Annotated in this window: 44 protein-coding genes and 2 tRNA genes (1 of these 46 running past the window's edge); 19 read left to right on the top strand and 27 right to left on the bottom strand. The window is 44.2% G+C overall.

Going from position 1 to position 57,671, the window contains the following annotated elements; translation table 11 throughout:
* From DW917_RS06020 to DW917_RS05995, 6 genes are all read right to left on the bottom strand, one after another.
* Positions 1–229, bottom strand: the start of a protein-coding gene (locus DW917_RS06020; RefSeq protein WP_118117136.1) for an LrgB family protein. It extends 461 nt beyond the left edge of the window; 229 of the gene's 690 nt are visible here — the first part of the coding sequence; it begins with the start codon at positions 227–229; its stop codon lies beyond the left edge, outside the window.
* Positions 230–258: 29 nt separating this feature from the next.
* Positions 259–627 (bottom strand): CidA/LrgA family protein, encoded by a 369-nt coding sequence (locus DW917_RS06015; protein ID WP_118117135.1) that lies wholly within the window; start codon positions 625–627, stop codon positions 259–261.
* Between the two features lie 21 nt (positions 628–648).
* Positions 649–1,233 carry an AAA family ATPase gene (locus DW917_RS06010; RefSeq protein ID WP_022110264.1) on the bottom strand — a complete coding sequence of 195 codons (585 nt, stop codon included), beginning with the start codon at positions 1,231–1,233 and terminating at the stop codon, positions 649–651.
* A gap of 112 nt (positions 1,234–1,345) precedes the next feature.
* Positions 1,346–1,419 (bottom strand) — tRNA-Pro (locus tag DW917_RS06005).
* Between the two features lie 32 nt (positions 1,420–1,451).
* Positions 1,452–1,525: transfer RNA gene (locus DW917_RS06000), tRNA-Pro, on the bottom strand.
* A 162-nt stretch (positions 1,526–1,687) separates the two neighbouring features.
* Positions 1,688–2,578, bottom strand: a complete 891-nt coding sequence (locus DW917_RS05995) for a YitT family protein (RefSeq protein WP_118117134.1) — start codon at positions 2,576–2,578, stop codon at positions 1,688–1,690.
* 172 nt (positions 2,579–2,750) lie between these two features.
* Here DW917_RS05995 and DW917_RS05990 point away from each other — a divergent pair, with 172 nt between their 5' ends.
* On the top strand, positions 2,751–3,329 hold the full coding sequence (locus tag DW917_RS05990) for a phosphoribosyltransferase (RefSeq protein WP_158570073.1): 579 nt from the start codon (positions 2,751–2,753) through the stop codon (positions 3,327–3,329).
* Between the two features lie 165 nt (positions 3,330–3,494).
* Here the strand turns inward: DW917_RS05990 and DW917_RS05985 are convergent, their stop codons facing one another.
* On the bottom strand, positions 3,495–4,709 hold the full coding sequence (locus tag DW917_RS05985) for an L-serine ammonia-lyase (RefSeq protein ID WP_118117132.1): 1,215 nt from the start codon (positions 4,707–4,709) through the stop codon (positions 3,495–3,497).
* Positions 4,710–4,814: 105 nt separating this feature from the next.
* Positions 4,815–6,005 (bottom strand): aminotransferase class I/II-fold pyridoxal phosphate-dependent enzyme, encoded by a 1,191-nt coding sequence (locus DW917_RS05980; protein ID WP_118117131.1) that lies wholly within the window; start codon positions 6,003–6,005, stop codon positions 4,815–4,817.
* Positions 6,006–6,186: 181 nt separating this feature from the next.
* Here DW917_RS05980 and DW917_RS05975 point away from each other — a divergent pair, with 181 nt between their 5' ends.
* Entirely contained in the window at positions 6,187–7,215 is a 1,029-nt protein-coding gene (locus DW917_RS05975) for a diacylglycerol kinase family protein (protein ID WP_118117130.1), read from the top strand.
* Positions 7,216–7,267: 52 nt separating this feature from the next.
* On the opposite strand, the gene DW917_RS05970 is transcribed toward DW917_RS05975, so the two are convergent.
* Entirely contained in the window at positions 7,268–7,957 is a 690-nt protein-coding gene (locus DW917_RS05970) for a tRNA1(Val) (adenine(37)-N6)-methyltransferase (RefSeq protein WP_118117129.1), read from the bottom strand.
* Positions 7,958–8,139: 182 nt separating this feature from the next.
* Here DW917_RS05970 and lon point away from each other — a divergent pair, with 182 nt between their 5' ends.
* The 5 genes from lon (at position 8,140) to DW917_RS05945 (ending at position 17,543) form a co-directional block, all read left to right on the top strand.
* Complete coding sequence (gene lon, locus DW917_RS05965) at positions 8,140–10,614, top strand: endopeptidase La (protein WP_118117128.1); 2,475 nt, start codon at positions 8,140–8,142, stop codon at positions 10,612–10,614.
* A gap of 13 nt (positions 10,615–10,627) precedes the next feature.
* Positions 10,628–11,755, top strand: coding sequence for a tRNA guanosine(34) transglycosylase Tgt (gene tgt / locus DW917_RS05960; protein WP_118117154.1), 1,128 nt, complete (start codon positions 10,628–10,630; stop codon positions 11,753–11,755).
* A 9-nt stretch (positions 11,756–11,764) separates the two neighbouring features.
* Entirely contained in the window at positions 11,765–13,006 is a 1,242-nt protein-coding gene (locus tag DW917_RS05955) for an LptF/LptG family permease (RefSeq protein ID WP_118117127.1), read from the top strand.
* Between the two features lie 100 nt (positions 13,007–13,106).
* Positions 13,107–14,876, top strand: a complete 1,770-nt coding sequence (locus DW917_RS05950; RefSeq protein WP_118117126.1) for a DEAD/DEAH box helicase — start codon at positions 13,107–13,109, stop codon at positions 14,874–14,876.
* A 69-nt stretch (positions 14,877–14,945) separates the two neighbouring features.
* Entirely contained in the window at positions 14,946–17,543 is a 2,598-nt protein-coding gene (locus tag DW917_RS05945; RefSeq protein WP_118117125.1) for an SLBB domain-containing protein, read from the top strand.
* Positions 17,544–17,764: 221 nt separating this feature from the next.
* Here the strand turns inward: DW917_RS05945 and DW917_RS05940 are convergent, their stop codons facing one another.
* Positions 17,765–19,516 (bottom strand): phospho-sugar mutase, encoded by a 1,752-nt coding sequence (locus DW917_RS05940; protein WP_118117124.1) that lies wholly within the window; start codon positions 19,514–19,516, stop codon positions 17,765–17,767.
* Positions 19,517–19,698: 182 nt separating this feature from the next.
* Between DW917_RS05940 and DW917_RS05935 the strand changes: the two genes are divergently transcribed.
* The 7 genes from DW917_RS05935 (at position 19,699) to trmD (ending at position 27,759) form a co-directional block, all read left to right on the top strand.
* A complete protein-coding gene (locus tag DW917_RS05935; RefSeq protein WP_118117123.1) occupies positions 19,699–20,034 on the top strand; it encodes a DUF4491 family protein in 336 nt (111 codons plus the stop codon).
* Between the two features lie 16 nt (positions 20,035–20,050).
* A complete protein-coding gene (rlmH, locus tag DW917_RS05930) occupies positions 20,051–20,521 on the top strand; it encodes a 23S rRNA (pseudouridine(1915)-N(3))-methyltransferase RlmH (RefSeq protein ID WP_118117122.1) in 471 nt (156 codons plus the stop codon).
* A gap of 40 nt (positions 20,522–20,561) precedes the next feature.
* Positions 20,562–23,510 (top strand): excinuclease ABC subunit UvrA, encoded by a 2,949-nt coding sequence (gene uvrA / locus DW917_RS05925; protein ID WP_118117121.1) that lies wholly within the window; start codon positions 20,562–20,564, stop codon positions 23,508–23,510.
* A 115-nt stretch (positions 23,511–23,625) separates the two neighbouring features.
* Positions 23,626–24,012, top strand: a complete 387-nt coding sequence (locus DW917_RS05920; protein WP_118117153.1) for a DUF1573 domain-containing protein — start codon at positions 23,626–23,628, stop codon at positions 24,010–24,012.
* Positions 24,013–24,036: 24 nt separating this feature from the next.
* The gene (locus DW917_RS05915) at positions 24,037–24,891 is read left to right on the top strand and encodes an EFR1 family ferrodoxin (RefSeq protein WP_118117120.1); all 855 of its coding nucleotides are present in this window, start codon (positions 24,037–24,039) and stop codon (positions 24,889–24,891) included.
* A gap of 90 nt (positions 24,892–24,981) precedes the next feature.
* Entirely contained in the window at positions 24,982–26,778 is a 1,797-nt protein-coding gene (locus tag DW917_RS05910) for a M6 family metalloprotease domain-containing protein (protein ID WP_118117119.1), read from the top strand.
* Positions 26,779–27,081: 303 nt separating this feature from the next.
* Positions 27,082–27,759, top strand: coding sequence for a tRNA (guanosine(37)-N1)-methyltransferase TrmD (gene trmD, locus DW917_RS05905; protein WP_118117118.1), 678 nt, complete (start codon positions 27,082–27,084; stop codon positions 27,757–27,759).
* A 104-nt stretch (positions 27,760–27,863) separates the two neighbouring features.
* Here trmD and DW917_RS05900 read toward each other — a convergent pair whose 3' ends face one another.
* Complete coding sequence (locus tag DW917_RS05900; RefSeq protein WP_118117117.1) at positions 27,864–28,703, bottom strand: patatin family protein; 840 nt, start codon at positions 28,701–28,703, stop codon at positions 27,864–27,866.
* Positions 28,704–28,864: 161 nt separating this feature from the next.
* Here DW917_RS05900 and DW917_RS05895 point away from each other — a divergent pair, with 161 nt between their 5' ends.
* From DW917_RS05895 to DW917_RS05880, 4 genes are all read left to right on the top strand, one after another.
* Complete coding sequence (locus DW917_RS05895; RefSeq protein WP_022110991.1) at positions 28,865–30,268, top strand: aminopeptidase P family protein; 1,404 nt, start codon at positions 28,865–28,867, stop codon at positions 30,266–30,268.
* Positions 30,269–30,329: 61 nt separating this feature from the next.
* Positions 30,330–31,541: an aminopeptidase C gene (locus tag DW917_RS05890; RefSeq protein ID WP_118117116.1), complete on the top strand. Its 1,212-nt coding sequence runs from the start codon at positions 30,330–30,332 to the stop codon at positions 31,539–31,541.
* A 173-nt stretch (positions 31,542–31,714) separates the two neighbouring features.
* Positions 31,715–33,442, top strand: a complete 1,728-nt coding sequence (gene recJ, locus DW917_RS05885) for a single-stranded-DNA-specific exonuclease RecJ (RefSeq protein WP_118117115.1) — start codon at positions 31,715–31,717, stop codon at positions 33,440–33,442.
* A 42-nt stretch (positions 33,443–33,484) separates the two neighbouring features.
* A complete protein-coding gene (locus DW917_RS05880; RefSeq protein ID WP_118117114.1) occupies positions 33,485–35,386 on the top strand; it encodes an ATP-dependent DNA helicase RecQ in 1,902 nt (633 codons plus the stop codon).
* A gap of 100 nt (positions 35,387–35,486) precedes the next feature.
* Here the strand turns inward: DW917_RS05880 and ilvC are convergent, their stop codons facing one another.
* The 16 genes from ilvC to DW917_RS05800 all read right to left on the bottom strand — a co-directional run bounded on the left by ilvC (position 35,487) and on the right by DW917_RS05800 (position 56,562).
* Positions 35,487–36,530, bottom strand: coding sequence for a ketol-acid reductoisomerase (gene ilvC, locus DW917_RS05875; RefSeq protein ID WP_118117152.1), 1,044 nt, complete (start codon positions 36,528–36,530; stop codon positions 35,487–35,489).
* Positions 36,531–36,723: 193 nt separating this feature from the next.
* Positions 36,724–37,512, bottom strand: a complete 789-nt coding sequence (locus DW917_RS05870) for an acyl-[acyl-carrier-protein] thioesterase (RefSeq protein WP_118117113.1) — start codon at positions 37,510–37,512, stop codon at positions 36,724–36,726.
* Between the two features lie 187 nt (positions 37,513–37,699).
* Positions 37,700–38,245 (bottom strand): acetolactate synthase small subunit, encoded by a 546-nt coding sequence (gene ilvN, locus DW917_RS05865; RefSeq protein ID WP_022111276.1) that lies wholly within the window; start codon positions 38,243–38,245, stop codon positions 37,700–37,702.
* A gap of 85 nt (positions 38,246–38,330) precedes the next feature.
* Positions 38,331–40,046, bottom strand: a complete 1,716-nt coding sequence (gene ilvB, locus DW917_RS05860; protein WP_118117112.1) for a biosynthetic-type acetolactate synthase large subunit — start codon at positions 40,044–40,046, stop codon at positions 38,331–38,333.
* Between the two features lie 105 nt (positions 40,047–40,151).
* Positions 40,152–41,954, bottom strand: coding sequence for a dihydroxy-acid dehydratase (gene ilvD / locus DW917_RS05855; protein WP_022111274.1), 1,803 nt, complete (start codon positions 41,952–41,954; stop codon positions 40,152–40,154).
* A gap of 384 nt (positions 41,955–42,338) precedes the next feature.
* Entirely contained in the window at positions 42,339–43,472 is a 1,134-nt protein-coding gene (locus tag DW917_RS05850; protein WP_118117111.1) for an OmpA family protein, read from the bottom strand.
* A gap of 273 nt (positions 43,473–43,745) precedes the next feature.
* Entirely contained in the window at positions 43,746–46,370 is a 2,625-nt protein-coding gene (locus DW917_RS05845) for an alpha-L-arabinofuranosidase C-terminal domain-containing protein (protein WP_370453517.1), read from the bottom strand.
* A 210-nt stretch (positions 46,371–46,580) separates the two neighbouring features.
* Positions 46,581–47,459, bottom strand: a complete 879-nt coding sequence (gene folD, locus DW917_RS05840; RefSeq protein WP_118117110.1) for a bifunctional methylenetetrahydrofolate dehydrogenase/methenyltetrahydrofolate cyclohydrolase FolD — start codon at positions 47,457–47,459, stop codon at positions 46,581–46,583.
* 30 nt (positions 47,460–47,489) lie between these two features.
* Positions 47,490–48,842, bottom strand: a complete 1,353-nt coding sequence (ffh, locus tag DW917_RS05835) for a signal recognition particle protein (RefSeq protein ID WP_118117109.1) — start codon at positions 48,840–48,842, stop codon at positions 47,490–47,492.
* A 144-nt stretch (positions 48,843–48,986) separates the two neighbouring features.
* The gene (locus DW917_RS05830; RefSeq protein ID WP_147344121.1) at positions 48,987–49,595 is read right to left on the bottom strand and encodes a hypothetical protein; all 609 of its coding nucleotides are present in this window, start codon (positions 49,593–49,595) and stop codon (positions 48,987–48,989) included.
* 182 nt (positions 49,596–49,777) lie between these two features.
* Positions 49,778–51,196, bottom strand: a complete 1,419-nt coding sequence (locus DW917_RS05825; protein ID WP_233524646.1) for an NAD(P)-dependent oxidoreductase — start codon at positions 51,194–51,196, stop codon at positions 49,778–49,780.
* Positions 51,197–51,272: 76 nt separating this feature from the next.
* On the bottom strand, positions 51,273–52,070 hold the full coding sequence (locus DW917_RS05820; protein WP_118117107.1) for a prephenate dehydrogenase/arogenate dehydrogenase family protein: 798 nt from the start codon (positions 52,068–52,070) through the stop codon (positions 51,273–51,275).
* 41 nt (positions 52,071–52,111) lie between these two features.
* Positions 52,112–53,179, bottom strand: coding sequence for a bifunctional 3-deoxy-7-phosphoheptulonate synthase/chorismate mutase type II (locus DW917_RS05815; RefSeq protein ID WP_118117106.1), 1,068 nt, complete (start codon positions 53,177–53,179; stop codon positions 52,112–52,114).
* A 21-nt stretch (positions 53,180–53,200) separates the two neighbouring features.
* Positions 53,201–54,373, bottom strand: a complete 1,173-nt coding sequence (locus DW917_RS05810; RefSeq protein ID WP_118117105.1) for a pyridoxal phosphate-dependent aminotransferase — start codon at positions 54,371–54,373, stop codon at positions 53,201–53,203.
* A 64-nt stretch (positions 54,374–54,437) separates the two neighbouring features.
* Entirely contained in the window at positions 54,438–55,271 is an 834-nt protein-coding gene (locus tag DW917_RS05805) for a prephenate dehydratase (RefSeq protein ID WP_022111264.1), read from the bottom strand.
* A gap of 385 nt (positions 55,272–55,656) precedes the next feature.
* Positions 55,657–56,562 (bottom strand): lipopolysaccharide assembly protein LapB, encoded by a 906-nt coding sequence (locus tag DW917_RS05800; RefSeq protein ID WP_118117104.1) that lies wholly within the window; start codon positions 56,560–56,562, stop codon positions 55,657–55,659.
* Positions 56,563–56,785: 223 nt separating this feature from the next.
* Here DW917_RS05800 and DW917_RS05790 point away from each other — a divergent pair, with 223 nt between their 5' ends.
* Positions 56,786–57,574 carry a DUF5020 family protein gene (locus tag DW917_RS05790; protein ID WP_118117102.1) on the top strand — a complete coding sequence of 263 codons (789 nt, stop codon included), beginning with the start codon at positions 56,786–56,788 and terminating at the stop codon, positions 57,572–57,574.
* The last annotated feature ends 97 nt before the right edge of the window (positions 57,575–57,671 follow it).

Here is a 57,671-nt window from a genome sequence, read left to right as displayed (position 1 = left end):
CAAGACAAATCGTGGCAGGCGTCAGCAAATAACTGATGATATTGGCACCAGCACTATACGACTCATAACTTACACCTGTAAGCAACAACACACAAATGACCAATATGATAGCTATCAAGAGCGGATTCATAAGAGACCAACCCGTCTTAATTTTCAAAGCCAAACCTATTCCATACGATACCAAACTGACCAGCACTCCAAAAAATACTGATTCCAGAAACAACTCCATCTTGTTTTCTCCCTTATTATTTTAGTTAATTACTTCTTATTTTCTTTCTGTACCTTGTTACGCTGGATAACAAACTGTGTAATCCAACCAGAGACTCCCATCACTACAAAAGTACTCAATACCGTAACGATGATATACTCCAGCCAGGAATTGCCTATCGACTTCCAAGAATCAATAAGTCCTACAGCTGCAGGAATAAACATGACAGGCATGACTGCGATGAGAAAACTGCTCGTCTCACGAATATCCTTCACCTTGACCCATTTCAACTCCAAGGCGACAAACAACAAGACTATACCATATATACTGGCTGGTATAGGCAATGGAAGAAAATAATGCAACAGCTCTCCCAAAAACGAGAAAGCGATGATTATCATAAATTGAATAAGAAACTTCATGATTTCAAGTTAATTTTAGTATCACTTTTCGTTGTCCAAACCGATTTGCTCCACATAGCGCTCTATCATAGAGGCTGTTTTTTCTGTTCCCAACCGGTCACTATCCAGACAAATGTCATAATCATTGGCATCTCCCCAGGTAAGCCCTGTATAATACTTATGGTATGCCACACGACAGTCGTCTAACTGTTCTACAAACTCCTTCGCATCTTCATAAGAAAGATTCTGTTCCATCTGGATATCTGCAATGCGGGATTTCATCGTTCCCTTCAAGAATACGGAAACCAAATCCTTACGTTCACGGAAAATATAGTTACCGCAACGACCGATGATAATACAGTTCTCGTCACCAATCATGTCTGCAAGTACACGCAAAGGTCTTTCCGTGGAATCTTTGCGAGTTTCACCAAAGGAAGACATGGCAAACAGGAGTTCATCTACTGGGCGCTCCTCAAAGAATGCTTCCATCTCATCGAGCACACCTTTCTCGCTTGCCATCTGAAGCAAGCTCTTTCTGGTATAAAAAGGAATACCATAATGTTCTGCCAGCAATTTGCCTACATTGACGGCACCACAGCCACACTGGCGGGCTATTGTAATAATCATGAGCTATACTAATTTTTAAAAATTGTTACCCTATCTTGATACGATACAAAAGTACAACGGCTTTTATATATAAACAAAAAAGCTAAGAAGAATAGACTTCTTAGCTTTTTTGTCGGGGCGACAGGATTCGAACCTGCGACCACCTGTTCCCAAAACAGGAGCGCTACCGGGCTGCGCTACACCCCGCTTGCATGATGCTAACTTAGTAAGAGATAGAGTCGGGGCGACAGGATTCGAACCTGCGACCACCTGTTCCCAAAACAGGAGCGCTACCGGGCTGCGCTACACCCCGCTCATCAAACTCATTTACTTAGCTTTTAGCCTCATTTCTGAATTGCGATTGCAAAGGTACTACAAATATTTGATTCCACCAAATTTTTTCCGAACTTTTTTTCATTTTTGCTAAAAAATCCCTTTTTTACACGCAAATAAGGGTGTCCCATTAGTCATGATACTACTTCTTCAACAGTTTTCTATTTACCTTGAAACGGTCGAAGCCTAAACCATAAACACCGATAACGGCACTCTGACTGACAAAAGCAGTAGGATCTATCTCGTCTATCAGTCGGAAAATCTTTTGCGATTCCCTTTGACGCGCCAAGACAAAGAGCATGTGGACATCCTTGCCACTATAGCAACCATGTCCATCCATCACCGTACAACCACGGTCGGCTGTCGTATTGATAGCAGCACTCAACTCAAGATACTTATCAGAGATGATAAAGAACTGGACCGAACGACGCAAGGTATTGATGACATGATCAACACAGAGAGACGACACAAAGAGGCATACATAACCATAAATCACCATCTCCCAACTCTTCAGCACGAAATAACTGCTCGAAATAATACAGAGGTCACAAATCAGAATGGCATGTCCTAAGGAAATGTTATAAAACTTGTTGATCATGGCTGCCACCGTATCCGAACCACCCGTACTGCCATTGCAAGACAAACCTAATCCGGCACTCGTACCCATACAAAAACCTCCCAAGACGGTCGCCATGAAAGGCTGGTCATGCAACAAGGTAATATTTCCTTCCCCATAGAACTCTATCATGCGAGTATAAATGGCAAAAAGGGAAATGCCATAGAGCGTCTTCAGACAGAATCGCCATCCGAGGATGCGCAAGGCTATCGCCAACAGGAAGACATTCAGACCGAAATAAGAAACTGATACAGGGATGCCTGCACCCCAGTACAAGATAGAAGCGAGACCACCGATACCACCCATCGTGATATGATTAGGCAAAAGGAAAATGTTCAATCCAATACTACCTATCAACATCGCCAAGGCTATGATGACGTAATCTCTAATCTCATGAATTTTACTTTTTCTCGTCATAAAAATGATGTATATTTTAAATATGGGTGCAAAATTACAAAGTTTTTCGTAAAATTAAGACAAATATGTGAGATATTCAAAAAAATATTCCTATTTTTGCATCATTACTACATATCATATAATATTGTAGCATTCAAAATACTCTATTGTTTCATTAATTAACATGAAAGTTATGGCAGAATACACTACGATTATTACAAACTGGAAACATCTTAAAAACGGTCTTCCTTACAAATGGATTGTCGATTACGCTTCCTACAATGCGTATGGCAATTTCAAACTGTCTGCTGAAGACTGGGAAAAGAGAGATTACATTGTCAACTTCAAGGGAAACTCGGAGTTGACTACAGAGATTGACCATCAACAGGCTCTCAAGAAAGCGATTTCCGACATCACCACTCTCATCAAGGAGACTTTCGGCGATGCCGCTAACCAGTTGACCCTCGTTTGTATTCCTGCATCTACCCATGCAAATACCAAACGACGTTTTGAGGAATTCAGCAAGGAGGTCTGCGAGCAGACCAGTATGGCCAATGCCTATCCGCTTATTTCCTGGACTACCAAAACGAATCCTGACGATGGAGAGGAAGAGGACGAATATGCCTTTGACTTCGAAGCCATCAAGGGCAAGGACATCCTGCTATTCGACGACATCATCGCATCAGGCAGTTCCGTTTGCAAATTCGCAGACAAACTCAAGGCAGAAGGAGCTAACGTGATTGCAGCAATTGCATTAGGGAAAAAACTTTGATTTCAAAAGCGAAGGTAAACATCTTATCAATCAGGATTTCCCCTATAGCAGAAAGGCTTGTGTAGGATTTTTCATTCCTAAACAAGCCTTTTCTCATGATTGAAACTCAGCATCCACAACTCAGTATCAGTGACTGATTGTTGATGAATATTGACTATTGAATATTCAGAACTTACTCTTAAACCCTTTGGCCAATCCTCCCTCAGAAGTTTCTTTATAGAGCGATGGGAGATCATGACCAGTCTGTCGCATTACCTCCACTACTCTATCAAACGAAACACGGTGATGACCGTCGGAGAAGGAAGCATACAAATCTGCATCCAAGGCACGTGCCGCAGCAAATGCATTGCGCTCGATACAAGGTATCTGAACCAAACCGCATACAGGATCGCAGGTCATACCGAGGTGATGCTCCAGTCCCATTTCCGCAGCATACTCTACCTGTGATGGACTTCCACCAAAAAGTTGACAGGCAGCAGCTGAAGCCATAGCGCAGGCTACACCTACCTCACCCTGACAACCGACATCCGCACCACTGATGGAAGCATTCTGCTTAACGACATTTCCTACAAGACCAGCTGTAGCCAAAGCACGAAGGATACGCTGTTCACCCATTTCATGCGCCTTATGCATGTGATAAAGTACAGCCGGCAACACACCGCAGGCACCACAAGTAGGAGCAGTAACGATAATACCGCCAGATGCATTTTCTTCACTGACTGCTAAAGCATAAGCATAAACAAGTCCACGACTCTGCAAGGAAGCACGATAACCATTCGCCTTGGTATAATAATTGGCAGCCTTGCGAGGCAACTTCAGCGGTCCAGGAAGCACACCTTCATGCTCCAGACCTCTTTCAATCGCCTCCTTCATCGTTTTCCAGATGTTAGCCAAGAAATCCCAGATTTCCGGTCCCTCGCACTTCTCTACATATTCCCAATACGAACGACCATTCTCATAGCACCAGTTCTGGATATCACCCAACTTATTCAGTTCGTACACATCCTTGGCACCCAATTCATCCTGGTCGCCATTGCCTTCAGAAAGCGCACCTCCACCAATACTAAACACCGTCCATTCATCCAGGATATCGCCATCGACATCCTTTCCCACAAATTTCATTCCGTTGGGATGAAAAGAAAGAAACGTCTGAGGTTCCCAGATGATTTTGACAGAATGATAGGGTTGGATAACTTCCTCAATAGCCACATCTGTCATATGTCCCTTTCCTGTAGCAGCCAAACTGCCGTAAAGCGTCACTTCGTACGAAGAAGCATTACCGCAACGCTGTAGAAAGAGTTTTGCTGCACGCTGAGGTCCCATCGTATGACTGCTCGAAGGACCCTTGCCGATTCTATATAATTCCTTTAATGATTTCATCGTACTTTTATCTAATGTTGAAAAAAGAAAAAATAAAGGCCAAGCTAAACAGGAACTGTCCAACTTGACCTTTATCATTATACCTTATTATATATAATATAAGGATTACTTGATAATACCTTCTTCTACGAAAATTTTCTTCAAGATTACAACAGCTTTTTCTACCTGCTCCTTGGTATGAGTTGCCATCAGGGCAAAACGAACCAAAGTATCCTGAGGTGCACAAGCTGGAGGAATCACAGGATTGATGAATACACCTGCATCATAAGCCATCTTTGTTACGACGAAAGTCTTCTCTGCATCACGAACATAGAGAGGAATGATAGGGCTCTCAGTCTCACCAATCTCAAAACCTTCCTCACGGAAACGCTTCAAAGCATAGTTGGTTACATTCCAGAGATTTTCAAAACGCTCAGGCTCCTTCTGAATAATGTGAAGCGCCTCAAGAGCAGCAGCAGTAGCGGCTGGAGTATTAGATGCGCTAAAGATGTAGGTGCGGCAATTGTGACGGAGGAAATTGATAGTATCCTTATCTGATGCAATAAATCCACCGATGGAAGCCAAACTCTTTGAGAATGTACCCATGATGAGATCCACCTCGTCTGTCAGACCGAAATGATCGCAGACACCACGACCCTGCTTACCAAACACACCCAAGCCATGAGCCTCATCTACCATGATAGAGCAGTTGTACTTATGCTTCAACTTCACGATTTCTGGCAAGTTAGCCAAATCACCCTCCATTGAGAACACACCATCCACAACAATCAGCTTGATAGCCTCCTGAGGAAGTTTAGAGAGCACACGCTCCAAGTCTTCCATATCATTGTGCTTGTAGTGCAACTGTGTAGCGAATGAGAGACGACGGCCATCTACGATAGATGCATGGTCGCGGTCATCGCAAATCACGTAGTCATTACGACCTACAACGCAAGCCAACACACCCTGATTTACAGAAAAACCTGTTGAGAAGCAAAGAGTCTCATCTTTACCCATGAACTCAGCCAACTCTTTTTCGAGCTGAACATGCAAATCGAGAGTACCATTAAGGAAACGGCTTCCAGCACAGCCTGAGCCATACTTGTCGAGAGCAGCCTTAGCTGCATCTATTACACGCTGATCATTAGTCAAACCCTGGTAAGCATTAGAACCAAACATCAAAATCTTGTGACCATCGATGTCAGTAACTTCTGTCATCTGCTTACTTGTAATCTCACGGAAATATGGATACACACCGGCAGCCATATACTTCTGTGGTTCACGATAATTCTTGTATCTTTCTTGTAATTGTCCCATTATTAATAGGTGTACTTTATTATTTTCAATTGTTTCAGGGTGCAAAGATACAAAAAAGAACTTATAAATCCTATTTTTTTCTAAGAAAGTTACATTTTAGCGTTTTTTTATGTGATAAAAACCAGTTTTTTGGGGATTTTTGCTAATTTTGCAAGACCATATTACAAAATTATTGCATTGGATGAAGAAAAAGATAGTATTCATAATGAACCCTATTTCAGGCACCAGCAGCAAGGCTGCCATTCCAAGTCTGATAGAGTCAACATTGAACAAAGAGCTTTTCGAGTACGAGATTAGGATGACAGAAAGAGCTGGACATGCTTCGGAGATTGCCACCGAAGCTAAGAACAACCATGTGGATATCGTTGTGGCTGTAGGTGGCGATGGAACCATCAATGAAGTGGCTCGTTCCATCGTCCATTCCGATACCGCTTTAGGCATCATCCCTTGCGGTTCGGGCAACGGATTAGCACGCCATCTCCTGATACCGATGAACTTGAAGAAAAGCATTGAAATCATCAATCATTGCGAAATTCACGACCTTGACTACGGAGTCATCAATGAATATCCTTTCTTCTGTACATGCGGCATGGGATTTGACGCCTTTGTCAGCATGAAATTTGCAGAAAGCGGAAAGCGTGGTCCTATCAGCTATGCTGAGAATATCCTCAGAGAAGGCTTGAAGTACCAGCCGGAAACTTATACATTAGAGGACGAGACCGGAACAAAACAATACAAGGCTTTCCTGATTTCATGTGCCAATGCCTCCCAATACGGCAACAATGCATACATAGCCCCTCAAGCTTCCATGAGCGACGGACTGATGGACGTCATCATCATGGAACCTTTCGATGTGCTCGAAGCTCCACAGGTAAGTTTCGACATGTTCAACAAGACTTTGGACAAGAACTCCAAGATAAAAAGTTTCCGCTGCAAGAAACTTCATATCACCCGAAGCCAACCGGGCGTCATCCACTATGATGGCGACCCAGTGATGTCGGGAACGGAAATTGACGTACATCTTGAAGAAAAAGGCATCAAGATGATAGTCAATCCATACGCAGACAAGAATGCCCGCAAACCAAATGCCATCCAAACGGCATTTACAGAGTTCTTTAACGACCTGAATGCCATGCGTGATGACTTCAACAAGCAAAGCAAGAAAGTGGAGGCTTTAAGCAAACTTGTACAACGCAAACTGAATATTTAAATAGAAGCAGACGCATATAACCACCTTAAAACATCCCCTAAAGACGATGCGTTTAAAGATAGAATTCGTCAGTTATTTTTGCATACCATTCGCTGCGATTTCCATCTTGATTCATCATGATTTCCGTGGCATTTTCCAGTTCACCGTTTCTATGTCTGGAAAATGCCAGGAGATAGCGTTTTGGTTGTTTTCTTTCTACCGTTTTTACAGCACATTGTCTAACAAGGTAAAATCCTGATATACAGGCTTCTGATACAAAATTCTCCCTCACTTCAGAAGGCAGCACAACCGAGAAAATCCCTTTTTCTGAAAGTAAACGTTTTACACCTTGCCAGAGATCCCTAAACGGCAAGGTATCCGCATGTCGAGCCATTGCCCTTTTACTATCCGGATTTTTCAAACTATTCAGAAAAAACGGAGGATTGCTGACTATCGCATCAAATTCCTCACCAGAATAATCCTGCAACCGGCAATGGGCAACATCAATTCTATCACCAAAAGGACTGGCTGCCACATTTTCCCTTGCCTGTCCACAAGCCTCTTCGTCAATATCAATACCTACCACCTGGGCAGCAGGAAAACGCTGAGCCATCATCAAGGCTATCAACCCCGTACCACATCCTATATCGAGAATACGAGTTCCGCCAGAAGCCCATGCTCCTAACAGCACGCCATCCGTTCCCACTTTCATGGCACAACGGTCTTGTAATATCTCAAACTTTTTAAATCGAAAACCTGTCATATTCTAAATTCATGCTTCATTTAATTTTCTAACGAAAAAACACGCAATATATTTTACTTTTCAGCAAAAAACAGTCCATAAAGAAAGAAATTACACATTATAATATTAAATTTTGTATCTTTCAACCCAAAATTCACCAAAAAAGGCTATCTTTGCAAGTCAAAATGCATTTATAACAGAATATGGACAATATTAAAAATAATCAATTACACATGATCGCCGATTTTGAAGGCGACATTACGGAATTGCTAAAAGATAGAGACTCCGGGACATATCCTATTATCTGCACCCGAGACTTAGTGATCTTCCCTACTGTTCTCACCCCTATCATACTTGGCAGAAAGCAAAGTATCGCAGTTGTAGATTATCTCAAACAGAAACACGACGATCTTATTTTCTGCGCTTTTACCCAAAAGGATGCCAATCTGGATGATCCTGAAAAGGAAGACCTCTATGAAACTGGTGTTTTCTGCCGTCTCATCAAAATGGTAGAACTTCCTGGCCAGCAAAATGGACAGGTTACCATCGTAGTACAAGGTTTGGGAAAATGCAAATTGAAAAGTATCGATACAAAAAGACCATTCTATAGCGGATATGTGGAAAACATTTCTGAAGAATGGCCTAAAAAAACGGATACAGAATTCAAACTTTTGCAAAGTTCTCTGTTCTCTCAAACCATCAAGCTGATCCAAGACAGCGATGAGATACCTGATGATGCAGAGTATGCAATCAACTCTATATCCAATCCGCTGGTACGCACGAATTTCATCTTATCATCCATGCCTTTCAGCATAGAGGAAAAGATCAAGATGCTGGAAATGGATAGTATGACAGACCGCATGTTTGAAGCACTCAAATATGAGAACAGACTCAAACAGTTATTTGACATACAGTCTGACATCCGCCAGAAAACAAAGAATGATCTGGACGAACAGCAACGTGAATACTTCCTGCAACAACAGCTCAAGAACATCAAGAAAGAGCTCGGCGGAAACGATATGAGCCCAGAGAAGAAAGAGATTCTTGAGAAAGCCAAGAGCAAAAATTGGAATGAGAATATAGAGAAAATATTCAATAAGGAATTCAAGCGACTCGACACCTTGCATCCGCAAAGTCCTGACTATTCCACACAGATCAACTACCTGCAGACAATGGTAGATTTGCCTTGGAATGACTGCACCATAGATAACTTGAGTCTCAAACATGCCAAAAAGGTTTTGGACAAAGACCATTATGGCATGGAAAAGGTGAAAGAGCGCATTCTGGAATACCTCGCAGTAAGAGCTTTACGTGATGACCTGAAGAGCCCTATCCTCTGCCTCTATGGTCCTCCGGGAGTTGGTAAAACCAGTCTCGGCAAAAGTATTGCACAGGCGATGGGCCGTAAATACGTGAGAGTTTCTCTTGGCGGTTTGCACGACGAGGCTGAAATCAGAGGTCACCGCCGCACTTACATCGGTGCTATGCCTGGTCGTATCATCAAGAATATTCAGAAGGCTGGTAGCGCCAACCCTGTCTTTATCCTTGATGAGATTGACAAGATATCACAGGCCAACTTTAATGGTGATCCTTCTTCAGCATTACTGGAAGTTCTCGACCCAGAACAGAACAAGGCTTTCCATGATAACTATCTGGATATCGACTATGATTTGTCGAAGGTTCTCTTCATAGCCACAGCCAACGACCTGAGTTCTATTCCACGTCCACTGCTCGACCGTATGGAACTCATCGAAGTAGGTGGTTACATAACAGAGGAGAAGGTTGAGATTGCCAAGCGTCATCTGATTCCAAGAGAGTTGGAGAATACCGGTCTCAAGAAATATACTCCAAAGATCAAGTTCTCAAAAGCTGCCATCGAGAAGATCATCGAGCAATATACCCGAGAAAGCGGTGTGCGCCAGTTGGAGAAACAGATCAACAAAGCCTTGCGCAAAATGGCTTTCAAATTGGCTTATGAGGACATATTGGAAACAACCAACATCACCCCAGCCGAGGTAGCAACCCTCTTGGGCAATCCTCCATTCAACCGTGACATCTATCAGGGCAATGCTTATGCGGGTGTCGTTACCGGATTGGCATGGACTTCCGTGGGAGGCGAAATCCTCTTCATCGAGACTTCCCTCAGCAAGGGCAAGGCAGGAAAGCTCACGCTGACAGGTAACCTCGGAGACGTGATGAAGGAATCTGCCGTGATTGCACTCGAATATGTCAAGGCGCATATCGACCTGCTCGGAGTAGATTACAGAATTTTCAGCAACTGGAATATCCATATCCACGTACCAGAAGGTGCAACTCCTAAAGACGGACCATCTGCCGGTATCACCATTGCAACCAGTATCGCCTCTGCCCTGACTCAGCGCAAGGTTCGCAAGAATACTGCCATGACGGGTGAAATCACGCTCCGTGGAAAAGTACTCCCTGTAGGCGGCATCAAGGAGAAGATCTTAGCAGCCAAACGAGCTGGTATCACAGATATCGTGATGTGTCAGGCCAATCAGAAAGACATAGAGGAAATTCCAGAGCAATACCGCAAGGGTGTAGAATTCCACTATGTAGAGAATGTTGCTGATGTCTGGAAGTTTGCACTCACTGACGAAAAGGTGGAGCATCCTGTCGATTTCACGATTGACGACGAAGAAGAAGAAAACAAAAAATAACATCAAGACTATCATGAAGTTTGAATTACAAGTAACAGATAAAGCAAGTGATGCACGTACCGGTATCATCACCACAGACCACGGACAGATAAAGACTCCTATCTTCATGCCCGTAGGAACTGTAGGTTCTGTAAAGGGCGTACATTTTGACGAGCTTCGCAAACAGGTAAAGGCACAAATCATCTTAGGCAATACCTACCATCTCTACCTCCGTCCGGGACTGGAGGTCATCAAGGCTGCTGGCGGTCTGCACAGTTTCAATGGCTGGGACCGTCCTATCCTTACAGATAGCGGTGGTTTTCAGGTATTTTCACTGACTGGCATCCGCAAACTGAGAGAAGAAGGTTGCGAATTTCGTTCTCACATAGATGGTAGTAAACACATCTTTACTCCGGAGAATGTCATGGATACAGAGCGTATCATCGGTGCCGACATCATGATGGCATTTGATGAATGTCCTCCTGGACAAAGTGATTTCCAGTATGCAAAGAAAAGTTTGGAGTTGACCCAGCGCTGGCTGGACCGTTGCATCAAGCGCTTCGATGAGACAGAACCTCTCTATGGCTACAACCAGAGTCTCTTCCCTATCGTACAGGGATGTACCTTCCCGGAACTGAGAAGAGAAGCAGCTAAGTATGTAGCCGACAAGGGTGCCGACGGAAATGCCATCGGTGGTCTTGCCGTAGGTGAACCTACAGAAGTGATGTATGAGATGATAGAGGTGGTCAATGAGATTCTTCCTAAGGACAAGCCTCGCTATCTCATGGGAGTAGGTACTCCACAGAACATTCTGGAAGCCATCGAACGAGGGGTTGATATGTTTGACTGCGTCATGCCTACCCGAAACGGAAGAAATGCCATGCTGTTCACCTATAATGGCACCATGAACATGCGCAATAAGAAATGGGAAATGGATTTCAGCCCTGTTGATCCGGATGGTTGCGATATCGACCGCATAACAACCAAGGCATACCTCCACCACCTTTTCAAAGCACAGGAGCTTTTGGCAATGCAGATTGCCAGCATCCACAACCTCGCCTTCTATCTCCGACTGGTGACAGATGCACGCCAGCACATCGAACAGGGCGACTTCGTACAGTGGAAGCGTTCCATCATCGACCAATTAGGACGAAGAATTTAAAGAAATATAATGAAGAATTTTAAACAAATAAGGAAACATCGCAGAAGATACAAGTTTCAGCGATGGTTTGGCAAACATTTCGCATGGCTCGTAAAGGCTGCGAAATGGACTGCCCACAAGTTGAGATTCCTGAGGGTACTCAGGTTTCTCAACCTCTTCAGATATATCAAGCGATTAGACTGGTACATCATCAAGAAGTTCGTGGGATATTATTTTTTCAGTATCGCACTGATCATCTCCATTGCCATCGTATTCGACTTCAATGAGAATCTGGCCAAGTTTTCGGAGAATCATGCTCCTATGCGTGCCATCATCTTCGATTACTATGCCAACTTTGTGCCATACTTCGCCAACTTGTTCAGTGCCTTGTTTGTATTCATTGCCGTCATCCTCTTCACGACTAAGATGGCTGGCAATTCAGAAATTATCGCTATCCTCGCTTCCGGAACATCCTTCAAGCGTTTGATGCGACCATACATGCTGACGTGTGTCATGCTCTCTGCACTCTCCTACTCGCTGTCTGCATACGTGATACCACATGGTACCGTCATCAGACAGAACTTTGAAAACATGTATAAGAAGAAGGCCAAGAACACGTCTGCAGACAATGTGCAGTTGCAGGTGGACCGTGGAGTCATCGCATACATCCAGCACTACGACAATACGACCAAAAGGGGATATGGTTTCTGTCTGGATAAGTTTCAGGAGAAAAAGCTGGTCAGTCACCTTACTGCGATGGAGGTACAGTACGATACCATCTCTGATTCCAAGTACCATTGGAAGATCAGAAATTGGAAGGTACGTAAGCTGCAAGGTATGAAGGAACAAATTACCAGCGGTGCTGAAAAAGATACGCTGATAACCATGGAACCAACCGACCTGGTATATTCCAAGGGACAGCAGGAGACCTTTACCAGTCCGGAATTGAAAGAGTACATCAACAAGCAGATAGACCGAGGTTCCGGCAATGTAGTGCAATATCAGGTGGAATACCACAAGCGAATAGCAGCATCCTTTGCCTCCTTTATCCTGACCATCATCGGTCTCTCCCTCTCTGCCAAGAAGCGCAAGGGAGGAATGGGTATGGCACTCGGTGTGGGACTTGCTCTGAGTTTCGGATACATCATGCTTCAGACCGTATCGGCAACCTTTGCCATACAAGCCAACTTCCCACCTATGCTTGCTGCATGGATGCCAAATATCCTCTTTGCCGTCGTAGCATATTTCTGCTATCGCAATGCACCAAGATAATGTAAGATTGTATCATATAATAATAGATAATGTATGATGGTCATCACTTATTTCAAGAGAGGCCTACACATTATTATATATAATAATAAAGAGATTATAAATGTATTTTGACGAATTAGATTTAAATGACAATGTGCTCGATGCGTTATATGACATGCATTTTGACACATGCACCCCTGTTCAAGAGAAATGTATTCCTGAGATATTGAAAGGTAATGACGTTCTTGGTGTGGCTCAAACGGGTACCGGCAAGACTGCCGCCTATCTGTTGCCTATTCTGAGTAAGTTGGATGACGGCAGATACCCTGAAGATGCCATCAACTGCATCATCATGTCACCTACCCGAGAACTGGCACAACAGATAGACCAGGCTATGCAGGGATTCAGCTACTATCTGCAGGGAGTGAGCAGCGTGGCTGTATATGGTGGCAATGACGGCAACCGCTACGACCAGGAATTGAAGAGTCTCCGTATGGGAGCTGACGTAGTAATAGCTACTCCTGGCCGACTCATCACCCATATTAGTCTGGGAAATGTAGATTTAAGTAAGGTAAGCTTCTTTATCCTTGACGAGGCAGACCGCATGCTTGACATGGGTTTCTCTGAGGATATCATGACCATCGCCAAGAAATTGCCTCAGTCTTGCCAGACTATCATGTTTTCTGCAACCATGCCTACCAAGATCGAGGAACTGGCAAAGAGCTTGCTGAAGAATCCTATAGAAATCAAACTTGCTGTCAGCAAACCTGCCGAGAAAATCAAACAAGAAGCCTACGTCTGCTATGAGGCTCAGAAAATGAGCATCATCAAGGATATCTTCAAGGCTGGTGACCTGAAGCGCGTCATCATCTTCTGCGGCAGTAAGACAAAGGTGAAACAGCTCTCTGCTTCACTACAACAACAGAAGATCAACTGTGGCGAAATGCACTCCGACCTTTCTCAGCAAGAACGTGATGATATCATGTTCAAGTTTAAGAGCGGCCAGATTGATGTGTTGGTTGCTACGGATATTGTTGCCCGCGGTATCGATATCGATGATATCACATTAGTTATCAACTTCGACGTTCCGCACGACACAGAAGACTATGTACACCGCATCGGCCGTACCGCGCGTGCAGATAGAGACGGAAGAGCCATTACCTTGGTTACGGAAATGGATATCTACTGGTTCCAGCAGATAGAAAAGTTCCTGGAAAAAGTGGTAGAAAAGATGCCATTGCCTGCAGAGTGTGGCGAAGGTCCTGAGTATGTCAAGATGGACAAGCCTAAGAAACCAGGTAAAAACAATGGCAACGGCAAGACCTGTGCAAAGAGCCGCCGCCAGAAAGACCGCGACCAGACTGCACACAAGCGCAAGCCGAACAAACAGAACAACCGTCAGGAAAAGGCTCCTCGCCAGCAAGGTGAACAACAGGGCGAACAGGTTGCAAACAAGCCAAACAACAGAAATGGCAGAAACGGCAAACAGCAGAATGCTGACAAGCAGCAGAATGCAAATAAGCAGAATGCCGAAAAGCAGCAGAATGCAAATAAGCAACAGAACGCCAACAAGCAACAGCCAAGAAATAACCGTCAGCAGAATACCGAAGGTAAGCAGGAGGGTGAAAACAGACAAGGCGGAAAGCGCAACAATAGAAACAACCGCAACAGACAGGACAATCGCAAGAACGGCGAGCAGCGCAATAACAACCAGCGCAGCAATGCACCAGAAAACGTACGTCCTGGCAGCAACGGAAGAGGAAGAGGTGTTGCACAGAAGAAGGCTAACGAGAAATCAAATTCTCGCAAACCAACTCCAATTGTCAACCCTCAGAAGAAAGAAAATGTCGTAAAGAAATTCATCAAACGAATTTTCGGTTTCAAGAAATAGCTCTAAATTTACAACAAATTGCGAATTTTTGAGTTATTATAAAAGAAACAAAACAAAATTAATAGTGAAATGAAGAAATTAATCATCTTTTCGCTCATGCTTTTCATGGTCTCATCAGTAGCCATGGCTCAATCTTCCAGCATGACCGACGACCAAGTGATGCAATTTGTGGTAAAGGAGCACGGCTCTGGAACCTCGAATGCACAAATCGTCACCAAGTTGATGCAACGCGGTGTTGATATTTCACAGATTCGACGTGTACGCACTCGCTATGAAAAGGAAGCCAAACAAGGCGGCCTTGCCAGCGCTACAGGAAAAGTCTCATCAAACGGCTCGCGCCTACGTACCAACAATGGTAAAACCCGTGAAGATTATGGGAAAGAGGCAGATAAAGAGGCCAGCAACTACAGCAACTATAGAATCAAAGGCCAGCGCGACTACTCCTATAATCATACATACGACAATCATGATGAAGAGTACATGGATATGCAGAATGAAATGTACGGCATCTATCCAGACTCTACACAGATGCTCCGCCATTTGCTGGCTGAACAGAAGTACAATCGCAAGAAGGTCTTCGGTCGCGACATCTTTAATAATAAGGAGTTGAGCTTTGAGCCTAATATGAATATCGCAACCCCACAGAACTATCGCTTGGGTCCTGGTGATGCTGTCATCATCGACATCTATGGTGCTTCCCAGAAAACCATCGAGAGTACTGTTTCTCCAGATGGAACTGTTACCATCGAGGGGTATGGTCCGGTGAATGTCAGCGGCCTCACCGTTGCTCAGGCTAATGCAAGATTGCGCGGTACGTTAGGTAGCAGATATTCTTCCAGCCATATCAAGTTGACGGTGGGTCAGACCAAAACCATCATGGTCAATGTGATGGGTGAGGTAAAGGCTCCTGGAACCTATACCCTCTCTGCCTTCGCTACCGTTTTCCATGCCCTCTACATGGCTGGAGGAACCAACGATCTGGGTACCCTCCGTAATATTAAGGTATATAGAAACAACAGGTTGGTTACTGTAGTTGATATCTACGACTACATCCTCAATGGTAAGTTGACAGGCAATGTACGACTTGCAGACAATGATGTGATCGTAGTGGGTCCATACGACTGTCTGGTCAACATTACGGGTAAGGTAAAACGCCCAATGTTCTATGAGATGAAAAAGAACGAGAGCATCAATTCCCTGCTCAAGTATGCCGGCAATTTCACTGGTGATGCTTATAAGAAATCGGTACGTGTGAACAGAAAAACAGGAAGAGAATATGCTGTATTCAATGTTGACGAATTCGACTTTGCCAGTTTCCACATTGCTGATGGCGATTCTGTAAGCGTTGACTCCATCCTGCCAAGATATGCCAATACGGTAGAAATAAAGGGTGCTGTATTCCGTCCTGGTATGTACAATATCGGCGAACAGATCAACAGCGTTCGTTCTCTGGTAGAACATGCAGAGGGTCTTACTGAAGATGCTTTCACCAATAGAGCGGTCATGCACAGAATGAAGCCAGACCGTACATTGGAAGTTATCAGTATGGATATCGCAGGTATCATGAGCGGAAAGGTGGCAGATATTCCTTTGAAGGAAAATGATGTGCTCTTCATCCCTACCCGACAGGATAAACTGATAGAGCGAACCATCACAATCCGTGGCGAGGTACAGTATCCAGGAACCTACAAATATGCCGATAATGAAACCATTGAAGACTTCGTTCTTCAGGCTGGTGGTCTGACCGACAAGGCATCCACCGTGAATGTCAACGTAAGCCGCCGTGTTTCTGATGCCAAGGCATTGCAACCAGACAGTTTGATTGCCCAGACATTCACCCTCTCCCTGAAGGACGGTTTTGTCATTGATGGAACTCCTGGCTTTGTTCTGATGCCTTTCGACGAAGTTTCCATCCGCAAGAGTCCTGCATACAACGAACAGGAAAATGTGAGCATCGAAGGTGAGGTTATGTTTGCTGGTGCTTACACACTCACCAAGCGTAATTCCCGCATCAGCGACCTGTTCTACAAGGCAGGTGGAGCTACCAATGAGGCATATATCAAGGGAGCTCGCTTGATTCGTAGAGCCAACAGTGCAGAGAAAGCCCGTATGGAAGCGGTTCTGAAGATGCAGCGTGAGCAACAGCAGAAGAATCTCCTCCAGTTGGCAGCAAGCAGTAACAGCGGCAATCTCCAACAGGTTGCTGAAGGAGCCAAGAATGCAGAATTGGAGAAATTCAATGTTCCAGATGAATATCCTGTAGGAATCGACCTGGCTGCTGCACTCAAGAATCCTGGTTGCGATGATGACCTGGTACTGCGTGAAGGAGACCGACTGGTCGTTCCACAATATACAGGAACCGTAAAAATCAATGGTGCTGTAATGTATGCCAATACTGTTGCCTATGAAAAGGGCAAACGAGCAAGCTACTACATAGACCAGGCTGGCGGTTTTGCTTCTGATGCCATCAAGAGTAAGTCGTACATCATCTATATGAATGGTAAGGTTGCCAAGGTTGGCCATGGTGCTAAAGTTCAACCTGGTTGCGAAATTGTTGTTCCTGCCAAGTTGAAGCGCAAGATGAGTATTGCAGAAACGATGAGCCTCGGTACAAGTATGTCGAGCATCGCAGCCATGATTGCCACAATTGCTAATTTGAGCAAGTAATATTCCAATGCAAATAACACCATCTATTGAAAAATAGCACCGCTTATTTGTTTGAAATTATTTAATTTATATTTAATAAAACTCCCCAGATTCCTGACGAATCTGGGGAGTTTCTTTTTTATAATTATGTATGAATCTTATTCTGCAAAATCATTTTGCAAAGAGCAATAAAAAGGCGAGAAGTCAGGAGACCTCTCGCCGGAAATATAAAAATCTACTAATTAATCCAAGTTCAAGCTCTTCTTGATAGCCTCGATCTTCTCCATAGCAGCTGCTGTACAACGGTTATAGCAACCTGCGCACTTGAATGAAGGATCCTTTACCTCGATATAGAACTTAATCTTAGGCTCTGTACCTGAAGGACGAACACTCACCTTGGTGTTATCATCACAGAACCACTGGAGCACATTGCTTGTTGTAGGCATATTGAGCTTCTCTACACTGCCATCAGCATGCTTAGCCTCCAGAGTCTGGTAGTCCTTCCAAGTTACTATCTTGCTGCCACCCAACTCCTGTGGAGGGTTAGCACGGAAATCAGTCATCATCTGCTTGATTTCATCAGCACCCGTTTTACCAGGACGAACTACGTTTACAGTGAATTCCTTGCTGAAACCATACTCTGCATAGATCTGCATCAAGAGATCGTAGAGAGTCTTGCCCTGATCCTTAGCCCAAGCAGCGATTTCGCAAATGAGGCAGATAGAAGCAGGAGCATCCTTATCACGTACCTTATCGTATGGCAAGAAACCGAAACTCTCCTCACCACCACCGATATACTGCTGCTTGCCCTCAGAGATAGCAATCTCGCGTGCAATCCACTTGAAACCAGTGTAGCAGTCGCGCAACTCTACGTTGTTCTTCTTAGCAATCTCAGCAATTACCTCTGTTGTAACGATGGTCTTCACGAGAAAGTCTGTTGGCTTCAACTTGCCCAACTTCTTCTTGTTCTCAATGATATAGTAGCAGAACATCATGGCTGTCTGGTTACCATTGATGATCATCCATTCGCCCTTGTCATCGCGGCAAACGATAGCAAGACGGTCAGCATCTGGGTCGGTAGCTACTACGAGGTCAGCATTCAACTTAGTACCGAGCTTCATACCAAGGGTCATAGCCTCAGCATTTTCTGGGTTAGGAGAAACAACGGTTGGGAAGTTGCCATCTACAACCATCTGCTCAGGAACTACATTGATATTCTGGAAGCCCCATGAACGCAAGCAGAGAGGAACGATGACACGACCTGTACCATGCATAGCTGAGTAAACAATGTTGAGGTCCTTCTGACGATTGATGACATCCTGGTCGATCATGGCAGAATGAACAGCAGTCATATAGTCATAATCCATCTCACCACCGATAATCTTAATCAAATCCCAGTTAGCCTCAAACTTCACCTGATCGATAGTAACCTTGTTCACCTCCTCAATGATACCCGTATCATGTGGAGCCAAAACCTGAGCACCATCACTCCAGTAAGCTTTGTAACCATTGTACTCCTTAGGATTGTGAGAAGCAGTTACGTTCACACCAGCCTTAGCACCGAGCTCGCGGATAGCGAAAGAAATCTCTGGTGTAGGACGGAGGCTTTCAAAGAGATAAGCCTTGATACCGTTGGCAGAGAAGATAGCTGCAACAGTCTCTGCAAAGAGACGAGAATTGTTACGGCAGTCGTGACCTACCACTACAGAGAGGTTCTCCTCACCTGGGAAAGCCTTGAGGATGTAGTTGGCAAAGCCTTGAGTAGCCATACCTACAATATACTTGTTCATACGGTTGGTTCCTGCGCCCATGATACCGCGCAAACCACCTGTACCAAACTCCAAGTTCTGATAGAAAGCATCTACGAGAGCTGATTTGTCTTCAGCCTCGAGCATTGCCTTTACTTCATTACGTGTTTCTTCATCAAAAGCGGGAGTGAGCCACTGCTGTGCTCTTTCTTCACACTGCTTGATTAATTCTGCGTTATTAGCCATAGTCTGATTATATATATATTATTAATAATTTGAGTACAAAGATATATAAATTATTTCATAAACCCAACAAGTTTGGAGTTTTTTTTGTATTTTTGCACTTTGAAACGGAAATGAAAATAGAATAAGGCTGATATTTAGCTATATTGTATTAGTTTATGGTAATAATTTAAGATTTAAAAAATATGGAAATATATTATACGGGCGTTATCATCGCCATTTCCACCTTTTTAATAATAGGTATCTTTCATCCTATCGTGATGAAGACTGAATATTATACGGGCATCCGGTTCTGGTGGATATTCCTCGTTGCCGGCATTCTCTGCATCGGTGCAGCCTTTCTGATTGCCGATGTACTCTTCTCTGCCATTTTAGGCGTGATAGGTGCCTCCTGTCTGTGGAGCATCGGTGAACTCTTCGAACAGAGAGAGCGATGCGAGAAAGGCTGGTTCCCGAAAAATCCGAAACGGATTGGAAAGGGATATTACAGGGACGAGGAGAAAGTGAAGAATGAAGAGTGAAGAATAAAGAACGATCATGAAGACAGAACTGATATTGGTCGGAAAGACCGTAAACAAGCATTTTATTGCGGGCATCAAGGACTATGCTGAGCGCATCACCCACTATATGCCCTTCAATATTACAACTATTCCTGAGCTCAAGAATACGAAAAGCCTCAGCGAACAGCAGCAGAAGGAAAAAGAAGGGGAAATGATTCTAAAACTCCTGCAACCTTCAGATACCGTTGTATTGATGGACGAACATGGTCAGGAATTCCGCAGCATCGAATTTGCCAAGTGGATAGAACGTAAGCAGGCTACTGCCAGAAGACTTGTCTTCATCATTGGTGGTCCTTATGGTTTCTCGCAGGCTGTTTATGACCGTGCCAACGAGAAGATTTCCCTCTCCAAGATGACTTTCTCGCATCAGATGGTGCGCCTCATCTTCACGGAAGCGCTCTATCGTGCCTGTACTATTATAAAAGGTGAACCTTATCATCATGAGTAAAGGTAAAAAGGTAAAAGGGTAAAAAAGTAAAAAGTAAAAAATGGCAAAAGATAAATATATTGAGATAAAAGGAGCCAGGGCTAACAATCTCAAAAACATAAATGTCAAGATACCTCAAGGTAAATTTGTTGCCATCACGGGTGTCTCTGGTTCTGGTAAGTCATCGTTGGCTTTCGACACACTCTATGCCGAAGGTCAGCGCCGTTATGTGGAATCTCTATCTTCATACGCCCGACAGTTTTTGGGTCGAATGAGCAAACCAGAATGTGACTTCATCAAGGGATTGCCACCTGCCATCGCCATCGAGCAGAAAGTTATTTCCCGTAACCCACGTTCCACCGTGGGCACCAGTACTGAAATTTACGAATATCTCAGATTGCTCTATGCACGCATAGGAAAAACTATCTCTCCTATCAGCGGACAGGAGGTAAAACGCCATACCACAGAAGATATCTTATCTTGTACCCGACAATATTCCAAGGGAACCAAGTTTGTTATCCTTTCCCCTCTTCACATCGCTGAGGGACGGAGCCTCAGCAAGCAGTTGGAGATGTATATCCAGGAAGGATATGCACGCATCTTGGTGAAAAATGAGTTCGAACGCATCGAAGACTTTCTGGAGAAAGCCAATAGCGGCGAAATGCTTTCGCCTGAAGTAAGCATGAAGGATCTTCTTGAAGCCTCTGACGAAAAACTCAAGAAGCTGATGACTGAAACGGGGATGGAAATCTTTCTCGTGATAGACCGTTCTTCCGTAAGTGAAGAAAAAGATGATATCAGCCGTCTCATGGATTCTGCGGAAACGGCATTCTACGAGGGAGATGGCGCCTGCCGCCTCCTGTTCTTGCCAAGCAAGATTGCCTATGATTTTTCTACCCGTTTCGAAGCTGATGGTATGACCTTCGAGGAACCGTCAGACAATATGTTTTCCTTCAATTCTCCCTTAGGTGCCTGTCCTACCTGCGAGGGTTACGGAAGTGTAATCGGAATCGACGAAAAACTCGTCATCCCTAATACTTCCCTGAGTGTTTATGACGGTTGTGTAGTTTGCTGGCGAGGCGAGAAGATGGGTATGTGGCTCAAGGAATTTATCCGCAGAGCTGAACCCTATAATTTTCCTATCTTCAAACCATACTTCGAACTCTCTCAAAAAGAGAAAGATTGGCTTTGGCATGGTCTTCCTTCCGAGAAGGATCGTGAGCCACACGACAGGGTAAGCATTGACGAATTCTTCAGAATGGTGAAGGAAAACCAATATAAGATACAGTACCGCGTGATGCTCAGCAGATTCCGCGGCAAGACGATTTGTCCAGATTGCCACGGCACTCGCTTAAAGAAAGAAGCCAACTACGTGAGGATTGGCGGCAAAAGTATTACTGAACTCGTGGAGATGTCTATCACCAATCTCAAGATCTGGTTTACCAAACTGGAACTGACCGAACACGAGAAATGCGTGAGCAAAAGACTTTTTGCCGAGATTACCAACCGTCTGCAGTTCCTGCTGGATGTGGGACTCGGTTATCTCACGCTCAATCGTCTTTCCAACTCCCTTTCAGGAGGTGAAAGCCAGCGCATCAACCTAACCACCAACTTAGGTTCTTCACTTGTAGGAAGTGTCTATATTCTCGACGAGCCAAGCATCGGTCTTCACAGCAGAGATACAGCACGACTCATCAAGGTGCTGAGAGAATTGCAGCAATTAGGAAATACGGTAGTCGTCGTAGAGCATGACGAGGAAATCATGCGGGCTGCCGACTACCTGATAGATATCGGTCCGGATGCTGGTCGTCTGGGCGGTCAACTGGTTTATGCCGGTCCTGCTTCGGAGTATTCTACTACCGACAAGGAAGCCCAGCAGAAGCTCTTGGAGAAATACCCTGATAGTTACACCATCAAGTATCTCACCCATCATGAAAAGATAGAAACACCAACAAGCCATCGTGCCTGGAACCGTTTCATCGAAATCAAGGGTGCCAGAATGAACAACCTGAGAGGCATCGACGTCAAGTTGCCACTCAATGTTTTTACGGTGGTGACAGGTGTCTCTGGTTCCGGCAAGAGTTCACTCATCAAGGGAATCCTCTTCCCTGCCATGCGCCGCCATTTAGACTTGGTGGCAGATGCACCAGGTGAGCACTTAGGCTTAGAAGGCGATGTCAACGCCATCAAGCATGTGGAGTTTGTGGATCAGAACCCTATCGGTAAAAGTTCCCGCAGCAACCCTGCCACCTATCTGAAGGCATACGATGCCATCCGTTCGCTCTTTGCCAACCAACCGTTGTCAAAACAGATGGGATTCACTCCTGCCTATTTCTCCTTCAATGCTGAGGGAGGAAGATGTGAAGAGTGCAAGGGAGCAGGTTATGTAACAATCGAAATGCAATTCATGGCAGACCTGGTTTTGCAATGCGAAGCATGCAAAGGCAAACGATTCAAGCACGATATCCTTGAGGTACAATACGGAGGTAAGAATATTAATGATGTGCTCAACATGACCGTGAACGAAGCTATCGAATTCTTTGCAGACGAGAAGAACCAGCACAATAATGGTGACTTCGATTCCTGCCGCGTCATCGTCAGCCGTTTACGCCCTTTGCAGGAAGTCGGATTAGGCTATATCAAGCTCGGACAGAATTCAAGTACGCTTTCTGGTGGAGAAAACCAGCGTGTCAAACTTGCCTTCTTCATCGGTAAGGAAGATCAGGAACCTACCCTCTTCATCTTCGACGAGCCTACCACCGGTCTGCACTTCCATGATATCAAGCGACTGCTTCATGCTTTCAATGCACTCATTGAGAGAGGGCACTCACTGGTTGTCATCGAGCATAATCTTGATGTCATCAAATGCGCCGACTATATCATCGACCTCGGTCCTGAAGGAGGTGACAAGGGTGGCAACCTGGTTGTTGCCGGTACGCCAGAGGAAGTGATGCAATGCAAGAAGAGTCTTACAGGACAATTTCTGGCTCAATTGCTTGATAAAGAATAGAATATCGCATGATTAAGTATAAAATATTGTAAAAAAGTAGCAGAATACTAAACTTTATGCGTAACTTTGCATCCAAATATGCAAATAAAAGTTGAATATAAATAAAATCAAAGATATGAAAAGATTTATCTTAGCGCTGACAATGCTTGTTGCCATGGTAGCAACAGCAAGCGCACAGGCAGAAATCAAGTTTGACAAAGTGGTACACAACTTTGGCAACTTCAGTGAGAAGTCTCCTGTACAGAAGACTACTTTCACTTTCACAAACGTAGGCAATAAGCCATTGATTATCAATCAGGCCATCGCCAGTTGCGGCTGCACTATTCCAGCCTATACCAAGCAGCCTATCGCACCAGGTCAGAAAGGTCAGATTACTGTAACATACAATGGCAAGGGTATGTTCCCTGGTCATTTCAAGAAGTCTATCACCGTTCGTAGCAATGGCAACGTTGAGATGACACGCCTTTACATCGAGGGTGTCATGGTGGAAGAACAGAAATAAATCTGATTGCACTGAAACTAAAAAATGATATTTTATTTTTCTGGTACAGGAAATACCCGCTGGGCTGCCATCAAATTGGCAACAGCTACACATGAGCGACTGATTGATATTGCCGAAGAAATGAGGCTCATCAAAAAATCAGGCGCCCAATATACTGAGCCGTTCATCTTGGAAAAAGGTGAACGGCTTGGTTTCGTTTTCCCCGTTCATGGTTGGAGGGTTCCAAGACTTGTCAGGGAATTTATAGCTAAACTTCAGGTCAATCTACCAACTGAAGAAGTACACCCCAACCATGAATCGCCAGTTCCAAGCCCCGTTTACGCCTATGCAGTCTGTACGGCTGGTGACAGTATCGGACTGACCATAGAGAATCTCAACGAAACGATTGCCTCCAATTCTTCCTTATCGAATATCGGAGTGCATGAGGTAGCCTCTTCCTTCTCTCTCATCATGCCTGAGTCATACGTAGGATTACCTTTCATGGATGTCGATCCGAAGGAAAAGGAAATTCGGAAAAAGGAGAAGTCTGCTTTGGAACTGGAAGAAATCAGCGAGGAAATTTTCAATCGTAAGGAAGGTATCTGCAGATTGGTAAAAGGTCCTATTCCATGGTTTTTCACCAAGGTTGTGGGTGGTTTCTTTGAAAAAGTTCTCATTACAGACAAGCGTTTTCACGTCACAGCAGACAAATGTGTGAAATGTGGCATCTGCGCCCATGTCTGTCCCGTTGGAGATATTGATGGCGGTAAAGGGAAAATGCCTGTATGGCTGCATCATGACGACTGCCTCACATGTTTCAATTGTTACCACCATTGTCCGCACCATGCCATCGAGTTTGGTCACCAGACCCAGAAGAAGGGACAATATTATTTCAAATAAAGAATTCTATCAAACAAATAAAGTTATCATTTAGCATTCAAATAAAGCATCCATCAAACGAAATTAGCATTAATAATTAAAAATCATTATATGAAGAAGATTTTACTTAGCATTGCATTTGCTCTGATGGGCATCGCAAGCGGCTTTGCTGCAAAAGCATACTCTGGCATTATCACTGTTACCCAAAGCGACGGAACAGAATTGAACGTCAGAATGTATGGTGACGAACATTTCAATTGGCTCACCACAGAGGACGGAGTTCTTCTTGTACAAGAAGGAAACAACTACTATATTGCAGAAACTACCTCATACGGCACATTGAAAGCTACAAAATTTATTGCCCACAATGCTAACAAACGTGTGTCTGCCGAAATCAAAGCCATCAAAAAGCAAGACCTTTCACGCTTTAGAAGTTATGCCATTGAACAAGCATCAACAGCAAAAGCGATGGGCACAGGAAACAACGGAGTGAAGTATTTTCCACACAGTGGCAGTCCAAAGGCATTGGTTATTTTGGTTGAGTTTTCTGACACACCCTTCCAAAGTGGAGAGAAAGCCAAGAATGTATTTGAGCACTTCCTCAAAGGAAATGTTAAGGACGCCTTACCCGATGGGTATGAGGCATATACAGGCTCTTACAAAAATGATTATTTACGCAACAAAGGAAGTGTTTCTGACTATTTTTACGACATGAGTAAGGGCTCATACACTCCACAGTTTGATGTCGTAGGTCCTTATAAACTCAATCATTCTTCTCTTTACTATGGACAAGGTGACAAAGACAACACCTATGCCCTTGTCAGCGATGCCTGTAAAGCAGCCGATAAAGATGTTGACTTTTCACGATATGATGCAGACGGTGACGGAATGGTAGATCTCGTGTATATCATATACGCAGGCTATCCTGCCAGCATGTCGGGCAACCCAAATGACATTTGGCCAAAGTCTGGACCTGGTGATGGCAGTTTCGGAACCTATGACGGCAAACAGGTCTGCAGATATGGAGTCCATGCAGAACTTAACTTTGGATGGGCGTTGAACCAAAAGAATGGTTTCTTACTTAGCGGAATTGGATTGTTCTGCCATGAATTCTCTCATACGCTCGGTCTGCCCGACCTTTACCCTACTGTTGACGCATCAAAAGTAGATAACCAAAATCCAGAGATGTGGGATTTGATGGACGGAGGAGAATATACTTATAATGGCGGCTACTGCCCTACTCCTTATTCACCTTGGGAATTGGATGTAATGGGTTGGACTTCTCCTGTAGAATTAGGAGATGAAGCCAAACAGGTTAAATTAAATTCCTACCATAAAGAGAGAACTGCTTACAAGATTAATGGAGAAAATGACGAATACCTTCTTATCCAAAATATCCAAAAAGGCGGATGGTGGTATGGGATTGCACATGTTTACAACACAGGTATGCTGATTTGGCGAATTGACTATGGCACTAAAGATGTCAACCTTTTTGACAATCCCAATAACAACATAGGCAAACCAAAAGTCATGATTGTTCCTGCTGATGGTTATGTAATCTCTGACTACAACCATGGTGATGGCAAAAAATGGACAGACGCTCAATACAAGGCAAGTCTCCAAGCCGATCCATTCCCAGGTACTAAAAATGTGACCGAACTTTTGAGTGTCAAACTCAACAACAGCACATTGGAAAAGCCTTTCTACAACATCAAGGAGACCGACGGCGTCATTACCTTCGATTATCTCAAGGACTTTGCTACAGGTATCGACAGCCCTGTCATCCAGCAGAATCAGGAGAAGGATACACGTATCTTCACCCTCGATGGTCGCTACTTGGGCACAGATGTTAGTCAGCTCACCAAGGGAGTTTACATCATCGGAAAGAAGAAGGTTATCATCAAGTAAGACACATAATTCTTTACAATACATTTCAAATGCGAATTCGCTGGATAGCGAATTCGCATTTTTTGTTTACCCCACTTTCATTTTTCCCTGCCCACGGAAAAATTTGCGCTTGGGCAAGGAGAAATTTTTCCTTGCCCAAACTCTATTTCCTCACTCAGTTTATAAGAAGGCAAATCTGCAGAAAGCCTACGAATTATTTTAACAGAGCTTATTTTTCATTCCTATACATAAAAACTTTCTACTGAAAAAAAATAGCAGAATCTTTTGGCTACTTGCTCAAATTATATTATCTTTGCATTCAATATGAGAATAGATATTATCACTGTATTACCGGAAATGCTGGAGGGGTTCTTCAATGAGTCTATCCTGGCACGTGCACAGAAGAAGGGTCTCGCAGAGATTCATCTCCATAACTTGCGTGATTATACATTAGATAAATGGAAACGAGTAGATGACTATCCATACGGAGGAAGTGCCGGCATGGTGATGCAATGCGAACCTATCGATCGCTGCATTACAGCCCTGAAGGCAGAGCGCGAATATGATGACGTCATCTATGTTTCTCCAGACGGAGAGACTTTCAACCAGAAGATTGCCAATGAGATGTCTATGCAAGGCAACCTTATCATCCTCTGCGGTCACTACAAGGGTATTGACCAAAGAGTGAGAGACCATCTCATCACCCGTGAGATTTCTGTAGGCGACTACGTATTGACAGGTGGCGAACTTGCTGCAGCCATTATCTCTGATGCAGTAATCCGTTTGGTTCCAGGAGTCATCAGCGATGAACAAAGCGCTCTCTCCGACTGTTTCCAGGACGACATTCTTGCAGCCCCTATCTATACCCGACCAGCAGACTATAAGGGTTGGAAAGTTCCAGAGATACTGCTGAGCGGAAATGAGGCTAAGATTCGCCAATGGGAATTCGACCAGGCCATGGAAAGAACCAGACGCCTACGCCCTGATTTATTGGAAGAATAAAGATGCATTGGAATAAATCATAAAGTTGAGTCTTTGAGATAAAAACCAAATAAGTCATTTAGCATGACTGTCTGAAAGAGACAGCATGACTAAATGACTTATTTTTATTTGAAATTCTGGCAGAATCTCTCTCCTAAAGAGAAACCTTCCTCATACAAACGTTCCAATTTTTCCGTATCCTTCTCAATACGTCCCACCTCAAGCGGGCGAAGCGGGCGAATACATGTGATCTTACCCGCAGCCTCCAGGTCATCTACAAGTTGGATCTGTTCATTATATACCTTATGACGATGACTCAGAGCAACACGAAGACGAGGATAGTTCGTATATAAATAAGGTATCTTGCGATCCTTCCCATGATCACGCCACCCTTTGTTGCGGGTCAGTATCACCACATTATGCTCATATCCCATATCGATGGCGTGCTGAACAGGAATACTGTCGGCAATACCACCATCCAGCATTGGGATACCATCCACATTCACAATCTTGCTGACATAAGGCAAACTGCTTGAAGCTCTGACAATATCCAGAGCACGCTGCTTATCATGAGTTTCAGAAAGATACATGGCATGCCCCGTCAGACAATTGGTCGTTACCATCTCAAAACCTTCCGCATGCTGGAAATAAGTATCAAAATCGAAAGGCAACAACTGGTTGGGAAATTTATCATAAAGCAACTGGCGGTCGAAGATGCAACCTTGAGTAACCAGATGCCGAAGACCGATATATTCATACCGATCCAAGTAATCGATATTGGAAATACGGGCACGACGGGGTTGGCGACTGATATACGACATACCATTGCAAGCACCTGCAGAAACAGCCACCGTATATGGGAAATACAAATCGTGTTTCATGAAGGCATCCAGTACCCCGCTTGTAAACACACCTCTCATTCCGCCTCCTTCCAAGACCAGTCCCGTTTTTCTTTCCATCTTCATACCATTTACCTGTTTTTTTATTCATTTTTGCACAAAAAGCGGGCTTTTATTATTAATTATTTATAAATTCTCACTTTTTATACGATTTTGCTTGCAAAGATAAGCATTTTTTGGGAAATAATCACTAACTTTGCACCAAAATATAACAAAAAACTAAAAATATGTTTAGTAAGGACACTTACATTCAGCGCCGCCAAGAGCTTAAGAAGCTTGTAGGTGAAGGCGTAATTTTGATTTTCGGAAATAACAATTCACCTTGTAATTTCCCTAACAATGGATACTATCCATTCCGTCAGGACTCTACTTTCCTCTATTATTTCGGACAGCAGCGCGATGGTCTGGTAGGTGTAATCGACATTGACAACGACATCGAGACATTGATCGGTGACGACATAGATATAGAAGATATCGTATGGTATGGCAGCGTGGAAAGCGTACACGACTTGGCAGAACAGGTTGGTGTCCACAACTCTGCACCTATGAAATCTCTGAAGACTATCTGCAATGATGCCATGTCTAAGAAGCGCAAGATACATTTCCTGCCTCCTTATCGCTTTGACATCAAGCTCCAGATATTCGACCTCCTCGGCATCCACCCTAACCAGCAAAAGGAAGAGGCCTCTATGGATCTCATCAAGGCTGTGGTAAAGATGCGCTCTACCAAGACTCCTGAGGAAATCGAGGAACTGGAACGTGCTGCTGTTATTGGTTACAAGATGCATACCACTGCCATGAAGTTGACTCGTCCAGGAGTAACAGAGAAATTTGTAGGCGGACAGGTTGACGGAATTGCCAACTCTTATGGAGCAATGGTCAGTTTCCCTACTATCTTCAGTCAGCATGGTGAGATTATGCACGGCAATCCTTCCATGAGCATTCTGGAAGCTGGCAGACTGGCTCTTTGCGATGCTGGTGCCGAGACCATCAACAACTATTGCTCTGACAATACACGTACCATGCCTGTAAGCGGTAAGTTTACCCAGCGCCAGTTGGAAATCTACTCTATCGTTGAGGCTTGCCACGACTATGCACTCGAAGTTGCCAAGCCTGGTGTGAAATACGCAGATGTTCACTTTGCAATATGCCGTCTGATGTTTGACAAACTCAAGGAGTTAGGACTTGCCAAGGGTGATACAGAAGAGGCTGTCAAGGCTGGTGCTCATGCCATGTTCCTGCCTCACGGATTAGGTCACATGATGGGAATGGACGTACACGATATGGAGAATTTTGACCAGATTAATGTAGGATTCGATGAGGAAGTTCGTCCTAACCTGGAACAGTTCGGTACCAACTGCCTGCGCATGGGTCGCCGTCTCGAAGAAGGTTTCGTCGTAACAGATGAACCGGGAATCTATTTCATCCCTGCCCTCATCGACGACTGGAAGGCATCAGGTCATTGCGCAGAGTTCCTCAACTTCGACAAGCTGGAAACATACAAGGACTTTGGAGGTATCCGTATCGAGGACGATTTACTCATCACCAAAGACGGTTGCAGATTCTTGGGCAAAGACCGCATCCCTTATCATCCAAAGGATGTAGAGGACTACATGGCAGCCAACAGATAAGCAATTCCCTTGAAGAGAGAGAAAAGAAAGAACAACATTATTAATATAAAGAGAAATTTTAATGAAGAAAACATTGATCGCAGCAGCATTGATGGCATTGGTTGCCACAGGTGCAAGCGCAAAGACCGCTACTGATTCAGCAGCTATCGCAAAGAACAAGCCAGTATTTACAGTGGTAAAGGAAAACCCTATCACCAGCATCAAGGATCAGAACCGCAGTGGTACGTGCTGGGCTTACTCTACGCTCAGCTATTTTGAGAGCGAGATTTTGAAGAAGACAGGCAAGACATACGACTTGAGCGAGATGTTCGTTGCCAACAAGACATACATGGACCGCGCCACAATGGCTGTCAGAATGCACGGTGACGTGAGCTTCTCACAGGGTGGTAGCGCATACGATGTACTGTATGCTTTGAAGCATTATGGTATCGTACCAGAGACTGCAATGCCTGCTCCAGGTACATTGACAGGTGACTCACTTGCCAACTTCGGTGAGTTCTTCGATGTGATGACACCATACGTAGAAGCTGTTGCCAAGAGCAATGCTAAGAAAATTTCTTCTGCTTGGAAGAGCGGTCTTCAGGGCATCATCGACTCTTACATCGGTAAGACTCCAGAGAAGTTTACCTATCAGGGCAAGCAATATACTCCACAGTCATTCTGCGAGAGCCTCGGTTTGAATCTCGATGACTATGTAACCATCACCAGCTATACCCACCACCCAATGTGGAGTCAGTTTGCTGTTGAGGTACAGGACAACTGGCGCTGGCCTATGAGCTACAACGTTCCAATGGAAGACATCTGCAAGATTATCGACAACGCAGTCAACAACGGTTATACTATAGCTTGGGGTGGCGACGTAACAGAGGATGGTTTCACTCGCAAAGGTCTCGGTATCGCTTACGATGTAAAGAAGGTTCGTTCTATGGCAGGCACCGATGCAGACCACTGGTTCAAGCTTTCAAAAGACGAGAAGAAAGAGAAGTTCGACTCACTGGGTGTCAACGCTCCTGAGATTGTACCTACACAGCAGATGCGCCAGGAAGCTTTCGATAACTGGGAGACTACCGATGACCACGGTATGCACATCTATGGTATCGCAAAGGATCAGAACGGCAAGGAGTACTACATGGTGAAGAACTCATGGGGTGAGTATGGTGATTACAAGGGAACATGGTACATGACCAAGGCATTTGTAGCATACAAGACTATGGACTTCATGGTAAACAAGAATGCCCTCCCTAAGGATATCCGCAAAAAACTCGGAATCTAAGGATAACAGGAAGAAAAGAAACTTAGATAAATATTTTAAAAAAGGCAGCAATCCATCAGGTTTGCTGCCTTTTTTTACATAATTCATGCTTTTTCTGCTATTTTCAAGTTAAAACATTTCTATTTGTCGTTTTATTTTTGTAACTTTGACGGCAGAAATAAAAAATAATTAAGATGCATTTTAAATGGAATTATGAAGCACCTACACCTGAGCAAGAAAAAGCAGCAAAGGAACTGGGCGAAAAGCTAAGCATCAGCCCAATCTTAGGACAGCTTCTCATCCAAAGAGGCATTACGACAGAATCGGCAGCCAAACGGTTTTTCAGGCCTCAGCTTGCCGACCTGATCAATCCATTCCTCATGAAGGATATGGACATAGCCGTTGACCGCCTCAATGATGCGATGGGACGCAAGGAGCGCATCCTTGTCTATGGCGATTACGACGTAGATGGATGCACTGCCGTAGCTTTGGTCTATAAGTTCCTGCAGCAATTCTATTCCAACATCGATTACTATATCCCCGACAGATATGACGAGGGATACGGAGTCAGCAAAAAAGGAATAGACTTTGCCAACAAGACAGGTGTAAAACTAATCATCATCCTTGACTGTGGCATCAAAGCCATCAAGGAAATAGAATATGCCAAGTCTCTTGGCATAGATTTCATCATTTGTGATCACCACGTACCAGACGAGGTGATGCCTCCTGCTGTGGCTATTCTCAACCCTAAGCGTCCTGACGATACCTTTCCGTTCAAGCACCTTTGCGGATGTGGCGTAGGCTTTAAATTCATGCAGGCTTTCGCCAAGAACAACAACATTCCGTTCTCCAGACTCATCCCGCTGCTCGACTTCTGTGCCGTAAGCATCGCTGCCGACATCGTACCTGTTGAGGAAGAAAACCGTATCCTTGCGTTCCATGGTCTCAAGCTGCTCAATACCAATCCAAGTATCGGCTTGCGTTCCATCATTGATATCTGCGGACTCAATGGTAGAGAAATCTCAATGAGCGACATCGTATTCAAGATCGGTCCACGCATCAATGCTTCAGGAAGAATGGAAAACGGCAAATTGAGCGTTGACCTGCTGGTAGAAAGAGATTTTGCTACTGCCATCCGCATGGCAAAACACATCAATGAATACAACGAACAACGTAAGGACATCGACAAGCAGATGACGGAGGAAGCCAATGGCATTGTGTCAAGACTTGAAAGCCAGAAGCACAACTCCAGTATTGTACTCTACGATGAGGGATGGAAAAAAGGAGTCATCGGCATTGTTGCCTCAAGACTCACGGAAATCTATTTCCGCCCTACCGTCGTTCTGACCAAAGATGGTGATATGGCAACAGGCTCCGCACGCAGTGTAACGGGCTTTGATGTCTATTCTGCCATCAAGAGTTGCCGCGATATTCTCATGAATTTCGGTGGACATACATACGCTGCCGGACTTACCCTCAAATGGGATAAGGTAAAAGAATTCAGAGAAAGATTCCAGAAATATGTAGAGGAACATGTCGCTCCTGAACAGACAGAAGCCTTGCTTCATATTGATGCGGAGATTGATTTCAAAGACATCACCAAGCACCTGTACAGCGACCTGAAACGGTTTGCACCTTTTGGACCAGGCAATCAAAAACCGATATTCTGCACAACCAAAGTGTATGACTATGGTACAAGCAAAGTGGTAGGAAGGGAACAGGAGCATATCAAACTGGAACTTGTGGACTCTAAGTCGAGCAACGTGGTCAACGGCATTGCCTTCGGACAAAGTGCTGCAGCACGATACATCAAGAGCAAACGGAGTTTCGACATTGTATATACAATAGAAGACAATATCTTCAAGAAGAACCAGGTACAACTGCAAATTGAGGATATCCGTCCGAACAACAGTGAGAAATAGGAAAACTCCTGATTTCTGACTCCATCAGACCCAAATGACTAAATGACAGATAAATTTCAAGAGATATTGCGAACATACTGGGGGTATCCTGACTTCCGTGGCATACAGAGAGACATTATCGAAAGTATATCACAGGGTAAGGATACCCTCGGTCTTATGCCTACTGGTGGTGGTAAATCTATCACTTTTCAGGTTCCTGCACTTGCCCAGGATGGCGTTTGCATCGTGATTACGCCCCTCATAGCCCTCATGAAAGACCAGGTTACCCACCTCAAGGAACGCGGTATCCTGGCAGATGCTATCTATGCCGACAAATCCAGAAGAGAAATCATACAGACACTTGAGAATTGTATCTTTGGCGGTGTCAAGATTCTGTATGTCTCTCCGGAAAGACTTTCTACGGATATTTTCCAGACCAAATTACGCCATATCAAAGTAAGCTTTATCACAGTGGATGAAGCCCACTGCATCAGTCAGTGGGGATATGATTTCCGTCCTTCTTATCTGAAGATTTCAGATATCAGAAAGTTGAAACCGGGAACACCCATCCTGGCACTTACTGCCACGGCTACCCCAGAAGTCGTAGATGATATCCAAAACCAACTCCAGTTTTCTGAAAAGAATGTGTTCAAAATGAGTTTCGAACGCAAGAACCTGGCATATATTGTACGCATTACGACCGACAAGCATGGCGAAATGGTTCATATCCTGAAATGTGTACAGGGTTCTGCCATCATCTATGTTAGAAGCCGCCGCCGTACGAAGGAAATAGCAGAAATCCTCAATAAGAACGGCATCCCTGCCACTTTCTATCATGCCGGACTTGACCCTGCCGTAAAGGATGAACGACAGAGAGATTGGCAGGAAGATCAGATAAGAGTGATGGTTGCTACCAATGCCTTTGGTATGGGTATCGACAAACCCGATGTAAGGATGGTCATTCATATAGATTGCCCAGACTCTCTGGAAGCTTATTTCCAGGAGGCTGGTCGTGCGGGTAGAGATGGCAACAAATCATACGCAGTACTACTCTATGATGCCAGCGATGAACGCAAACTGACCAAACGCATCAACGATACCTTTCCAGAGAAAGAACTGATCAGGGATATCTACGAACACCTCGCCTATTTCTTCCAAATAGGTGTGGGGAGCGGTTGTGGAAAAACTTTCGAATTCAACATAGAGAAATTCAGCTATATCTATAAGTATTACCCAACAAAAGTAGATGCAGCTTTGAGAATACTTGAACAGTGTGGTTACATTCATTACGAAGACAATCCCGACGGGAAAGCCCGCCTCATGTTCAACCTGAACAGAAGCGACCTTTATCTTCTGGATAATCTGTCTGAAAATGAAGACCAGGTTGTCACGGCCCTCTTACGCATTTACGGAGGACTCTTCACTGATTTCGTATATATCGACGAATCCCTGATAGCCCAACAGGCAGAGTTGAGTATCCAGCAGGTATATTTCGCATTGAAATGCCTTGCCACCAAACATATCATCACTTTCGTTCCTCGTAGAAAAATCCCGTTTATCACCTATACCCGGGATAGAATTGATGGAGAAAAGGTCGTCATCACCCAAGAAGCATACGAAAACAGAAAAGAGCAATTCGTAAAACGTATCAGCAGTATGATAGCATATGCACAAACAGACTTTATCTGCCGTTCACGACAACTCTTACGCTATTTCGGAGAAGAAACCAAGGAAGATTGCAAGCAATGCGATGTCTGTCTGGAACATAAAGATAACGATTCTGTAGCCAAACAGATGTTTGAAAAGGCGAAAGAAAGTATTCTCCAGATATTAGGTGATCAAAAGAAACATCACATTACAGAATTGAGAGAAATACAAGTACCGAGCCAGCAGTTAGAAAATGCTTTAGAAATGCTGGTATCAGAAAACCAGATACATATAGAAGGCAGTTATATCTATCTGTAAAGCTAACAAAAAAGGATAAACAACAAAAAGAGATAAACAACAAAAAGGGAACGACCCCTCGCGGACCATTCCCTTTCCAACATTATGTACGAGAAAAAAATTAGTTATTTTCAGGACGAAGTTTACGAACTGTAACACCAGCCTGCCACATTTCCTTGTTGCGCATAGCCTCGAGTTCAGCGTTCAACTTCTCACGGTAATCAGCCTGAGAGTTCTTGTCGATAGAAATCTGAGCCTCATTACCAGTCTTAACAGAGTAATACAACCACTCCATAACAGGCTTGATAGCCTCACGGAAACGAGGAGCCCAGTCAAGAGCACCACGCTGTGCAGTTGTAGAACAGTTAGCATACATCCAATCCATACCCTTCTCACCGAAGAGAGGGCCAAGGCTCTGAGTCAGCTCCTCAACAGTCTCGTTGAAAGCCTCAGATGGAGAGTGACCGTTCTCACGAAGTACATCGTACTGAGCCTCCAAAAGACCCTCGATAGCACCCATCAAAGAACCACGCTCACCAGTAAGGTCAGAAGTAGCCTCACGCTGGAATGTAGTCTTGAACAAATATCCTGCACCGATACCGATACCGAATGCAATAGTCTTTTCCTCTGCTTTACCAGATGCATCCTGATATACAGCGTAAGAGCAGTTCAAACCACGACCCTCGCAGAACATTGTGCGGAGAGAAGTACCAGAACCCTTAGGTGCAACCATGATAACATCAATATCCTTAGGTGGAACTACGCCTGTGCGATCGCTCCAGTTGATAGCGAAACCATGTGAATAATACAAAGTCTTACCTGCTGTGAGGTGTGGCTTAATTTTTGGCCAGCAAGCAATCTGACCGGCATCAGAAAGCAACATACAGATGATAGTACCCTTTTCTGCAGCTTCCTCGATAGAGAACAAAGTCTTACCAGGAACCCAACCATCCTTCAGACACTTCTCATAGGTTTTACCCTGACGCTGTCCAACGATGACATTGAAACCATTATCGCGAAGGTTACAAGCCTGACCAGGACCCTGAATACCATAACCGATAACTGCGATAGTTTCGTTCTTCAATACTTCACGTGCTTTCTCCAATGAAAATTCATGACTGGTGACAACAGTTTCCATTACGCCACCGAAATTCATTTCTGCCATAATTATTTTTGTTTTGTGCGGCTTGCCGTTGTGGAGCCGCGGGTTTAACTTGTCCATACGGATGCGAGCTAATTCTTATCCAAAGAATGCCTGTTTGATCCGTCCACCCCCTATTCAAGAGGGCGGCTCTGGGTTTATTTTCCTATCTGGGTGCAAAGGTAATAAATCAATATGAAACTACCAAATTTTTCTTTCACTTTTTTACAAATTTCGCTTTACTTCTTACAACTTCGACTTCTTTTGCGTCATTTTTGCAGATTTTTGTTATCTTTATGCAATATTCTCCCTCATTTACTTCCTCCTCGTAGAAATTGAGACGGTCGCCCTGATGACTCTCTGCCACGTATGCAATTTCAAATCTCTGCAAAAAATGGGTCTTATAGTAATCCAAGTCGAATAAATCAAGAATATGTTCGATATATTTCACTGAATTGATATGTCCATTGACATCTACATCATTATAATAGGTGTCGATACTGCGCACAAACTTGGCATCGGCAGACATCTTGACACGAGAACTGGCTGCTATAGGACATTCTTTCTCTTCCTCGATATACTCCTTGATAAGTCCATCATGGATGGAGAATATATCTACCGGCTGTCGGGTCTCAGTATCTATCATCGCCCACACACTCTTGCCATAGCCATATACCTTCTCCTCTTCTTCATCAGCAGCTGGCTTACCACATATCTTGAAATCACGGGCTGTAAAATACTTCATGGCATTCTCCACCCAGGTCTCAACATAGAACTTGTCATACGACTTAGGCATCTCGGTCATCTCAATGGCCAAGCGACTAAGCACCCAAGTCTTATGTCGTGGCATGAGATAGTTCATGCCATAACCACGGTCGTTGCTATGAAAATCGGCTGCATTCAACAAATGATTGCCCAAATGCCCCATAAACAGGTGACTGGAAAAGTCACAATGAAAAGGTTCCGAAAGGAACTCGTATCTTCCTACTTTACTTAATAATTCCATATCTTATACGAAAAAATGCCTTCTTGTTTTTAAATTCTTTGCAAATCTACAATTTTTTATTGAGAATGCCAAAGAAAAGATTGAGAATTTCTTCTGCTAACGGCGTTCATAAAAACAAACGAGCTACAACCGTAGAACAACTGTCTTACGATCGTAGCCCGCTTATCCCTATATTTCTCTATCTCTGTTATTCCTCTGCACTCTGCTTCAGATAATCAGAGATAGGCTCATCGAAACTTCTTGTTACTGCAATACGGCCTGAGCGAGTATATTGCAAGAGACAATCAAAACTGTTCAACTTATGGAACAAGTCTGCAATATCCTCTGTCAAACCAGCCAAGAGTACCGTACTGTAAGTTGGATTAACCTCCATCATACGAGCATCATGCTTACGGATCGTACGGGAAACCTCAGGGTTTTCCAGCAGAACAGGAGTTGAAATCTTGAAAAGAGCCACCTCATGGATGAAAATCTGATCATCCGCATAGTAATCACTCTTCACGACATCGATTTTCTTCTCTATCGCCTTGTTGATTTTCTCTATCTGCTCAGGATCACTCCATACCGTAATAGTATATTTGTGGATATTCTTGATGCTGCTGGCCGATACGTTCAGGCTCTCGATATTTACTTGTCTGCGGGTGAATACTGCGGTAATCTGATTCAGGATACCCGCAATGTTCTCTGAATAAACAAGCAATGTATATAATTTCTTGTCACTATTATTGTCCATCTTATTTTTCCTTTCTAAAATGTCTGTTACACTTTACTTTGAAAATGCCGGTTACACCTTATTATATATATATGAATCGAGAACTTTAGTAATGAAGTTCCAACTGCATTTCATCAACACTCTTGCCAGGCAAGGTCATCGGAACGATGTCCTCATCTTCCTTGATGGCGCACTCCAGAAGGTAAGGACCCTTGGTAGCAATCATCTTCTCCACTTTCGCCTTCAGATCCTTGCGGTCGATGACCACATCGTAAGGAATGCCGTAAGCCTTGGCTATTTCCTCATAACGAGGGTTCAGCATGTGGGTAAAGGAGCGACGGCCTTCAAACATCAGGTCTTGCCACTGACGTACATTGCCAAGATAATTGTTGTTCAGGAGAATCATCTTCACAGGTGCCTGCTGCTCCATGATTGTACCCAATTCCTGGATATTCATCTGGAAACCGCCATCACCGAAGAAACAGCAGATAGTTCTGTCTGGAGCACCAAAGGTTGCACCGATAGCAGCAGGAAGACCGAATCCCATTGTTCCAAATCCACCACTGGTAACAATACTCAGTTTCTTGGTGAACTTGAAGTAGCGGCTACTGATCATCTGGTTCTGACCTACATCGTTCACGAGAACAGCCTCATTATGGGTAGCTTCCGTCACCACATTGGTCACCTCGCCCATCAGCAGAGGACCCTCTGTAGGATGGATATCCTTCTCGATTACCTTCTCCTGCTCCTGCTGGCGATAAACCTCGAATGAATCTCTCCACTCACGGTGAACATTCTTGTTCAGCAAACGGGTAATTGCCGGCAAAGTCTGCTTACAGTCACCTATCACAGCAACATCCGTCTTGATAACCTTGTCAATTTCAGCCTTGTCTATATCCAGATGGATGATTTTAGCCTGCTTAGCATATTTGGAAGGAACACCAGTAATACGGTCGCTGAAACGCATACCAATAGCGATCAGCACATCACACTCCTGAGTCTTCATGTTGGTAGCATACGAACCGTGCATACCGAGCATACCCATATTCAACGGATGATTGCTTGGTAAAGCAGAAAGACCGAGCAGCGTACGACCTGCAGGAATATCAGCCTTCTCCAGGAATTCAATCAACTCATTGTGAGCACCGCCCAATTCCACGCCATGACCTACCAGTGCAAATGGACGCTTGGCATTATTGATCAATTCGGCAGCCTCCTCTACAGCCTTGGCATCTATGGCAGGATAAGGATTGTAAGAGGTAACCTTCTCACATTTCACAGGTTCCCACTCACAAGTAGCAACCTGGGCATTCTTGGTAAAGTCGAGAACGACAGGACCCGGACGACCACTGCGGGCAATATAGAAAGCACGGCTCACAGCCCAAGCTACATCCTCAGGACGACGAATCTGATAAGACCATTTAGAGATAGGTTGGGTAACACCCACCAGGTCAACCTCCTGGAACGCATCCGTTCCCAAGGCGCCCACGCCTACCTGACCAGCAATAACCACGATAGGTGTAGAATCCATCATAGCATCAGCAATACCAGTCAAAGTATTTGTTGCTCCAGGACCACTGGTCACGAGTGTTACGCCCACTTCGCCACTGACTCGAGCATAGCCCTGTGCAGCATGAGCAGCAGCCTGCTCGTGACGTACCAAGATGTGATCAAACACCTTATTTTCTCCTCTCGTGTAACCATACAGTGAATCAAACACTGGCATGATGCTTCCCCCCGGATAACCGAAAATGGTCTTTACACCCTCAGCTTTCAGGGAGCGCATCAACGCTTCTGCTCCTGTTATTACTTCTTTTGCCATTATTATTATATTTATTTCAAAGGAATGGGAAAATTCCATGCTATATCCAAGCAGAATATCCCATTACCTTTCTACTGAAAAGTTCAAAAACTATATATTTTCATCTTAATCGATAATTCTTACACCACCCTTGTCTGCAGAACTTACACTCTGAGCGTATGCACGCAAAGCCTTGCTTACCACACGGTTACGCTTCAAAGGCTGCTGAGGACGGGCTGCCAATTCTTCATCAGACAACTTCACGTTGATAGAACGGCTTGGAATATCAATGACAATGATATCACCATCCTTGATCTTACCGATATTACCACCTGCAGCTGCTTCTGGAGAAATATGACCGATACTCAAACCTGAAGTACCACCAGAGAAACGCCCATCAGTAATCAGGGCACACTCCTTGCCCAAATGGCGACTCTTGATGTATGAAGTAGGATAAAGCATCTCCTGCATACCAGGACCACCCTTAGGACCCTCATGAGTGATAACCACACAGTCACCAGAGTTTACCTTTCCATCAAGAATCCCCTCACAAGCATCCTCCTGAGAATCGAAGCAAACAGCAGGACCCTCAAAGTGCCAAAGTACAGGATCCACACCCGCAGTCTTCACTACGCAACCATTCTGGGCGATATTACCGAAGAGAACAGCCAGACCACCATCCTTGGTGTAAGCATGTTCCAAGTCACGGATACATCCATTCTCGCGGTCAGTATCAAGACTCTCCCACTGAGCATCCTGACTACCCATTTGAGTAGAGAATTTTCTGCCAGGTGCAGAATGATAGATTCTATCTGCCTCTGGATCAAGCTCAGAACCAGTGATATCATATTTCTTCATCTGCTCATCGAGTGTCTTTCCATCAACACGCTTTACGCTACCATTGATCAAGCCACCCTTGTTCAACTCATTCAGGATACCCATGATACCACCCGCACGATTGCACTCCTGAACACTATATTTCTGAGTATTTGGAGACAACTTGCAGAGACAAGGAACCTTACGGCTCAACTGGTCGATATCCTCCATCTTGAAGTCAGTACCAGCTTCCTGAGCAACAGCCAAAAGATGAAGCACCGTATTGGTACTACCACCCATTGCGATATCGAGAGTCATTGCATTGAGGAAAGCATCACGTGTTGCAATATTACGTGGCAATACGCTCTCATCACCATCCTCATAATAAGCATAAGCATTCTTCACTACCTGACGAGCAGCATCCTTGAAGAGTTGGATACGATTCTTGTGGGTTGCCAAGATTGTACCATTTCCTGGGAGACTCAAACCAATAGCCTCAGTCAGTGAGTTCATAGAATTGGCAGTGAACATACCCGAACAGCTACCACAACCAGGACAAGCACATTGCTCAATCTGCTTCATTTCCTCATCAGAAACACTGGTATCAGCACCCTTAATCATAGCAGTAATCAAGTCAGCATTCTCACCCTTCCAACGACCAGCTTCCATAGGGCCACCAGAGCAGAATACAGTAGGAATGTTCAAGCGCATAGATGCCATGAGCATACCAGGAGTCACCTTATCACAATTAGAGATGCAGATCATGGCATCAGCCTTATGAGCATTGACCATATACTCTACAGAATCTGCGATAATGTCACGGCTTGGCAAAGAGTAAAGCATTCCGTCATGACCCATAGCAATACCATCATCTACAGCGATGGTATTAAATTCGGCTGCATAGCAACCCATTGCCTCTATTTCCTTCTTGACAATCTGACCGATTTCATGAAGATGAGTATGACCAGGCACAAACTGTGTAAAGCTATTCACAATAGCAATAATTGGTTTGCCAAACTGCTCATGTTTCATACCTGCAGCTACCCAAAGTGCACGGGCACCTGCCATTCTTCTGCCTTCAGTACAGACGCTACTTCTTAATGGATGTTTCATATTGTTTTTATATTTTCAATTTTGACTGCAAAGATACTGAGAATTTATGTAATAACCAACAAATTTCACATAAACTTTCATTTTATTGCGAATTTCGTAACATAAATCAACGATTTGCTTTCGATTTATCACAGAAACTACACATTTTCGTTAGAATTGAGCATTCAAATAAACTAAAAACACAAAAACTATAACCTAAATCTTCTATATTATTTCACTCCTCCTTGGATTGTACCTCACATCAATTATGAACATACGATCACAGGAACAGAAAAAACATCCGAAGGAATAGAAAGTAACATCAGATGGAACAAAAAAATCCTCAAGGCAAAAAACCTTGAGGATTTATATGTTTGATAGAAAAAATTCTAATCAATGCGTTTATTACTCAGCAGCGTTGTTGTCGTTGAAAGTAGAAACGCGGTTGAACTCAACCTGCTTGAAGAGCTTGTCTGTTGCGCCCATACCCTTAGTTGTCAAACGATTTGCAGCAATCTTGTACTTCTTAACCAATACATTCTTAACTGCATCAGCACGCTTCTCTGAAAGCTTCTGGTTCAACTCCTTAGGACCCTCTGGAGAAGCATAACCCTTGATCTCGACATTAGCCTCTGGGTGATTCTTCATATACTGAGCGATCAACTCGATGTTAGGCATCTGGCTCTTCTCTACGTTAGACTTGCCCTGCTGGAACAATACAGTAGGCTGCAAGTTTGTAGCTGTAGCTGGCTTTACATACTTAGGCTTCTTGTTGCACTCGTCAAGAGCGTTCTGAAGATCCTTGATCTGCTTGTCCTTAGCTGAGAGCTGAGAATCCTTGTTATTCAAATCGTTGCGGAGGTTGTTGATCTGGCTGTTCAAACCATCGATCTCAGACTGATCACGGAGCTGAGCGATTGTGAAGTTGTGAGAACCATTAGAGTTCTTGAACTTGTAGATGAAACCAGCGTTCAACTGGAAGCCAGACTTGTTGATGTTATAAGCAACACCCTCATAACCATCACCATTCAAAGCCCAGTTCATAGATGGCTCTACATAGAACTGCCATGCCTTGTCAGCACCGAAGTTAACTGCGAAATCGATACCAGCCTTAGAAGTCAAAGCATTCCAGTTATCTGTTGTACCGAAAGAGTGTGCCCAACCAAGACCATAAACAGGGATAACCTCGAATGTACGTGGCTGACCCTTGTAACCAGCAAACCAGTTGCTCAAGTTTACAGTACCAATCAAGCTTGTGTTCATATAACGAACTTTAGTCTTTGATGGATATGCGTTGTGATCGTTGAAGTAAACATTGCTCTCAGCAGCCAAACCGAATACTGGAGTAAACCAACGACCGATACGAAGACCAGCATTAGAGTTGAGGTTGTTCAACCAACTGTGATTTGTAGTCTTTGTCATTACACCGCCATTAACACCGATGTAGAAGTTGTCAAAAGTCTTGCTTTCAGTAACAGTCTGAGCTGATACTGATACTGCCATAGCTGCGGCAGCAAACAATAAAACTAACTTTTTCATGTCTCTCTAAAATTTATTAAATAAAATTATTAAATATCACTATAATTCTTCATGCAAATACTGCACAAATACTTATTTCGAGTGCAAAGTAATAAAAAAAAACTTTAACTACCAAATATTTTCCACTAAATTTTGCATTTCAACCTATAAAACATGCAAAAAAGCCAATATTCATTCCTTTTTCGGACAATCCTATCAGTTTTCTTGCATATTCTATATCGGTTTTATGAGATATATGCACACCTCATAAAAGGTATCCTTTCAGAAAAAAAACTACAAGGCCCAGACATTCGATTGGCGAGGACCTATTTCGATTTCCTTTTGAGTCAAACCGGACAGTTTCAGCTTCAGTGTTCGCGGCAAAGAATTGACAATTTTCAGCCATACCTTTCCCGACTTACTGTCTTTCACGACACTGACGCCCACATAGCGTTTCAAGACCTCCGGCAACTGCAAATCAGAAGCGATATAAACATCACCACTATGTACGGAGAACATCTTCTGCACCTGATAGCTTTCTGTCGCGCGTACCTTATTATTATTAAAGTACATCATATCCGGATTCCAGTTGGCATAACCATCCTTGCAAAGCAGAGGTGCATAAGAGGCCATTTCCACCACATCGCCATTACGTTCCACATTACAGAGATGAATACCTTCTGCCAAGGCACGGTCCACCTCATTATTTCCATTGGCTGCATATTCACCGAGATATACCTTAGGCATGCTACGGTCATAATGGTCGTAATAGTCCTGATGATTGATAAACCAACCTGGTTTTTCGTAATAATGCTCATCTACCGCATCAATATACTGTCGGTTTTCCTTAGCAATCTTCCAGCCTTCCACATAATCTGAAGAAGGATAATGGAAAGGTCCTACCGTTCCCACCACCTCGATATCAGGATATTTCTGCTTCAATGCCTTGCATATCATCAGATAACGCTCCTTGAATGTCGTAGAAATCAGGTCTTCGTTTCCGATTCCAATCATCTTCAGATTGAAAGGAGCCGGATGTCCTGCATCAGCACGCATCTTGGCCCATGAAGAAGTGGCAGGATCTCCATTCGCCCACTCCACCAGGTCGAGTACATCCTGTACATACTGTGGCATCTGGTCCATCGGAATACCTCCCTGCTGTCCGCAGAGTCCTTGCGCATTAGGCTGTGAATTCTGACAAGGTACACCCGCTGCCAATACCGGCAATGGCTCTGCACCCATATCCTCGCACCATTGGAAATACTCATAGAAACCGAGTTGTCTGGTCTGATGATAATTCCAGAGATTTCTGGCTGGTTTGCGATCCTTCAAGGGTCCTACCGTTTCCTTCCAATGATAGATATTGTCCAGACCCTGTCCATGCAACATACAACCGCCAGGGAAACGAACAAACTTCGGTTTGAGTTCTGCGATTTTCTCTGCCAGATCCTTGCGGAGTCCGTGACCTTTATAAGTATCATGAGGTTTCAGACTCACGAGATCAATACCCACCTGAGTCTCTCCCTTTGGAATAAGGGCAAAGCGGATGCCTTTACCCTCTTCGAGATTTCCCTGATATTTATCAGTAATGACCAGTTGCGCCTTATATTCAGACCACTCATTGCCAACAACCTTCACCTTAGCCTGTGATATAACATCCCCCGCTTCATCAACCAAAGCTACCATGAGTTGCTTATTCTTTCCATTCAGGCAACGAGCATACAAACTCACGTCATAATAAGAAGCAGCATGCTTTCCTTCCTTCTTCGCATCACGAGCACCTCGCAGGATAGAAATGCCATCCCATCCTATATTATAAATAGGTGTAGCACCCAACACCGCATAGTGAGGATTATTTTTGCTCACTCCGTTTTCTACGGAAACAGAAGACAAGTCCACTCCCTGCCAAGCAGTCGTTGCATTCCACGAATGCTTTCTATCATCCTTGTTGTATTCAAAATCACCGTTTTGAAGAAGTTCGGCACACAATCCGCCATCAGCAGCCCGACTGATATCTTCAAAGAAAATACCAATCAACTTATCTGAGATACGCTTCGTTTGTTTTCCGTCAACCACCAACTTCGCCTCTATCCTGTCGCTCTCATCCATCTGAGTAAGAACAGCCTTTTCACCATGCATGGCAACCTGTCTGTCATTATATTCCTTGACAAGCGCAGCCAGTTCCTGATTTGTTTTTGGAATCTGACGGTTATTTTCCCGATTCTCCTCATCCAAGGCCTTAAACCAAGCACGGATATAATTCAGGTGAACAGCAGGTATTTCAAACTCATCACCCTTCTGCATTTTACCATTGATCAGTACCGAATCCTTATCCCATAGGATTTCATCGGCAGAAGCTTCCAAGGAATCTTCCACAAAAGTACGGAAATCCTGAGAAGCCTGCACGTAGCGTTTTCCCTTTGCCGTCTTGATATAGATATCAAAATTACCATCTTCCATCTGGTAAGCAACAGGAGATTTCACTCCTTTCTCGGCTACAATGGGATAATCCTGCGGGCGCCATGTCACCAAATCTTCGGAATAAGCCACTGCAAACTGCGGAAACAATTCTCCCACACTCCACAAGGCACGCCAAGTTCCATCATTGGCCTGTACAACAGAGGGACTGTACATCTTCTTACCCGATCCCCAAGGACCATAATCAGAAGCACAAAGTTGTCCTACTTCGATCCATTTTTCATTATCTGACAGATACGCCAAATGTAATCCCTGGGTAGGATCAGGAGAATACAGGAACACCTGACAGGTCGTATCCTTACCCATCACGGAATAGGCAGGAGCATTCTGCTCATCCCAGAAGGCAGGATTACCCTTAGGATTCAACTTGCCACTCGCCATCAACGAGGTAAAGGAAAGTATAGCTGTAGAAGCCAATAAAATTTTATGGTTCATCTTCATTGATTTATGTTTTTAATAAGAGATATATCTACAAAAAAGGGGCCGAGTGCATCACTGCGCCCTACCCCGACCAAATTAGAGAGTTATAAAAAATCAAGTATTTGTTAAGCTTACTTGTTTCGCTTACAAGTATAAGTTGTTTGATACTTGTATTTCTTTTTAGTATGGGGCTGCCTTGTCTGTAATAGCTATCAGACTCAGACCTCACCCCTACTTATAATATTCTTTTTTGCCAGCAGCGAGGGTATTCTTCATCAAAGAACAGATCGTCATCGGTCCTACACCACCAGGAACCGGTGTGATGAAAGAACATTTCTCTGCTACTTCATCAAACTTCACATCACCATTGAGACGGAAACCGCTCTTTTTAGTTGCATCAGGTACACGCGTTGTACCCACATCGATCACAACAGCACCCGGCTTCACCATATCAGCCGTTACGAAATCCGGTCTGCCGATAGCAGCGATGATAATATCAGCCTCACGACATTCCTCCTTCAGGTTCTTGGAATGAGAGTGACAGACCGTTACCGTAGCATCACCATACTGCTTTTGCATCATCAGTTGAGCCATAGGCTTGCCAACGATATTGCTACGTCCGAGCACCACGCATTTCTTGCCACTGGTCTCGATATGATAATGCTGCAATAAGGTAAGAATACCCAATGGAGTGGCAGAAATGAAACAAGGAAGACCGATTGCCATTCTACCCACATTGACAGGATGGAAACCATCCACATCCTTGCGATAGTCTATCGCCATCGTCACCTTCTGCTCATCAATATGCTTAGGCAAAGGCAACTGTACGATGAATCCATCCACATCATCATCCTGATTGAGTCTGTCAACGCAAGCCAGAAGTTCCTCTTCTGTTACGTCATCTTCAAATCGGATCAGCGTAGATTTAAATCCACACTTTTCACAAGCCAAGACCTTGTTTTTCACATAGGTCTCACTACCTCCGTCGTGCCCCACGAGCACGGCCACGAGATGAGGTTGCTTGCCGCCTTGCGCTACTATCTGCTTCACCTCCTCGGCTATCTGTTCCTTGATGGCGGCTGCTGTCGCCTTTCCGTCGATTAGCTGCATTTGATTCAATATTAAATGTTAAGTATTTAATCACATTCCCGGCATCTTAGGCATACCTGGCATACCCTTCATGCGGCTCATCATCTGAGTCATCTTGTTGCCAGTCATCATCTGCATCATCTTGCGGGTCTGATCGAACTGCTTGATGAGCTTGTTCACATCCTGGATATTGGTACCAGAACCCTTGGCGATACGCTGACGGCGGCTGGTATTCAGAATACCAGGATTTGAGCGCTCCTTAGGAGTCATACTCTGGATAATAGCCTCAACCCCCTTGAAAGCATCCTCAGGGATATCAACATCGCGGATAGCCTTGCCGACTCCAGGAATCATGCTGGCCAAATCCTTGATGTTACCCATCTTCTTGATTTGCTGAATCTGAGCATAGAAGTCATTGAAGTCGAACTGGTTCTTGCGAATCTTCTTCTCCAACTTCTTAGCCTCTTCTAAGTCAAACTGCTCCTGAGCACGTTCTACGAGTGAAACCACGTCACCCATACCGAGGATACGGTCTGCCATACGAGCAGGATGGAACACGTCGATGGCTTCCATCTTTTCACCAGTACCGATAAACTTGATAGGCTTGGTTACCACTGTACGGATACTGAGTGCAGCACCACCACGGGTATCACCATCAAGCTTGGTAAGTACAACGCCATTGAAATCCAAGCGATCATTAAACTCCTTCGCTGTATTGACAGCATCCTGACCAGTCATGGAGTCAACAACAAACAAGGTTTCATCCGGGTGCAAATGATTCTTCAGATTACTGATCTCATTCATCATCTGCTCATCGATGGCAAGACGGCCGGCAGTATCGACGATGACCACATCATTGCCATTGGTCTTAGCCTGCTGGATGGCATGATCAGCAATCACGCATACATCCTTGTTGTCAGGCTCAGCATATACAGGAACTCCCACTTGCTCACCTACCACCTTCAACTGGTCGATAGCAGCAGGACGATATACGTCGCACGCTACGAGCAATGGTTTCTTTCCCTTCTTGGTCTTCAGCATATTAGCGAGCTTACCACTGAAGGTAGTCTTACCAGAACCCTGCAAACCACTCATCAGGATAATAGCAGGATGGCCTTCGAGCTTCAAAGGAGCCTCTTCGCCTCCCATCAACTCAGCCAACTCATCGTGTACCAACTTCACCATCAACTGTCCTGGCTTCACGGCAGTAAGCACGTTCATACCCAGCGCCTTTTCCTTCACAGAGTTGGTAAACTCCTTGGCAACCTTAAAGTTCACATCGGCATCCAAAAGTGCACGACGTACATCCTTCATGGTTTCAGCCACGTTGATTTCAGTTATCTTACCTTCACCTTTCAATATTTTGAAAGAGCGCTCTAATCTATCACTTAAATTTTCAAACATGTTTAATTCTTCTTTATATTTTGGCTACAAAATTACAACTTTTTTCCGAATTTCCATGTATAATTTATCATAAAAAATACCAATTCAAGAACATCATGCCTTGTTTTTCGGACAATCGAGTATATTATAGCCATTTTATCACCTCTATTTCAGGGATTTCCCATCATTTTCCTCCAATTCCGGGACACTTTCCTCTTCTTTTTTCATACCGGGAGGAGAAAGCTGTATCTGCTTGCCCGTAGCCTGTTCATAGGCAGAGACTATCGGGTCTTTCTTGTCATATTCACCCAATATTTTCCGGGCATTCCGCAAATGTTTCTGATCGCGACGACCACGACTGTCCAACATATTCCCCAAGTCAATACCGATACCAGTAGTTCCAGAGCCTATCATACTTGCAGCCTGCTGCACCTGGTCTTCCATATCCTTGACATGCTGCTGGTCTTTACCCCAGACTTCCACAGTTCCCAACTGCGTACTCTCAGGAATCAGAAAAACCGTATCAGGCAATTCCTTCAGATAAACAGTCGTCTTCAAGAAGCCAGACTTCGAAACCGTGGCACTATCGAACTGATATTTCATAGACCAGTATCCCCGATAGTCCGTACGCGCCCAATGGTTATTATTGGTATGGATAAGAGCCTCCCTGATAGGCACATGATCTTCCGCATTGGCAACAACACATGTCTTTTGCGCCATCACCTCCACGAACGTCACGAATGCCATCAAGACCCATATAATCAATCTCTTCATAATCGTAACATTTAGTTATCACAAAAGTACATAATTACTTGAAAACGACCAAACATAAACACAGAAGTTTAAAAAGTTTAAGGAGAATTAAGGGAGAACACACAAACAAAAAAAGAGCAAGGTCATCAAAACGCCTTGCTCTTATATACGATTCTATCAATCACAATATGATAGAGAATTCCTTATTCATTTTCAGCCCCAGTAGTACCACTCTTCTCAATACGTTTAGCCTCCTCAAGCAACTTGATGGCATCCACATACTGAGCAATACCCTGAGCCACTTCCTTGGCAGCCTTCATGGCTAAGACCACAGTCTGAGGACGGTGAACCACATCACCGCCTGCAAAGACACCACGACGGGTAGTCATACCAAACGGACGGTCAACAACCTTAACATAGCCCTTCTCATCCACCTCAATACCAGCTGTAGTAGAAACGATACGGTTTGCAGGACGAGAGCCGATAGCCAGATAGATTCTATCAAATATCTCTACCTTCTCCCCATCAGGCGTGTTCAGCACACAACTGCCCAAGCGTCCGTTCTTACCTTTCAGGAAAGCTTCAACAGTAGTTTTCCACTCAAACTTCACACCTTCTTTCACAGCATCCTCATATTCGCTCTGAATGGCAGGCATCTCCTCCTGAGTCTTACGATAAAGCACTGTCACATCAGCACCCAGACGAATAGCCGTACGGGCAGCATCCATGGCCACATTACCACCACCGATCACACCCACCTTCTCGCAATCACGCAAAGGCACCATATCTCGTGTCAGGGCACCCTCATTGTAAGCATTCACATTATGGAGGAAATAAGTACTCTGACTTACACCATGCAACTTGCTTCCAGGAGTAGAATCCATATTCTGAGGCACATTCGTACCCGTTCCCATAAAGATCGCATCATATCCTGCACGGAAAAGACTGTCGATCGTTACATTGTTCTCGCCTACCATACAATTGGTAATAAACTGAACGCCCAATGCCTCGATTTTGCTCACCTCATCGCGCACCACACTCTTTGGCAGACGATACTCAGGAATACCATACATCAAGACACCACCCGGTTCAGCCTGACCTTCAAAGATGGTTACATTGAAGCCCTGACGAGCCAAATCACCGGCAACCGTCAAGCCAGCCGGACCCGAACCGATGACAGCCACACGACCACGAGTCTTCTGAGGAAGTTTCTCACGAGACAACTTCATCTTCGTATCGAAATCAGCAATAAACTGCTCCAGTTTACCAATCTGTACCGGTTTACCCTTCTTGCCCAAGACACAATGACCCTGGCATTGCTTCTCATGAGGGCAAACACGTCCGCAGATAGCAGGCAAGTTGCTCTTTTCATTGATGATAGACATGGCAGCTCCCATATTACCCATCGACAACTCGTGTACGAATTCAGGAATGTCATTTTCTATCGGACATCCTTTACGGCACTGTGGGACCTTACAATGAAGACAACGCTTAGCCTCCTCGATTGCCTCACGGGTAGAAAAGCCCTCGTTTACAACCTGGAAAGCAGCTGCTGGCTCATTGGCAGCAGAAACAGGAGCATCCGTAGCCTTGTTATTCTGTTGTTCTATCTGTTCACTCATAATATTTTTCTTTTTTTTGATATTGAACTTCACTACTCTTCATTTAGATAGTTTGCGGGTGCAAAGTTACGAATCATCAATGCTCCTTGATTTCAATATCCTCCCTTACATGGTTACGAATCTTCGTCAGGAAGAGTTTCATGCGTTTGGCATCCTTGTGATCGATGATATCTATCAACTCTGCCAACTCTTCACGTATCTGAGAAACCTGTCCCGAAGTATAAGGATTGAAAAGGATTTCCTGCAAGAGATAATCATCCTCATTCAACACACCCTTGGCTATCTGCATGTGGCGCTTAAAGGTAGTACCAGGTGCATCTTGATGCTTCATCACAGCCGCAAAGGCAAAGGTGCTGACAAAAGGAATACTCAGCGAATATGCCACCGTCTGGTCGTGCTCATCAAAAGTATATTCATGCAGACTCAATCCCAACTTCTGATACAAGTCCTTAAAGAAGATCTTGCCCATGTAGTCGCCCTCCTTGATGATGACCGCATTCTCCTCTGAAAGTTGATTCAGATTGGCAAACGTAGGACCAAACATCGGGTGCGTACTGACATAGCGGAATCCGCTCTTCTCATAAAACTCCTGTAAACCCGTCTTCACGGAAGCTATATCACTGATGATACAATCCTTCGACAAATGAGGCAACACCTCTTCGAAAGCAGACAAAGTATATTTCACCGTCACCGCATTGATGACCAGTTCCGGACGAAACATCTCTACTTCCTCCATCTTGGTGAAACGGTAACAGTTGTAGGTAAAACGAAGGCGCTTAGCATCCTTCTCATATACTGCCACCTCATGATCGAAGCTGAGCAGGTCGATGAAAAAACTTCCCATCTTACCTGCTCCCATGATTAATATTCTCATTTTAATTCTTCACTCTTCGTTCTTCACTCTTCACTTAAATATTACTTCTGATTCAAAATTTCCAACTGCTGGCGAACACTTTCCTCATGGATATGCTCGAAGATCTGGGCAGCAAACTCAGAGCTCATACCACAAAGGGCAGCCTGTGCACCGCGCTTGTCCAGAATTTCATTGTAACGGTTGGTCTGTACGATGGTCATATTGTGCTCCTTCTTGTAAGTACCTATCTCACGGCAAACACGCATACGCTTAGCCAAGAGATCCATCAACTGGTTGTCCAACTCATCAATCTGACCACGCAACTGATGCAGACCTTCAGTAGAATAATGCTCATCACGAACCACCAAGAGACTCAGGATGTAATCCAGAACATCAGGAGTAACCTGCTGCTTAGCATCACTCCAAGCATCATCAGGCTGGCAGTGACTCTCCACGATCAAGCCATCAAAACCAAGGTCCATTGCCTGCTGACAAAGTGGAGCGATCAAATCACGACGACCACCGATATGGCTTGGGTCACAGATGATAGGCAACTGTGGAATGCGGCGATGCAACTCAATAGGAATCTGCCACATAGGAAGATTTCTATAAATCTTTTTATCAAAGCTGGAGAAACCACGATGGATAGCACCCAACTTCTTGATACCAGCCTGATTGATACGCTGGAGAGCACCGATCCACAGCTCCAAATCAGGGTTTACAGGGTTTTTCACCAATACCGGTACATCCACGCCTTTCAAACTGTCAGCAAGAGACTGCATCGCAAAAGGATTGGCAGAAGTACGTGCACCGATCCATAGAATATCGATACCATACTTCAAGGCCAGCTCCACATGCTCAGGTGTAGCCACCTCAGTAGCAGTCAGCATACCGGTTTCCTCCTTCACCTGCTTCATCCAAGGCAAAGCAGCCTCACCATTTCCCTCAAAACCGCCTGGTTTGGTGCGAGGCTTCCATACACCAGCTCTAAACATATGGCAACCCTTAGCAGCCAGCTGTCTTGCTGTTGTCATAACCTGCTCTTCTGTCTCTGCAGAACATGGACCTGCAATCACACAAGGGCGTTCCTGATCACTAGGAAAATTCAATGGTTCTAATTCTAATTCCATAGTCGTATATTTTAATTATTTTTATTTCTTTTCAAACACACTCTTGATTCTTTCAAGTGCCTCCTTCATTTTCTCATCCTTAGCACACAGGCTGATACGGACATAGCGCTTTCCGTTGCTTCCAAAGATGAAACCAGGGGTGATAAACACACGGGCTTCATGGAGCACCTTCTCCGTCAAATCCTCTACATCTGCATACTTTTCCGGAATTTTTCCCCAAAGGAACATACCCACCTGATTCGGATCGAAAGTACAATCCATCACCTTCATGATTTCCTCTGCGATATCACGGCGACGGCGATAGTTCACGATATTATACTCATGATGCCATTCATCGCTATTCGTATTGAAAGCCTCAGCAGCAGCCAACTGAATACCACGGAACGAACCGTTGTCGATATTACTCTTCACTTTCAGGATCCAGGAGATGAAAGTCTTATTGCTGGAGATCATCGCCACACGCCATCCTGGCATATTATGGCTCTTGCTCATAGAGTTGAACTCAATACAGCAGTCCTTTGCCCCAGGCACCTGCATGATACTCATCGGATGCTCATTCAGCACAAGCGAATAAGGATTGTCATTCACCACCACGATATCATGCTTCTTGGCAAATTCCACCAATCTTTCGTAAGTTTCCATGCGGGCATTTCCACCCGTTGGCATATTCGGATAGTTGGTCCACATCAGCTTCACGCGACTCAAGTCCATCTTCTCCAAAGCCTCAAAGTCCGGCTGCCATCCATTATCCTCACGCAGATCATAATAAGTAATCTTGGTACCCAATATCTTATTAATGGCAGTATATGTAGGATAACCTGGATTAGGAATGAGTACCTCATCACCTGGATTGCAGAATGCAAGCGTTACGTGCAGGATTCCCTCTTTGCTACCGATAAGCGGCTGAATCTCCGTAGCCCAGTCAAGATCCACATTGTACCATCGCTTATAGAAACCCGCCATTGCCTTGCGCAACTCAGGTATGCCCACGGTAGGCTGATAACCATGTGCATCAGGGCGCTGTGCCACCTCACACAATTTATCAATGGTCTGCTTAGAAGGAGGCATATCCGGACTACCGATCGCAAGACTGATAATATCCATTCCTTCGGCATTCAACTTGGCCACTTCCTTCAGTTTTCTACTGAAGTAGTATTCTTGAATTTCCGTTACTCTATTCGCTGGCTGTATCATTTTATCTAATGTTTATTTTTAATGTTCAATGTTTCATGTTAAATTGCAAGAGCATACGAATTCTTCACTCTTTCTCCTCATATTCCCCTAACACCTTGATTTTCTTCACCAGAGGAGTAATTGCATCAATACTCTGGCGGTATCGGGTAAGGTTGTCGAAAGTCAAATCGACATAGAAGAGATACTCCCATTCGTGTCCGATATTAGGCAAAGACTGAATCTTCGTCAGATTGATATCATAGAAACTCAAGATGGTGAGCACTTTGGAGAGAGAACCCTTGTCGTGAGAGAGGCTGAACACGATGCTCGCCTTGTTGGCTTTCTCTATCGGACGAAGCAGTGCAGCCTTCTGCGGATTGCAAACCACGAGAAAACGGGTAAAATTGTGCGGATTATCGTGGATACCTTCCTGCAGCACCTTCATGCCATACATCTGAGCAGCATAAGAAGAGCAGATAGCCGCCCACCCTCTCACATGGTGTTTAGCAATATAAGCTGCCGAACCCGCCGTATCCTCAGCCTCCACCGCCTTCAAGTCGGGATGGTTGGCAAGAAACTTACCGCACTGCATCAAAGCTACAGGATGAGAGTGAACCTCTTGGAGCGTACTCCAATCATCCTCCGGAAGACAACAGATACTATGTTCGATGTGCAGCCTATGCTCACCCACCACAGTAGTACCACTCTGTCGTAGCAACTCATAATTGTGAAGCAAACTGCCAGCAATGGTATTTTCGATGGCAGTGATGCCGATGACAGTAGGATCACGCTTGATGTTCTCAAACACCTCTTCGAAGGTAGCACAACAAATCAACTCTATCTGCTCGCCCTCGAAATACTCATGCGCAGTAATGTCATGAAATGATCCTAACTCACCTTGTATTGCTATTCTCTTCATTGCCTCTTTTTCTTTTATTAGTTTGAATATTCTCAAGACTCATCCAGAAGAAGACTCTTACGAAAAACGGTCCTGCTCCATATAGAGCGGGACCGTTTCGATAGATTTCTTAATCTTATATCCTAAGTTGAAATTTACACGCAACTTCCCGCTTTACAATTGCTTGCAAAGTAAAAGTAAAAGCTAAAATAGTACGCATTAAACTTCATATTCTTTCTTGTTTTAATTGTTTGATATTATACGCTTGCAAAAGTAGTGTTTTTTTCTGATACCACCAAACAAATTGATAGTTTTTTCTACATTTTGCTTATATTTTTCGATAAATCCCCTACTTTCAACCGATTTTTATCATAAAAATACGTTTTTTATCTACAAAACTTGTATTTTATCTGCAATGTTCCTTACCTTCAGCTTTAAATTCCCCCGTCACAGCATCCGCCTCCTGAGGATTCATTTCCAGGTAACTCTGCATATCTTTCTCCGCATTCACCTTGTCACCCTTTGCCAGATAGATTGCACCACGCTCTTTGAAAGCGATGGCAGAGAATGGGTTCACGTCTATTACCTTATTATAATAGGAGATAGCATCATCCATCTTTCCCTGAGCCAGCAGAATACGAGCCTCCAGGAGGAGCACCTCCTCTACAGGCTCCTCCAACTGTTCAAGAAGCCAGGCAGCATCTTCCTCTGCACCCTTCACATCACCCAACTTCAAAAGCGTTTCGCCACGCAGCAATCTGGATTGTACCGCCTGCGCCAAACCCTCCTGCTGCTTTTCAGCCAAAAGAATACTCTTCGTCAGCATGGCAATGGTATTGATCACATCACCCTGTCCCAAGCAAGCCTTGGCATACAGGAATAGCAGATGAGCATCATCCTTGTCGATGAGCATCCCCTTCTCACAGGCATGTGACATCGCCCCATAATCCTCCATCATATAAGTCACCTCAGCCATACGAACAAAAATCTGCTTGTTATCCGGCTGAGCTTCCGACAATTTGCGAAGCTGATCATAAGCCTGCGCGAGTTCACCTTTCTGGATAAGAGCCAGAGAAAGAAAATCACGCACCTCCAAAACCTCCTGGTCCTCTTTGGAAGCATCCCCCTCTTCATCTACCTGTTTAGCCAGCAAAGCATTGGTCAGACACTTGATGGCATAATCCATCTGTCCCTGATGCATCGCCCGCACACCATCATATTTCAGCACCTCGAAATTCTTGGCAGACTGATCTTCCTTCTTATCTTCAGACGACTCACTTTTGCCGCCAAAAAAACGCTTAAAAAATCCCATAAAGTCTATGTTTAAGTCAATGATTATTTTAATAAAAACACGTTTAAATTCCAATTCTACTGGAAAAACCCTTGCAAAAGTAATGTTTTTCCACGATTATTCCAAATTTTCACATCAATACTTTGTCGTTTTAAATAATATTCATACCTTTGCAGTCGAAAAAGAAAGAAGAAAATTAATTTTAATTTATATAATTTTTCAAAACAAAGAATAATACGACGACATGAAAAGTTTATTTTTGATGATTGCCACCTTGTTGGTTAGCGGATTCGCAAAGGCACAAACCAACGCACAGGTCCTGTATGATTTCGGTTCTGACCGTAAGTTCGTAACCCTCACCCTTGAAATGTTCAAGCAGGACAAATGGGGTAACACCTATTTCTTCGTGGATCATGATTTCAATCTGAATCAGATGACAGACCCAAATACGGGCAACAAGTACGCACACAACATGTCACAAGGTGGAACTTATACCGAGATTTCTCGCGCCCTCAACTTTTGGCAGAACTCTAAATTGAAGAATTTGAGTCTCCATGCCGAGTATAATGGTGGTATTTATAAGGATTATCCTATCAACAATGCATGGCTTTTCGGTGTAGAGTATTTCATGCACGACAAGAGTTTCAAGAACACATTGACTTTGCAGGCACTTTATAAGACGATTCGCAAAACAGACCAGAATGTCCCAATGCAGTTTACAGCAGTATGGGGTTGCAAAGATATCTTTGGTGTAAAAGGTCTGAACTTTAGCGGTTTTGCCGATTTCTGGTGGGAGAACCACAGCTCATTCAAGGACAAGCATGGCAATTTGAAGTTTAACGATGAGGGCGAAGTTGCTTTCACCGCCGAGCATACCGTCTTCACATCAGAGCCTCAGCTTTGGTATAATGTAGGCCAGCATTTCGGCTGCAACAATCTGAGCGTAGGTGGCGAGGTAGAGATCAGCAATAATTTCGGTTCCAATGCTGGTTTCATGGTTCGACCATGCTTAGGCGCCAAGTGGGATTTCTAACACACAAAAGAAATTTTGATATAAAAAAAACAATGAAGCCTGCCAGATTTGCTTTGGCAGGCTTCCCGTTCTCATCCAGACCACCCTCGTAGCAGAT

The organism is Prevotella sp. AM42-24 (assembly GCF_003461825.1).
Taxonomy (GTDB): Bacteria; Bacteroidota; Bacteroidia; order Bacteroidales; family Bacteroidaceae; genus Prevotella; species Prevotella hominis.
Note: the sequence above shows the minus strand (reverse complement) of the source record. Positions and strands in the feature narration are given on the sequence as shown.

Coding starts and splice junctions, on each gene's coding strand:
- DW917_RS06015 (WP_118117135.1), bottom strand. CDS start 627: ATGAAGTTTCTTATTCAATTTATGATAATCATCGCTTTCTCGTTTTTG.
- DW917_RS06010 (WP_022110264.1), bottom strand. CDS start 1,233: ATGATTATTACAATAGCCCGCCAGTGTGGCTGTGGTGCCGTCAATGTA.
- DW917_RS05995 (WP_118117134.1), bottom strand. CDS start 2,578: ATGACGAGAAAAAGTAAAATTCATGAGATTAGAGATTACGTCATCATA.
- DW917_RS05990 (WP_158570073.1), top strand. CDS start 2,751: ATGGCAGAATACACTACGATTATTACAAACTGGAAACATCTTAAAAAC.
- DW917_RS05985 (WP_118117132.1), bottom strand. CDS start 4,709: ATGAAATCATTAAAGGAATTATATAGAATCGGCAAGGGTCCTTCGAGC.
- DW917_RS05980 (WP_118117131.1), bottom strand. CDS start 6,005: ATGGGACAATTACAAGAAAGATACAAGAATTATCGTGAACCACAGAAG.
- DW917_RS05975 (WP_118117130.1), top strand. CDS start 6,187: ATGAAGAAAAAGATAGTATTCATAATGAACCCTATTTCAGGCACCAGC.
- DW917_RS05970 (WP_118117129.1), bottom strand. CDS start 7,957: ATGACAGGTTTTCGATTTAAAAAGTTTGAGATATTACAAGACCGTTGT.
- lon (WP_118117128.1), top strand. CDS start 8,140: ATGGACAATATTAAAAATAATCAATTACACATGATCGCCGATTTTGAA.
- tgt (WP_118117154.1), top strand. CDS start 10,628: ATGAAGTTTGAATTACAAGTAACAGATAAAGCAAGTGATGCACGTACC.
- DW917_RS05955 (WP_118117127.1), top strand. CDS start 11,765: ATGAAGAATTTTAAACAAATAAGGAAACATCGCAGAAGATACAAGTTT.
- DW917_RS05950 (WP_118117126.1), top strand. CDS start 13,107: ATGTATTTTGACGAATTAGATTTAAATGACAATGTGCTCGATGCGTTA.
- DW917_RS05945 (WP_118117125.1), top strand. CDS start 14,946: ATGAAGAAATTAATCATCTTTTCGCTCATGCTTTTCATGGTCTCATCA.
- DW917_RS05940 (WP_118117124.1), bottom strand. CDS start 19,516: ATGGCTAATAACGCAGAATTAATCAAGCAGTGTGAAGAAAGAGCACAG.
- DW917_RS05935 (WP_118117123.1), top strand. CDS start 19,699: ATGGAAATATATTATACGGGCGTTATCATCGCCATTTCCACCTTTTTA.
- rlmH (WP_118117122.1), top strand. CDS start 20,051: ATGAAGACAGAACTGATATTGGTCGGAAAGACCGTAAACAAGCATTTT.
- uvrA (WP_118117121.1), top strand. CDS start 20,562: ATGGCAAAAGATAAATATATTGAGATAAAAGGAGCCAGGGCTAACAAT.
- DW917_RS05920 (WP_118117153.1), top strand. CDS start 23,626: ATGAAAAGATTTATCTTAGCGCTGACAATGCTTGTTGCCATGGTAGCA.
- DW917_RS05915 (WP_118117120.1), top strand. CDS start 24,037: ATGATATTTTATTTTTCTGGTACAGGAAATACCCGCTGGGCTGCCATC.
- DW917_RS05910 (WP_118117119.1), top strand. CDS start 24,982: ATGAAGAAGATTTTACTTAGCATTGCATTTGCTCTGATGGGCATCGCA.
- trmD (WP_118117118.1), top strand. CDS start 27,082: ATGAGAATAGATATTATCACTGTATTACCGGAAATGCTGGAGGGGTTC.
- DW917_RS05900 (WP_118117117.1), bottom strand. CDS start 28,703: ATGAAGATGGAAAGAAAAACGGGACTGGTCTTGGAAGGAGGCGGAATG.
- DW917_RS05895 (WP_022110991.1), top strand. CDS start 28,865: ATGTTTAGTAAGGACACTTACATTCAGCGCCGCCAAGAGCTTAAGAAG.
- DW917_RS05890 (WP_118117116.1), top strand. CDS start 30,330: ATGAAGAAAACATTGATCGCAGCAGCATTGATGGCATTGGTTGCCACA.
- recJ (WP_118117115.1), top strand. CDS start 31,715: ATGCATTTTAAATGGAATTATGAAGCACCTACACCTGAGCAAGAAAAA.
- DW917_RS05880 (WP_118117114.1), top strand. CDS start 33,485: ATGACAGATAAATTTCAAGAGATATTGCGAACATACTGGGGGTATCCT.
- ilvC (WP_118117152.1), bottom strand. CDS start 36,530: ATGGCAGAAATGAATTTCGGTGGCGTAATGGAAACTGTTGTCACCAGT.
- DW917_RS05870 (WP_118117113.1), bottom strand. CDS start 37,512: ATGGAATTATTAAGTAAAGTAGGAAGATACGAGTTCCTTTCGGAACCT.
- ilvN (WP_022111276.1), bottom strand. CDS start 38,245: ATGGACAATAATAGTGACAAGAAATTATATACATTGCTTGTTTATTCA.
- ilvB (WP_118117112.1), bottom strand. CDS start 40,046: ATGGCAAAAGAAGTAATAACAGGAGCAGAAGCGTTGATGCGCTCCCTG.
- ilvD (WP_022111274.1), bottom strand. CDS start 41,954: ATGAAACATCCATTAAGAAGTAGCGTCTGTACTGAAGGCAGAAGAATG.
- DW917_RS05850 (WP_118117111.1), bottom strand. CDS start 43,472: ATGAAAAAGTTAGTTTTATTGTTTGCTGCCGCAGCTATGGCAGTATCA.
- DW917_RS05845 (WP_370453517.1), bottom strand. CDS start 46,370: ATGAAGATGAACCATAAAATTTTATTGGCTTCTACAGCTATACTTTCC.
- folD (WP_118117110.1), bottom strand. CDS start 47,459: ATGCAGCTAATCGACGGAAAGGCGACAGCAGCCGCCATCAAGGAACAG.
- ffh (WP_118117109.1), bottom strand. CDS start 48,842: ATGTTTGAAAATTTAAGTGATAGATTAGAGCGCTCTTTCAAAATATTG.
- DW917_RS05830 (WP_147344121.1), bottom strand. CDS start 49,595: ATGAAGAGATTGATTATATGGGTCTTGATGGCATTCGTGACGTTCGTG.
- DW917_RS05825 (WP_233524646.1), bottom strand. CDS start 51,196: ATGAGTGAACAGATAGAACAACAGAATAACAAGGCTACGGATGCTCCT.
- DW917_RS05820 (WP_118117107.1), bottom strand. CDS start 52,070: ATGAGAATATTAATCATGGGAGCAGGTAAGATGGGAAGTTTTTTCATC.
- DW917_RS05815 (WP_118117106.1), bottom strand. CDS start 53,179: ATGGAATTAGAATTAGAACCATTGAATTTTCCTAGTGATCAGGAACGC.
- DW917_RS05810 (WP_118117105.1), bottom strand. CDS start 54,373: ATGATACAGCCAGCGAATAGAGTAACGGAAATTCAAGAATACTACTTC.
- DW917_RS05805 (WP_022111264.1), bottom strand. CDS start 55,271: ATGAAGAGAATAGCAATACAAGGTGAGTTAGGATCATTTCATGACATT.
- DW917_RS05800 (WP_118117104.1), bottom strand. CDS start 56,562: ATGGGATTTTTTAAGCGTTTTTTTGGCGGCAAAAGTGAGTCGTCTGAA.
- DW917_RS05790 (WP_118117102.1), top strand. CDS start 56,786: ATGAAAAGTTTATTTTTGATGATTGCCACCTTGTTGGTTAGCGGATTC.